The sequence below is a fragment of the Pseudoxanthobacter soli DSM 19599 genome, from assembly GCF_900148505.1.
In the GTDB taxonomy this organism is placed as follows: Bacteria; Pseudomonadota; Alphaproteobacteria; order Rhizobiales; family Segnochrobactraceae; genus Pseudoxanthobacter; species Pseudoxanthobacter soli.
Map to the genome: position 1 here is coordinate 57,672 of NZ_FRXO01000012.1, position 57,388 is coordinate 115,059.

The following is a 57,388-nucleotide window of genomic DNA, read 5'->3' on the forward strand; positions in this document are numbered from 1 at the left end:
GGGCGCTGGTGCTGACGCTGTGGAGCGGCGCGCTGGACCGCAGGACCCGGGCGCTGGCGCCGGCGGTCTGACGGCCGGATATGCTCAATCCCTTGAATCTGGCGCGAATTCTTGTCGATCTGACGATTCCGTCAGATCGGAAAGCGCTCTAGGGGCCAGATGGGCTCGCCGGCGGGACCATGCGGGACCGCGAGGCCCTCCGGCGGCCGGATGCCGCAGGTCGCACGATTAGCCAGTACGCCGTGGAATAAAGGCAGTCTTTCCGGCCGGGAAAGGCTGCCGATTCATGTAACCGCTGCCTTCGATTCCAATCTTTCATATTCTTTCAAATAATCTTACAAAAATTTCATTGTGCGTTGTTCGGGCGTGCGGGTATAGGCTTCCTCTCGGCCGGGGTCCCGGACCGCTCATTGTTTTGCGGGTCGAGCGGTGCGGGCCCCCGCCGGATGTGTCGCATCGAGTGCGCCGTGCGATCTGGCCGCTGTCGTGCTCCGGTGCGTGCAGGGCCGCTGGGGGGCTTTTCCGGGCCGAACGTGGAGATGCGGCGGGTATGCGCGGGCGGTGTTCGCGTTTCCCATCAAATCCTGCCCTTGCGCTGGCGCCGCGAGCCTGTGAAATGGGCATCGGCTTCGCGTTCTCGTTGCCGTTGGAAACGCCCGTCCTTTCGATCTTGAAGGTCTTTCAGATGATTCCGGCCAATCGATTCCGTCTCCGTCATCGCCTGCTGTCCGCCGCGCTTGCATTCGGTGTCGTCGCCGGAGCAGTCGGCACGGACGCCGCGCTCGCTCAGGCCGCGCAGAAGGGCGATGCCAAGAAGACCGAGGCGGCGAAGCCCGTCGCGGTCGATCCGAACACCCCGCAGGCCACCACCGCCACCTACGGCGACTGGATGGTGCGCTGCTCGGCCGTTCCCGGCCAGTCGGGCACCGCCAAGGTGTGCGAGGCTGCGCTCGGCCTGCAGGCCAAGGGACAGGAAGGCCTCATCGCCCAGGTGGTGATCGGCCGCGTCGCCAAGGACCAGCCGGCGCGCCTGATCGTGCAACTGCCGAACGGCGTTTTCCTGCCGGCCGGCGCGACGCTCTATCTGGACGACAAGGCGACGACGGGAATCGACACCGTGTTCGCCACCTGCACCCAGGGCTGCTTCGCCGATACCGAGCTGAAGACCGACCAGCTTGCCGCCCTCAAGGCCGCCAAGGGCCCGGGCCGGCTCGAGTTCGTCGACGGCAACAGCCAGCGCCTGGCGCTGCCGATCTCGTTCAACGGCCTGAACGTGGCGACCGACGCCGCGCTCAACCCGAAAGGCTGAGGCCCGCCGAAGGGCTGAGGCCGGGCCGCGGCGCCCTCGCGGGCGCCGTTCGCGCGCAATCATCCGCGATGATTTAGGAGCCTTCCCGGCGACCCCGGGAGGGCTCTTTTCGTTCGGGAGCCGGCGCGGGGCGGCGCGGACGCCTTCCAGGCGGGCGCGTCAGTTCGGCCGGGAGAGGCCGAGGCGGGCGATCTTGCGGTGCATGGTGGCCCGGCTGATGCCGAGGAGCCGTGCCGCGGCCGAGACGTTGCCGTCGGTGCGCGACAAGGCCCTCTGCACCGCGCCGCGCTCGGCGCCCGTCAGGCTTTCGCAGGGCACTTCCTCCTCGCCCAGCAGCAGGTCGTCGGCGGGGAAGGGATGGGCGAGGCGCTCGTCGGTCAGGCCGTAGGCGATCCGGGCGGCGCGGTTCGCGCCGATCACGAGATCCTCCCGGTCGACCGCGATCATGCCGCCGGCGCCGCGGCCGACATCCGGGCACAGCAGCACGCGGGCGTGGCGGTACATCTCGCGGAAATGGCGGGCCTCGATCTTCTGCGCGGCGTCGCAGGCGGCGGCGGCGACCACCTTCAGCACGGGCATCGTGAGATCGGCGCGGCAGGTCGAGACGTCGAGCGCGGCGATGATCGCGCCCTTCTCGTCCCAGATCGGCGCCACCGTGCAGCTGAGGCCGATATTGCGGGTGAGGAAGTGCTGGTCGCGATGGATTGTCAGCGCCCGGCCCTCGGCGAGGCAGGTGCCGACGCCGTTGGTGCCCTCGCTCGCCTCGCTCCACACCATGCCGGTCCAGAGGCCCGAGGCGCGGAAATCGGCATCGTCGCCCGGCACCCCGCGCCGGTCGAGCGGAACGCCGTCGCGGTCGGTTAGAAGCACGCAGCAGCCCGCCTCGCCGACCGACTGGAACAGCCGGTCGAGGGTGTTCTGCGCGAGCCTGACCAGCGGCTCGACCCGCTCGAGCGCCACGCGGAATTCGGCGTGGCTCAGCTGATGCGGCGGCTGGTCCTGTTCGGGGTCGAGGCCGTATTTCGTCAGCGACCGCGACCAGGACGCGGCAACGGCCGATTTCGCCGCGGACGCCGGATTGCGCAGCGTCGAATAGACCTGCTCGGCGTGGCGCGCGTCGTGTGTTCCCACCATGTTCACCCGCCTTTTTGTTGTTCGGTCGCGGTGCGCCGCCCAGGGGGCGAACGCAGGTTCGATGTCGCGGCCGTCATGCGGTCCGCCATCATCCGGCGGGTTTGTGGCGGAAGTCAATGCGGGCGGCGCTCAACTTTCGTTTGAGCGCACGATCCACGCGCGTGCAGGGGCGTGCCGGGCGCCGGGATGCAAGGCTGACGCCACGTTGTGGAGCGAGACTGGGCCAATGGCAGGCGAGACAGGCTCCCGATCGGCGGCCGCGGACGGCGGTCCACGGCGAAACGGCCCCCGGCGCATTGACGCCCGGCATCGGCGCGATATTGTGGTCGGTAATCCGAGGGGCGCGCCGGGCGGCGCTGAGACGGCGGTGAGCCGAACCCTTGAACCTGATCCGGGTCATGCCGGCGTAGGGACGGAGCGAGGCCATAGGCCTTCCCCCACGTTTTCCTGTCGTCGCCAAGACCGCGCTGGTCGCAGTCGCCATGGAACTCCCCATGGACTGCGCGGGGAGAACGGGCTTGGACGAGGCCTTGCCGATGGAAGACACCGCGCCGCGGCGCAGGCGCGTGCGGCGCCCGCTTGGCGCCACGATGGCGGTGGTGCGCGATGTCTGCGGCGGGCTCGCGGCCGTGGTCGCGATCTGGCAGGCCGCGATCTGGCTGTTCCAGCCGCCGGGCTACATGCTGCCGGCGCCGGCCGACGTGATCGCGGTGCTGGTCGAGCGGCACGACATGCTCCTGCGCAATGCCGCGGTCACGCTTGCCGAAGCGCTGCTCGGGCTCCTGTTCGGGACGCTGGCGGGGGCGGCGGCGGCGATCGGCATGGCGGCCTCGCCCATCGCGAACCGGCTCGCGTGGCCGCTGCTCCTGGTGCTGCAGGCGATCCCGGTGTTCGCCATCGCGCCGCTTCTGGTGGTGTGGTTCGGGTTCGGGCTGGCGTCGAAAGTGGTGATGACCTCGCTCGTCATCTTCTTCCCCGTGACCTCCGCCTTCGCCGACGGCATCCGCCGCACCGATCCGTTCCTGCTCGACGCCTGCGCGCTGACGGCGGCGACGCGGTGGCAGACGCTGATGGCGGTGCGGGTGCCGATGGCGCTGCCGGGATTCATCTCCGGCCTCAGGGTCGCCGCGCCGCTGGCGCCGCTCGCCGCGGTGGTGGGCGAGTGGGTCGGGGCGGCGAGCGGGCTCGGCTTCCTGATGATCCAGGCCAATGCCCGCATGCAGACGGGCGACGTGTTCGCCGCCCTGTTCATTCTCGCCGTTCTCACGCTGGCGCTGCGCGCCTGCGTGGATGCGGCGACCGCCCGTCTCGTGCCCTGGCAGCGTGAAGCGCCATGAGCGGGCGGCAGGACGATCCCGCGGACGGCCCGCGGATCGCCGGGCATCCCCTCCGCCCCGGCCGTGGCGCCACGCCGCGCCCGGGCGGGCGGCGAGTCCACCGGTTATAGCGTCGAGTTGAGAAGGAGAAGCACCCTTGATGCGCGCTTTCGCCCTTGCCGTCGGTCTGATGATGGCCGGCCTTACCGCCACCCCGGCCGCCGCGGCCGACAAGCTGACGGTTCTGCTGGAGTGGTTCGTCAACCCGGACCACGCGCCGCTGATCATCGCCGAGCAGCTCGGCATGTTCGAGAAGGCCGGGCTCGACGTCGCGCTCGTGCCGCCGACCGATCCCGCGGCGCCGCCGCGCCTGATCGCCGCCAAGCAGGCGGACGTGGCGATCCACTACGAGCCGAGCCTGTTCCTCGACGTCGATGCGGGCCTGCCGCTGATCCGGTTCGGATCGCTCGTCGAAACGCCGCTCAACACGCTGACGGTGCTCGAAGGCGGGCCGATCCAGAAGCTCTCGGACCTGCGCGGCAAGCGGATCGGGTTCTCCGTCGCCGGGTTCGAGGACGCGCTCCTGCAGACGATGCTGAGCTCGGCCGGGCTGACGAAGTCCGACGTCGAGCTCGTCAACGTCAATTTCTCGCTCTCGCCGGCGCTGATCTCCGGGCGTGTCGATGCCACCATCGGCGGCTATCGCAATTTCGAGCTGACGCAGATGCGGCAGGAAGGCCATCCCGGCCGGGCGTTCTACCCGGAGGAGCACGGGGTGCCGCCCTATGAGGAGCTGATCTTCGTCACCCACCGCGATCTCGCCAGCGACAACCGGCTGCCGCGGTTCCTCGCGGCGGTGGAACAGGCCTCGCTCTACATCACCAACCATCCGCAGGATGCGTGGCAGCTGTTCATCAAGGCCTATCCGGATCTCAACAACGACCTGAACAAGCAGGCGTTCTTCGACACGATCCCGCGCTTCGCCAAGCGGCCGGGCGCCATCGATCTCGGCGCCTACCAGCGGTTCGGGACGTTCCTGAAAGAGCAGGGCCTGATCAAGACGGTGCCGGCCGTCGGCCAGATCGCCGTCTCGGTGCGATAGGCGTCGAGGCGGTCCGCCGTTTTCCCGGCCGGCAGTCGCCGGCCGGCTCTCCTCAGACCGTTTCCTCCGGCGCGAGCTGCGTCAGCGGGAAACGCAGCCGCCATTCCAGCCCGCCCGGCAGAAGGTCGAGATCGGCGGTGCCGTCGACGGCGCGCGGCACCAGCCGCTCCAGCATCACCCGGCCGAAGCCCTTGCGGCCGAGATCGATGACGGTCGGGCCGTGCTCCTCCTGCCAGACGACCTCGAACAGCGGACGCTCGCCGTCCGTTATGCGCTGCCATGCGACGCGCACGCGGCCGGCGGGCACCGACAGCGCGCCATATTTCGAGGCGTTGGTGGCGAGTTCGTGCAGCGCGAGGCCGACATTCTGGGCCGCTTCCGGGCTCAGCAGCGCATTTTCACCCTCGATCACCACCCGTTCGCCGCTGCCCTCGATCACGTGGCCGAGCTGGGTGTCGACGAGTTCGCGCAGCGAGGCGCCGTGCCAGCCGCTGTCGACGAGGAGGTCCAGGCTGCCGGCGAGCGCACGCAGCCGGGCCGAGAAGCGGATGACGAACGTGCCGACATCGTCGACGGTGCGGGCGGTCTGGCGGGCGATACCCTGCACGACCGCGAGCAGGTTCTTGGAGCGATGCGTCAGCTCGCGCATCATCACCTTGAGCTGGCGCTGGTGCTCCTTGTGGGCCGTCACGTCGATGGCGACGCAGACGAGGCCCGAGATCGCGCCGTCCTCATAGAGCGGCTCGACCCGCAGGTCGTACCAGTGGATCTTCTCGCCGATCCGCAACGAGGCTTCCACCGTCTCCGGAACGCCCGTTTCGAGCACGGTGCGCTTGACCGGGTTGATGATGGTGGACGTGAGATCCGGCAGGCTTTCCGTGTCGGTGAAGCCGATGAAGTCGTCCACCTTCATGCCGTGCGGCGGATTGCACATCCACGAATAACGCAGGTCGCGATCGGTGGTGTAGACGGTGATCGGCGAGCCTTCGAGCGCGAGTTCGAAGCGTTTGGTCGCAGCCGACAGCTCACGCGTGCGTGCTTCGACGCGCGATTCGAGGTCGGCGTTGAGCGCGGTCAGGCGCTCGACGAGAAGGCGCCGCTCGCTGGCGTCGGCCTCAAGGCGGCTGTTGGCCGCGGCGAGTTCGGCGGGCGAGGGCAGTCGCAGAAGCCTGGGCAGCGCGATCCAGAGCGCCGCAGCGGCCGCAAGCGAGAGGAGCGCCGTCGCGGCCTTCACGATTCCGGCGGCGGCGTACCACGGGAACCAGAGCGTCAGGAAGTCGCCTAGGTGCGCAAGCGCGCTGGCGCCGATGAAAGCCGCGAACAGCCAGCCGATGCGGCGGCGCGTCGGGTCTAGATCGCGCGAGCGGTGCACGAAGATCAGGATCGCGACCGGGATGGCGATATAGGCCACGGCCATGACGAGGTCGGAGATCGCATGCAGGGCGACGAGATCGGGCCTCCAGAGCAGACAATAGCCGTAGGGCACAAGAGACGCCGCCCCGAGGACGTCGGTCAGGAAGGGAGGCATGCAAGCCGTCTCCGTTTACGCGCCCGTGCCGGCCGGGTTTGAACCACCGACCCGGCCAGCACCGGCAGCGTGTTGAATCGCGAGAATCGAACCGAGAACGGCGGGCATAAGACCCGCGCGCCTTATACGCGGCGGGTGGGCGTCTGGATCACTGCGAGCGAGCGTGGTCTGCGATTTTCCCCTCCGGTCTTCCCCGAACCTTGCCGTGTACGCGTTCGACCTGCACTCAACGTCTCAACTCTCGACTGCGATCCGCGAAGCGGCGGTTCCAAAGAACAGCGCCTGGCTGACCACCGCCTTCACCATCTCTTCGCGGAACGGCTTGGCGATCAGGAACGACGGTTCCGGCCGTTCGCCCGTCAGCAGCGATTCCGGATAGGCCGTGATGAACACGACCGGCACGTCGAACGACTGCAGGATCTCGTTCACCGCATCGAGGCCCGAGCTGCCGTCGGCAAGCCGGATATCGGCCAGCACCAGGCCCGGACGCTCGCTGCGCGCAATTGCGACGGCTTCGGTGTGGGTGCGGGCGTTGCCGACGATGTGATGCCCGAGCCCTTCCATCAGCGCCTCAAGATCGAGTGCGATGATCGGTTCGTCCTCGATGATGAGGATGCCGGTGGCCACCTGCTCGGCGATTTCACGGCTGGCGTCGTCGATCAGCGCGCTGCAATCGGCTTCGTCGATGTCGAGCACCGCCGACGCCTCCTCGACCGACAGGCCTTCAAGAGCCGTCAGCAGGAAGGCCTGGCGCGGGACCGGCGCGATGGCGCTGAGACGCCGGTCGGCGACCGCACCCGCGTCGTCCTCCTCGGCCAGACCGGCCGGAGGCGTCGCCATGATATTGATGGGCAGCGAATTGTAGATTCGCGAGAACGCCCGGAACACCGCCACCTTGGGCTCCAAGGTTCGGTCGAGCATTTCAGGTTCCGCGATGAGTGCCTCCAGAAGGGCCGCCACATAGGCATCCCCGCTCTGCCAGTTCCCGGTCAGGGCTCGTGCATAGCGCCGCAAATAGGGCAGTTGCGGTGCTACCCAAGCTGTAATGGGCATGTCGCCTCCAACACGTCACTCGTTCGTGGATAAAAATCTGCGAGTCGCCCGTTTAGAACGCGACGATCTCGCTGCGGTTCCGGCGGAATCGATCTTTTTTCACCGCGGACGGTGGAACCCGTTCGACCGTGAGGTGTTTTCGAGATGACCTCCCGCTGCCGCGTGACAGGCACGGGGCAGACGGAAGCGTATGAGAGCATGACAGATCAAATGAACCAAGAGGCGAAAAGGCGTGCGCTCGTACCCGACAAGGGCACCGAAGCGGGCGCGGGCGTCGAGCCAAAGGTAAGGGCTCACCTTGGGGTGCAGTTGCGCCGGCTCTATGACGGGATCCTGTCCGAGCCGGTTCCGGACCGGTTCAGCCGGCTTCTCGACGAACTGGACAAGAAGGAATCCGTGTCGGGCTCCGGAGATGGCTCATGAGCGCCCCCCAGCGCGCCGATGCGGCTCCGCCGGAGGCGTTCGATCCCACCATTCCGAAGAAGAAGCCGCCCTCCGACGGCCCTGGCCCGAAGCTGAAGGAGGCTCTGATCGCAGAGCTGCCGTCGCTGCGCGCCTTCGCCATCTCGCTGTGCGGCGATCCGGACCGCGCGGACGATCTGGTGCAGGAGACGATCATGAAGGCCTGGGCGGCCTTCGCGTCCTTCACCGAGGGCACCAGCCTGAGGGCGTGGCTGTTCACGATCCTGCGCAACACGTTCTTCTCCCACCGCCGCAAGCACCGTCGCGAGGTGCAGGACGTCGATGGGATCGCAGCCTCTCATCTGGTCGCCCAGCCGGGGCAGCTTCCCCATCTCGACCTCGCGGACTTCCGGACCGCGCTCGAACGCCTGCCGCCGGACCAGCGCGAGGCGCTGATCCTGATCGGCGCGTCGGGCTTTTCCTATGAGGAAGCGGCGGAAATCTGCGGCTGCGCGGTCGGGACCGTGAAGAGCCGCGTGAGCCGCGCCCGGGACCGGCTGAGCGAGATGCTCGGCATCGAATCCGCCGACGATTTCGGCGCCGGTCCGCTGCCGTCATCCGCGCCGGGCGAACCTCTCTAAAGCCTGCCCCCCGTTCAGATCGAAGCGACCTGAACGACATGGAGCGGCTTCGGGCGTGCCCCGGTTTTCCCCACCGACGGATATCATCGTGGACTTCGCCTGGTGCCGCAGGCGGTCCGCCGACGGCGGAGCTTTGGCAGGCGGTGTTTCCTGTCGGCCGGTGGCCGGCGGGACGCGCCGCCTCTGCACGAGCCGCCGTCGACGGGAGTGCAGGTGCGATCGGTCGAGGTGCGGGCCGTACCTGTCAGTGCGTGCCCGAGCCCGGCTCGGCCATCTTGCGGTGCTGCTCCGCGAGGAAACCGGAGGGAAGCACGTTCGCGGCCGCGCTCTGGAGCTTGTTCTTCCAGCCGGCGACGACGTCGCCCTCGCCGTTCATCATCGCTTCGAACCCGGCGGCGGCGACGTCGGCCGGGTCGTCCTTGTCGTCCTGGCCGACCTTGGTGTCGAGCAGGTCGCCGCGGGCGAAGAACTCGGTGTCGGTCGGGCCGGGCATCAGGCAGGTCACCGTCACGGCGGTATCCTTCAGTTCGTTGCGCAGCGCGAACGAGAACGAGTTCAGGAACGCCTTGGTGCCGTTGTAGACCGCCTGGAACGAGCCCGGCATGAACCCGGCGATGGAGCCGGTGATAAGAATGCGGCCGGTGTCCGCGGTGCGCATCTCCCGTCCGACCTTATGGATCAGAAAGAGCGTGCCGGTGATGTTGGTATCGATCACCCGGCTCCAGTCGGCCGGGTCCTGATCGAGGAAGGCATGGCCGAGGCCGACGCCGGCATTCGCCAGGAGAAGCTGCGGCGTGCGCCCGGTGGACTGGATGCGGGCGCAGAGATCGTCCACGCCACCGGTCGTGGCGAGATCCGCCTGAACGGGCAGCACGTCGACGCCGAAGCCGCGCAGAGAGATCGCGGTGTCATCGATCAGCGGTTCGTCGGCGGCGATGACGAGATCGTAGCCGCGTTCCGCCGCGATGCCGGCGAGTTCGCGCCCGATGCCCGTGGAGGCACCGGTGACGACGGCAAGAGGTCGGAGGGAGGAAGCCATGGTCTTTTCCTTCTGGGCGGTGCGGCCCTCGGCGGTCAGGGCTTCAGGACGACCTTGATGCAGCCGTCCTTCTTGTCGCGGAACGTCTTGTAGAGGTCGGGACCATCCTCGAGGGACGCCCGGTGGGTGATGACGAAGGACGGGTCGATCTCGCCCTTCTCGATGCGGTCGAGCAGCATCGGCAGGTAATGCTGCACCGGCGTCTGGGCCATGCGGAACTTCAGCCCGCGGTTGATCGCCGAGCCCATCGGGATCTTGTCTAGGAAGCCGCCATAGACGCCCACGATGGAGACGGTGCCGAAATTCCGGCAGCAATGGATCGCCTGCCGCAGCACATGGGGGCGGTCCGTGCCCATAAAGAGCGCGACCTTGGCGCGATCCATCATGGAATCGGCGCTCGCCATCGTCTCGGCTTCGGTGCCGACGGCATCGATGCAGGCATCGGCGCCGCGCCCGCGGGTGTATTCGAGGATGCGGTCGTAGATATCCTGCTCCATGAAATCGAGCGTCACCGCCCCGCCCTGGCGCGCCAGTTCGAGGCGCTCCGGCACGGTGTCGATGGCGATGACCCGTTCCGCGCCGAGCAGGAAGGCGGAGCGGATCGCCATCTGGCCGACCGGTCCGCAGCCCCAGACCGCGATGGTGTCGCCCGGCTGGATGTCGCAGAACTCCGCCGCCATGTAGCCGGTCGGGAAGATGTCCGACAGGAACAGCACCTGCTCGTCGTCGAGCCCCGCCGGCACCTTGATCGGCCCGACATCGGCATAGGGCACGCGGAGATATTCCGCCTGGCCGCCGGGAAAGCCGCCGAGCAGGTGCGAATAGCCGAACAGACCGCCGGGCGAGTTGCCCCAGAGCTTGCGGGCGGCATCCTGATTGGGGTTGCTGCGCTCGCAGCCGGAATAGAACCCGCGCTTGCAGAAGAAGCACTCGCCGCAGGAGATGGTGAACGGCACCACCACCCGGTCGCCGACCTTGAGCTTGCTGTTGCCGCGGCCGACCTCCACGACCTCGCCCATCGCCTCGTGGCCGACGACGTCGCCGCTTTCCATCGAGGGGATGACGCCGTCGTAGATGTGCAGGTCCGAGCCGCAGATCGCGCAGGCGGTGACGCGGATGATGGCGTCGCGCTCGTGCTGGATCTGCGGATCGGGCACGCTTTCGCAGCGGATGTCGCTCTTGCCGTGCCAGGTCAGCGCTTTCATGGGGCCGCTCCGTTTGGTCGAGACCGGCCTAACGACGGGGATCCGGGGATGTTCCTGGCGGGGCGCGGAACGGCGCCGCCGGCCGCCGCAGCGTCCACGGCGAACGCGGCGTTCACATCGCCGTGCGCGAGGCGGTCGCGCGGGAGGCGGCTCAGGCAGTGCGGGCGGCTGCGGCTGGCGGCTTGCCGGACATGATGACGCCGACGATCTCGTTCTGGTTGGTCTGCGACGTCTTCAGTTCCGCCGCGAGGCGGCCGCGATAGAGCACCGCGATGCGGTCGGTGACGCGCATCACGTCGTCCATGTTGTGGGTGATGTAGATCACCGCGACGCCCTGGCGGGCGAGCCGGCGGGCGAGTTCCATCACCTTGTTCTGCTCGGGCACGCTGAGGGCGGCGGTCGGCTCGTCGAGGATGACGAGATTGGCCTTCCAGCGGATGGCGCGGGCGATGGCGATGGCCTGCCGCTGGCCGCCGGACAGGGCATCGACATTGACCCGGAGCGAGGGGATGTGGATGTCGAGCTGCTTCAGCGTCTCGGCCGCGTCGCGCTCCATCTCGCGCTTGCGGAGGATGCGGATGAGCCCGGGCACCAGATCGAACGTGCTTTCACGGCCGATGAAGAAATTGTCGGCAACCGGCAGGTTCGGCACCAGCGCCAGATCCTGGAACACCGTCTCGATGCCGAGCTCGTGGGCGCGGTCGGGCGAGGTGATGCGCGCGGGCTCGCCGGCGCAGTGGATTTCGCCGCTGGTCGGCTGGTGCACGCCGGAGATGACCTTGACGAGGGTGGTCTTGCCCGCGCCGTTGTCGCCGAGCAGGCCGAGCACCTCGCCGCGCCGGACGTCCAGGGACACGCCGTCGAGCGCGGTGACGCCGCCGAAGCGCTTGCCGACATTGGTCAGCTTCAGGAAGCAGCTTCCCGCCTCGCCCGGCGACGGGGTGCCGGACGCGGGGGCGGCCGCCTGATAGGGCGCTGAAACGCTCATTCTCATTCCTCCCTGGGGACGCCTTCCGACTGGCCGCTGCGGGCGGCCGGGGCAAGCGCCTCTTGCCGTCGTTTCAGACGCCGAGCCGGTCGCAGAACGCCTTGCCTTCGGCGAGGATGGCGTCGTCGGAGCGCTCGAAGCCGTAGACCTGCGCCTCGTATTCCACCGACATCGCGCCGTCGTAGCCCGCCTCGCGCAGGAGAGCGGCGAGGCGGGGGAAGTCGATATTGCCCTCGCCGAGGGGCGGGAAGGCGAACGCCGGAAAGCGGCCGCTGCCGTCCTTCAGGTGCACGTTGGCGATGAGGTCGCCGAGTTCGGCCGGAACGCGGCCGGGGTCCTCGCCCTGCACTTCGAGGTGGCTCGGGTCGAAATTGATCCTGAACGGCACGCCCGGCAAATCACGGCGCAGGGCGTGATAATCGTCCACCCGGCAGAACAGGTGGCCGGCGATGGCCTCGATGCCGATCTCGACGCCGCGCGCGCGGGCGTGCTCGACGGTCGCGGCGACCGCGTCCGCGAACCAGCGCCAGCTTTCGCCCGATCGCGCGCCGGCGGCCTGCGGGCCGGACAGGATGTGCACGAAGCCGGTGCCGAGGTCGGCGGCGAGATCGGTGCAGCCGTTGACGAACGCGATGGCATCGGCGCGCACGGCCGGATCGGCGTCGACCATCTCGCCGATGTGCGCGCCGACGGCGGTGATGGCGAGGCCGTGCGCGGCGCAGGCGGCGCGGATCGCCGAGCGTGTCGCCGCGTCGGTCGCCGGCGTGACGTGGGGCTTCGCCCACGGCAGCAGCTCGGCGTTGAGTTCGATGCCCCGGTAGCCGGCGGCGGCGACGCGGGGGATCAGGTCGAGGATGCCGACATCCGGCAGGCCGACGCTGTGAAAGGCGGTGATCATCGGGCGGCCTCAGGCGTAGGTGGGGATCTTGAACGGCGCGTCGGCCGGAAGCGGAAGTTCGACCCAGCCGCCCTTGTCGAGCGACAGATAGGCCGCCTGGATCACCTCCTGGGCGCGCAGGCCGTCGAGGCCGGTGACGAGCGCCGGGCGGTGCTCGGCGATGCTGGTGCGGAAGGCTTCCAGCTGGGCGTCGTAGGGGCTGCGGCGCGGCGGCTTCACGGGAATCCAGCCGCCCTTGAAGGTCTCCCACCACGCATCGGGATAGTGTGCCTCGCGCAGCACGTCCGGCAGGTCGGCCACGCCTTTCTCTGTGTAGACCGCGAGCGGCACGGCGTTGAACGGATTGATCGTCTCGCTCGCGATGTGGATCGTGCCCTCGGTGCCGTAGATGTCGGTGCCGTCGCCGATGTTCGGCGAGTAGCGGTTGCCCGACAGGCAGCCGCGGGCGCCGTTCCCGAACCGGGTGAGCAGCCAGACATTGTCGTCGACCTTCTCGGTCATCTCGCTGTGGGCGAGTTCGGCGAAGACCGCCGAATAGTCGCCGACGAGGTGCCGGGCGAGATCGATGCGGTGGATGGTGAGGTCGATGATGGTGGCGCCGCCCGACTGGGCGAGATCGTAGCGGTAGCGGGTGGAGGCGGGGTAGGCGGTCGACTTCTCCGAATAGTTCGAGCGGATCTGGTGAACCTTGCCGATGAAGCCGCTATCGATCAGCTCCTTGGCGATCTGCACCTGCGACCAGAAGCGCTGGTTGAAGCCGACCTGGAGCACCACGCCGGCCTTCTCGCAGGCCTCCACCATGCGCCGGGAGCCGGCGACGTCGATGCTGAGTGGCTTTTCGCAGAACACGTGCTTGCCATGCGCGGCGGCGGCGACCACGCCGGCCTCATGGAAGCGGTTGGGGGTGGCGACGATCACCGCGTCCACGCCGGCCTTGCCGAGCATCGCTTCCAGATCGTCATAGGGCGCGCCGCCGAACTCGTCGGCGATGGCCTTCGCGTTCTCGAAGTTGACGTCGAACACGGCGGTGAGCTCGGTGTTCGGATTGCGCCGGATGGTCGGGGCGTGGCTGAGGCGCATGATGGCGCCCGCGCCGATCAGGCCGATCTTCAGGCGGGGAGCGGAGGCGGAGGGCATGGAGCACCTTTTCTGCAAACGCTGGGACAGTCCAAGCGGGAACGTGCGCGAAGCGGGAACGGGGCGTCGCGCTACTTGATGATCTTCATCTTGCCGCGGCGGATCGAGATCATGACCGCGCCGACCAGCACGATGCCGGTGAGGATGGTCTGCACGTTGGTCGAGACGCCGAGAATGACGAGGCCATTGGCGAGCGCGGTGATGACGAGGCTGCCGACGACGGTGCCGATGATCGAGCCGTGGCCGCCGGTGAGCGGCGTGCCGCCGATGACCACGGCCGAGATGGCGAGCAGCTCGAAGCCGACGCCGACGGTCGGGCTGCCGGAGCCGAGCTGCGAGGTGAGGATGCCGCCGCCGACGCCGGCGAGCAGGCCCGAGACGATGAACATGGCGAGCTTCACGCCATCCACCGGCACGCCGAGGATGCGGGTCTTCTCCTCGTCGCCGCCGATGGCCAGCGTATAGCGGCCGAAGGTGGTGAACGAGAGCAGGGCCGCCATCAGGACGGCGACGCAGAGCGCAATCAGGAACGGCGCGGGAGGCGTGCCGAAGAAATAGAAGTCGCTCGTCAGCGGGATCGGCACCGGGCGGCCGCCGGAGAACAGGATCGTCATGCCGCGGGCGACCGAGAGCATGCCGAGGGTGACGACGAACGAGGGAATGCGGCCGAACACGAACACCGAGCCGTTCACGGCGCCGAGCAGGGCGCCGACGATGGGCGCGGCAACGAAGGCCCACGCGCCGAACGCCGGCGTGAGGCTCGCGGCGACCGCCCCGGAGAACGCCATCACGGAGCCGACGCTGAGGTCGATGCTGCCGCCGATGATGATGAAGGTGATGCCGATCGCCACGATGCAGAGCACGGCGGCGTTCTGAAGGATGACGCCGAGATTGCCGGTCGTCAGGAACCGATCCGGCGACAGCACCCCGAACACCACGACGACGACCACGAGGGCGAGATAGGCGATGTATCGGGACAGCAGGTCGCCGACCTTGATGTTGCGCATGACGTGTTGGCTCGCCGCATGAACTCGGAAACGGGGATGCGAGAACGACGCGGGAAAGCCGGCGGACGGACCGCGCGGCTCTTCCCTTTCCGGCAGTCGCGGGCGCGCCTCGCGAAGCGCCCGCATGCTGTATCCGTTCCGCGGGCGCCGGAGGCCGCCCGGCGAGGCCGGGCTGACGCTGCGGAGCGCTACCGCCGGAGTGCGCCGCCCCGCCGCGGATCGAGATTCCGGCGGGACAGGCCCCGGCGCACGGACGGTTACTTCGTCTGGAGCGGGAACTGCTGCGACGTCGCCGACGGGTTGTTGGTGAGCGTGTACTGCTTCACGTCGTAGGGCGGCTCGCCCTCGATGAACTGCTTCTTGAAGGTGGCGAAGTTGCCGGAATCGACGCCCAGCAGATCGAGGCGCACCACCGGCTTGATCGGCGGGTGGTTGTTGAGCTGGTCGTAGGCGATCATCACGCCGAAGCCGAGCTGCAGCCAGTGGCCGCCGGTTGAGAAGGTGTAGTTGGTCTTCTGCTCGATGAGGTCGAGAGCCTGCGGCACGAGATCCATGCCGGCGAGCTTGATTTCCTTCTCGCGGCCGGCCTGGCGCACGGCGCGGAAGGCGCCGAGGCAGAGCGCGTCGTTGTAGCACCACACCGCGTCGATGGAGCCGGCCGGGTGGGCGGCCAGCAGGTTCTGCATCGCCTGATAGCCGGCATCCTCGGATTCGCCGGCGCCGATATATTGCACGATCTCGACGCCCGAGGCGTCCTTGACGGCCTCGCGCAGGCCCTGTTCGCGGCCCTCGGCGACCGACGAGCCGGGAAGCCCGCCGATGGCGACGATCTTCTTCGCGCCGTCCTTGATGAGGTGGGCAGCGATATCGCGGCCGGCGGTCACGTCGTTCGGGCCGATGAAGGCGACATAGGGCGCATCGGCGTTGCCGGGATCGAAGCCCGGATAGCGGTCGACGATGACGAGGGGAACGCCCGCGCGGGCAGCGAGGCGGATGATGCCCGGCGCGCTCGCGGTGGATTGCGGGGTGACGACGAGCGCCTGCGCGCCGGACGACAGCAGCGACTGCACGTCGGTGAGCTGCTTGTCTTCCTTGTTCTCGGCACCGACCACCGTGAGTTCGATGTTGAGCACCTTCGCGACGTGCTCGGCGAAATTCACGGCGTTCACCCAGAACGGGTTGTCGAGGGTGGGAATCGAGGCGCCGATCTTGATCGGGGCGGCCATCGCCGTGCCGGACAGCATGACGGCGGCGAGCGCCGCGGCGCCGCCCTTCAGCACGGCACGACGGTTGGTGCGAAGCTTCATGATTTTCCTCCCGGTTTTATCCGCGGCGGCTTTGTGCCGTCCGCGTCATCGTTGCGCTTATTGAGCGGCGATGTTGTTGTTTCGGGACTGGACCGTACCGACTCGTTCCGTGATGGTCAACAGTGATGTGCAATGAGAGACAGCGTTGGCCACTTCGGCGTCAATCTGGCGGCGCACATGCAGGAAAACCGCGCGAATTTCGCGCCAAAGTTGGAGAAATTGGCGCCAAAATCGCCGTCCGCGTGTTGCAAAGGATGAGGCGTGGCGCGGTTCGTCGAAGGGAGGGTGACTCAATCGGCGGAAATCAACAACGATGTTGACCAATGCGCAATGGATGCTTAGTCTGGTGTCACTCGCAATCGTGGAGCCAACCACAGTGGAAATCCGGTCGGTCACAAAGGCGCTCCGCCTTCTCGATGCCCTGGGGGAGCAGCCCGGCACGCTCGGCGTGTCGGAACTCGCCCGTCAGCTCGAAATCGACAAGAGCTCGGTGTCGCGGATGCTGCGGACGCTGGAAGTGGCCGGCTATGTGGAGCAGGACCCGGTGTCCCAGCGCTATTCGCTGGGCTTGCGCATGGGCATTCTCGGACACAAGGCGCTGCGGCGGATGGATCTGCGCACGGCGGCGCGGTCGTTCCTCGATGCCCTGGCCGAGGCCACCGGCGAGTGCAGCCACATCGCGATCCTGGCCGATCAGCGGGCCTTCTATATCGATCAGGCCGCGCCCGCGCGGGGCGTCATCGTCGATGCTCCCATCGGCACCCTGGCCCCGGTCTATTGCACCGCGCTCGGCAAGTCGCTCCTCGCCTTCCAGCCGCAAAGCGTGCAGGACGACATCATCGCCGGCATCCAGTTCGAGCCCTATACCCGCCGCACCATCACCGACGCGGAGGCGCTGCGCCGCCACCTCGCGACCGTGCAGGCCGCCGGGGTCGCATTCGACGACGAGGAATTCAGCATCGGCGTGCGCTGCCTTGCGGCGCCGATCTTCCGCTACGACGGCAATGTCTGCGGTGCCATCGGCGTGTCCGGCCCGAGCCCGCGCGTGACCGACGCGCGGCTGCAGGAATGGGAAGTGCTGGTGAAATCCATGGCCCGCGACCTTTCGGGGCGGCTCGGGTGGGAGCCTTCTGCCGAACCGGCGCCGGCGGCGAAGGACACGCGAAAAGTGAAAGAGGCGAGGGGCAGCGACATCTAGGCGCGCTTTCCGATCTGGCGGAATCATCAGATCGACCGGAAATCGCTCCAGATTCAAAAGCTTGAGCATGGTCCGTCCGGATCGATCCGGACGGACCATGCCGGGCCGGACGGATGCCATGGCTGCGCGTCGGCGGCCAGACCGGCCGCCGGCGGTCGCTCGCGGAACGGCGAGCCGCCCATCGGACCGGAAGGCGAGGGCGGTCCGGACCGATCCGATGCTTCACCGGAAGCCGCGGCAATGCGGGTGCCATGACGGCGCGCGCGGCGCGGCGATGCCGGACCTGAGAACAAAAAATCCCGCGCGACGGGGTGGCGAGAGGAACGTCATGAAGGAAACGGAAATGCGCGAACGCGCCGCCGCCGTGGCGGGCGCGGGCGGGGTCGTGCGCGCTCTCGAGGCCGGAACCCTGCCGGGCACGGTCGATGTCACCGTCTCGGAAGCGGTCGTGCTCGGCCTGCTCAAGCAGGGCGTGCGCAAGATCTTCGGCGTGCTCGGCCACGGCAACACCGATATCGGCGAGGTACTGCGCGTCTACAGCGAGGCCGGTGCGCTGCGGTTCATCCAGTGCCGCAACGAAGTCGCGATGGCCCATGCCGCCACGGCGCTGTCGTGGATATTCGGGGAGACGCCGGCAGTTCTGACCTCGATCGGACCCGGTGCGTTGCAGGCGCTGGCGGGCTCGCTCGCCGCTGCCTCCAACGGCGTCGGCGTCTATCATCTCTACGGCGACGAGACCACGCACGGTGAAGGCCCGAACATGCAGCAGGTGCCGGGCACCCGCCAGCAGCAGTTCGGACGGCTGACCGAGATCATGGGGCCGAGCTACACCCTGCACACGCCGGAGGCGTTGCGCGATGCGCTGCGCCGCGGCACGGCGGCCGTGCACCATCCCTATGCGGCGGCGCCGTTCTACCTGAACCTGCCGATCAACGTGCAGCCGAAGACCATCGCCGGCCTCAGCCTCGACAGTCTGCCGGACCGGCTGGACATGCCGGTGCTGTCGCCGAGCGATCCCGCGACGTTCGCGCGGGCGGCCGAACTGATCGACCGCCATCCGCGCATCGTCGTCAAGGCGGGCGGCGGCGCCCGGCGCCACGCCGCGGCGGTGCGCCGGCTGGCCGAGCGGATCGGCGCGGCGGTGGTGCTGTCGCCGGGCTCCCTCGGCGTGCTGCCCGACGCCCATCCGCAGAACATGCATGTCGGTGGCAGCAAGGGCTCCATCAGCGGCAACTTCGCCATGGAACAGGCCGAACTCCTGATCGTGGTCGGCTCCCGCGCCGTCTGCCAGGCCGATTGCTCCGGCACCGGCTATCCCAATGCGCGGGCCGTCATCAACATCAACGCCGATATCGCCACGGCCACGCACTACAACCACACGCTGGCGCTGGTCGGCGACATCGGCGCCACCATCGACGGGCTGCTCGGCCGCCTCGGCAACGCGCCGTCGGACATGCCGGAGGACCGCCGCGCGTTCCTCGAATCCTGCGCGGCGGCGAAGGCCGAGTGGGCGCGCCTGAAGGCCGAGCGCTGCGGCGACATCGCGCTGCCGGACCCGGTGTGGGGCCGGTCGGTGCTGACCCAGCCGAGCGCCATCGCGGTCGCGGCCGGCTTCGCGCGCGAGGTCGGCGCGGTGAAGCTGTTCGATGCCGGCGACGTGCAGGCGAACGGCTTCCAGGTGGTGGAAGACGATGCGCCGATGCAGACGGTGACGGAATCCGGTGCCTCTTTCATGGGATTTGCCGCGAGCGCGCTGCTCGCTGCGGCGGTGGCGGACAAGCCCCGCCCGCTGATCGCGTTCTCCGGCGACGGTTCGTTCATGATGAGCCCGCAGATCCTGATCGATGCCGTCGAGCACCGCGCGAAGGGCACGCTGATCATCTTCGACAACCGCCGCATGGCGGCGATCTCCTCGCTCCAGGTCGCGCAATATGGTCCGGATTTCGGCACCAGCGATCATGTCGAGGTCGATTATGTGGCGCTGGCGGGGGCGGTGAAGGGCATCAACGCGCTGTTCGGCGGCACCGACGCCGCGACCCTGCGCGCGGCGCTGGAGAAGGCCCACGCCTATGACGGCTTCTCGGTGATCCACGTGCCGGTCTACTGGGGTCCCGACGAGATCGCCGGTATGGGGGCCTACGGCCGCTGGAATGTCGGCCCGTGGGTGGAGACCGTCGAGGCGCTCTATAGCCGCCAGCCGATCTGACCGGGAGGGACGAGGCATGTACGCGCAATTCGGTCTTCTGATCGACGGAGCATGGCGCCCGGCGAAAGCGGGCGGAACGATCGCGGTGGTCGATCCGGCGGACGAGACGATCGTCGGGACCATTCCGGCTGCCGGTCCGGAGGACCTCGACGAGGCGCTGGCGGCGCTGGAACGCGCGGCGCCGCGCTGGCGGGCGGTTTCCGGCTGGGAACGGTCGCGGCTGATGCGCGGCATCGTCGAAGCGCTGCGCACGGTCGCGCCGGAGGCGGCGCTCGCCATGTCGGTCGAGACCGGCAAGCCGCTGGCGGAGGCGGCGGGCGAGTTCCAGGCCGCCATCGACCAGTTCGACTGGTATGCCGACGAGGCGCGGCGCATCTTCGGCCACACCCTCGACGGCCGCGACCCGGCCTCGCGGCTGCAGGTGCGCTACGATCCCGTGGGGCCGGTCGCGGCGTTCACGGCGTGGAATTTCCCGGCGCTGCTGCCGGCGCGCAAGATCGCCGCCGCGCTGGCGGCGGGGTGCCCCGTCGTGATCAAGCCGTCGGAGGAGGCGCCGTCGAGCACGTTCTTCATCGCGCGGGCGGCGATGGAGGCCGGGCTGCCGGCCGGCGTGCTCAACGTCGTCACCGGCCATGCCGCGCCGATCTCGGCGCATCTGATCGCCTCGCCGGTGATCCGCAAGGTGTCGCTGACGGGCTCGGTACCGGTCGGGAAACTGATCCTGCGGCAGTGCGCCGACAGCGTGAAGAAGGTGTCGATGGAACTCGGCGGCCATGCGCCGGTGCTGGTGTTTCCCGACGCCGATCCCATCGCCGCCGGCACGATCTGCGCCCGCACCAAGTTCCGCAATGCCGGGCAGGTGTGCATCTCGCCGAGCCGGTTCTACGTCCATGAGGCGGTCTATGAGCCGTTCGTGCGGGCGATGGCGGAAACGGCGCGGGCGATCCGCATCGGCCGCGGGCGCGACGAGGGCGTGGAGTTCGGGCCGATGGCGAACGCGCGCGGGCGCGACCGCATCGTCGAACTCGTCGCCGACGCCGTGGAGCGAGGGGCCGAGGTGCTGGCCGGCGGCTCGATCCCCGACGGGCGCAATGCCGGCTTCTTCTTCTCGCCGACCGTGCTCGGCCGCGTGCCCGACGACGCCCGCATCATGCGCGAGGAGCCGTTCGGCCCGGTCGCGCCCGTCGCCACGTTCACCGACTTCGACGAGGTCGTGCGGCGCGCCAACGACGTGCCGTTCGGCCTCGCCGGCTATGTGTTCTCCCGTTCGCTTGAGACCGCGAACCGCGCCGCCGAGGCGCTGGAGGCCGGCATGGTCGGCGTCAACGACATGCTGCTGGCCGCCGCCGAGATTCCCTTCGGCGGAATCAAGGAAAGCGGCATGGGACGCGAGGGCGGCAGGCTCGGTATCCTCGACTATCTCGAACCGAAATATGTGAAGCTCAAGCTGGCCTGATCGGACGCGACCATGACGACGAAAGACCAGAAATCCGGCGGCGAGCATGGCTTCGCGCGCGGCCTGACCAATTACGGCGACCGCCGGTTCTCGCTCTATCTGCGCCGCTCGTTCGCAAGCTCGATGGGCTACAGCCGCGAGATGCTGGAGCGGCCGATCGTCGGCATCGCGCATTCCGCGAGCGGCTTCAACAACTGCCACCGCCACTTCCCCGAGCTGATCGAGGCGGTGAAGCGCGGCGTGCTGGCGGCGGGCGCGCTGCCGGTGGAGTTCCCGACGATCTCGCTCGGCGAGGTGTTCCTGTCGCCGACGAGCCTGAAGTTCCGCAACCTGATGTCGATGGACGTGGAGGAGATGATCCGCGCCCAGCCGATGGACGCGGTGGTGCTGCTCGGCGGCTGCGACAAGACCGTGCCCGCCCAGCTCATGGGTGCCGCCTCGGCGGACCTGCCGGCGATCCAGCTCGTGGCCGGGCCGATGTCGACGAGCCGCCATCGCGGCGAGCGCCTCGGCGCCTGCACCGACTGCCGGCGGTTCTGGCAACGCTATCGCGCCGGCTCGGTCAGCGAGCCGGAGATCGACGCCGTGGAGAAGCGCCTCGCCTCGACCGCCGGCACCTGCGCCGTGATGGGCACCGCCTCGACCATGGCTTCCATCGTCGAGGCGCTCGGCATGATGCCGGCCGGCGGCGCCGCGATCCCCGCCGTCGACGCCGACCGGCTGCGCATGGCGGAGGAGACCGGGCGGGTGGCGGTGTCGCTGATCGGCGATGACAGCCGCCGGCCGAGCGCGATCATGACGGCGGAGGCGTTCGAGAACGCGGTGCGCGTCCTGCTCGCCCTCGGCGGCTCGACCAATGCGGTGGTGCATCTCGCCGCGATCATGGGCCGGTTCGGGCTGAAATTCGATTTCACGCGCATGAACGCCCTCAGCGACACCACGCCCGTGCTCGTGGACCTCAAGCCCACCGGCGACGCCTACATGGAGGATCTGCACGCCGCCGGCGGCATTCCCGCCGTGATGCGCGAGCTGAAGCACCTGCTGCACCTCGATTGCCGCACGATCACCGGCGAGACCGTCGGCGAGCGCATCGCGGCGGCCGATCCCTGGATCGACCGCGCGGTCGTGCGCGGCCTCGATGCGCCGATCCGCGCGGACGGCGGCCTCGTCGCCCTGTTCGGCAACCTCGCGCCGCGCGGCGCGATCATGAAGCGCTCCGCCGCCGACCCGGCGCTGTTCGAGCGCGAGGGCCGGGCGGTGGTGTTCACTTCGCTCGCCGACCTCGCGGCGCGGATCGACGATCCCGACCTCGACGTCACGGCGGACGACTTCCTCGTGCTGCAGAATGCCGGCCCGACGAGCGACGCCGCGATGCCGGAGGCCGGCTACCTGCCGATCCCCGCCAAGCTCGCGAGGGCCGGGGTGAAGGACATGGTGCGGATGTCGGACGCGCGCATGTCGGGCACGGCCTACGGCACCATCGTGCTGCACATTGCGCCAGATGCGGCATCCGGCGGGCCGCTCGGGCTGGTGCGCAACGGCGACCGCATCCGCCTCAGTGTGCGCGACAAGGCGCTGGAACTTCTGGTCGACGAAGCCGAACTGGAGCGCCGCCGCGCGGAGGCGAACGTGGCCGCGGCAGTGCCGGCGAAGCCGGCGCGGGGCTACGCCCGGCTCTATGACGAGCACATCCTCCAGGCCGACGAAGGGTGCGATTTCGACTTCCTGCGCGCCTGAGGTGCGGGCGGGCTGCGGCATTCTTGGCCGCCGGTTGACCGGGCGACGGCCCGCTCTCGTCCGCCAGTTGACCGGGGCGACGGTGTTGGCTTGATAGGGAGACGGATCGGGAAGACCGGCGAGCGGTCGCCGGACTTCCTCCGGGTCCGACACGGAGTCCGCCGCCGCATGTGGGACCGCCATCCGGTCAGCCTGTCGCTGATTCATATGCTGCCGGACGTCGCGGCCCGGCGCGGCCTTGCGCTGCCGCCGCTGCTCGCCCGGGCGGGGATCGCGCGGGACATAGCACCGGACCGGACGGTGGCGCGGGCGCAGGTCGCGACCGTGCTCCTGGAAATGGCGCGTCATGCGGGCGAGGCGGAAATCGGGCTCGACCTGGCGGCGGCCGCCGATCCGTCGCGGCTCGGCCTGATGGGGCATGCGCTGTTTTCCGGACGGACGCTGCGCGAGTGCCTGCACGCCCAGGCCGCCCACATGCCGACCTTCCAGCGGGGCGTCAGTCTTGCCCTCGACGAGCGCGACGGCCGGGCGCACTGGCGCCACGTGCTCGCCGACAGCGATCCCGAACACGCCCGGGTGCTCAACGAAGGCATCGCGGGGTTCGTCGTCCGGGCGTTGCGCGCCATCGCCGGCGATGCGGGCGGCGCGATCCATGTCGGGCTGCCCCATCGCGCCCTGGCGCCGATGCGCACCTACGAGGACAAGCTCGGCAGCGACGTCTCGTTCGCCAGCGGCGCAGGCGTGGCGGTGAGTTTCGATGCCGCATGGCTCGACCGCCCCAATCCGTTCTTCGCCCGCAACCGGCTTTCCCCGGAGATCGCGGCGCTGCCGCTGCCGGGCCGGGGCTTCCTCATCGACGATGCGGGCCTGATCGAGGCGCTCCGGCTGATCATCGCCGCCGCCGCGCTGAGCGGCACCCTGTCGCTGCCGGATGCCGCCCGCAGCCTCGGCCTGCCGCCGCGCAGCCTGCAACGCCGGCTCGCCTCTCTCGGCACCTCGTTCGAGATGCTGGTCGACGAGTGGCGGCGCGAGGCGGCCCGGCGCCATCTCGCGGACCCGGCGCTGTCCGTCGGCTCGATCACCCGCCTGCTCGGCTACCGCGACCCGGCGCATTTCGTGCGGGCGTTCCGGCGATGGGAAGGCGAGGCCCCGGTCGCCTACCGCAAGGTTCTTCTGGCGCGAAATGGCAATTGAGCGCCGGTGGGCGGGTTGGCTATGGCTGACTCAGGCGCGACACGGATGTCCGTGAGCCATCGGCGGTGATTCCGGCGTGGCTTGCGCACCCTGGAGCGTGAGTAAAGCGGTTATGAAGGTCCTCGACCCCGTGGCCCCGACGACGGACGGCCCGATGGCGGAAGCCGCGCCATCCGGCATGGTCTGGATCGCCGGCGGCACCTTCCTCATGGGATCCGACGATCACTATCCCGAGGAAGCTCCCGCGCATCCGGTGGCCGTCGACGGCTTCTTCATCGATCCGACACCGGTGACCAATGCCGCGTTCGCCCGCTTCGTGGACGCGACCGGCTATGTGACGGTGGCGGAACGGGTGCCCCGTGCCGAGAACTATCCCGGTGCCGATCCGCTGCTGCTCGTGCCGGGTTCCCTCGTTTTCGTCGCACCCGACGATGACGGCAATCCGGACGACTGGACGCGGTGGTGGCGCTTCGAGCCCGGTGCCTGCTGGCGCCGGCCGCAGGGACCGGACAGCAGCGTCGACGGGCTGATGGACCATCCCGTGGTCCATATCTGCCACGAGGACGCAACGGCCTATGCCGCCTGGGCCGGCAAGGAACTGCCGAGCGAGGCGGAATGGGAGTTCGCCGCCCGCGGCGGGCTCGAAGGCGCCGCGTTCGCCTGGGGCGACGACCTCGTGCCGGACGGCATCCATCGCGCCAACACCTGGCAGGGCCGCTTCCCCCGCGAGAACCTCGCCGAGGACGGCTATGCCGGAACGTCGCCCGTCACCGCCTTCCCGCCGAACGGCTACGGATTGTTCGATCTGATCGGCAACGTGTGGGAGTGGACCGACGACTGGTACCGCCCGCGCCACGCCGCGCCCGCCGCGAAGGCGTGCTGCCTGCCGCGCAACCCGCGCGGGGGCAGCGCCACGGACAGCGTCGATCCCTTTTCACCGGGCCCGCCCTCGCCCCGCAAGGTGCTGAAGGGCGGCTCCCACCTCTGCGCTCCCAGCTATTGCCGGCGCTACCGCCCCGCGGCGCGCCAGCCCCAGACCGTCGACACCGCCTCCGTCCACATCGGCTTCCGGTGCGTGCGGCGTGTCGCGACCAAACGAGGATCCGAATGACCGACGAAAACGCCTCTTCCTCCCCCACGGCCGGCGGCCCGAGCCGGCGCGACGTGCTGGCGGGCGGCACCGGCTTCCTGGCGGCCATCGCCGGCCTGTCCATGCTGGCGCCCGGCGCGCGTGCAGCCGATGCGCCGCGGCCGCATGTGCTCTACATCGTCGCCGACGATCTCGGCTTCGCCGATGTCGGCTTCCATGGCTCGGACATCAAGACGCCGAACCTCGACCGGCTCGCCGCCGAGGGCGCTAAGCTCGGCCAGTTCTACACCCAGCCGATGTGCACGCCGACCCGCGCCGCGCTGCTGACGGGGCGCTATCCGCTGCGCTATGGCCTGCAGACCGGCGTCATTCCGTCGGGCGCGAGCTACGGGCTCGCCACCGACGAGTTCCTGCTGCCGCAGGCCTTGAAGGAGGCCGGCTACCGCACCGCGCTGGTCGGAAAATGGCATCTCGGCCATGCCGACCGGAAGTACTGGCCGCTCCAGCGCGGGTTCGACAGCTTCTACGGACCGCTCGTCGGCGAGATCGACCACTTCAAGCACGAAGCGCACGGCGTCACCGACTGGTATCGCGGCAACGAGCTCGTGAAGGAAGAAGGCTACGACACCGATCTCCTCGGCGCGGAGGCGGTGCGGCTCGTCGGCAAGCACGATCCAGCCACGCCGCTGTTCCTCTATCTCGCCTTCACCGCGCCGCACACGCCCTATCAGGCGCCCGAGAGCTATCTCGCCCGGTACGCCGGCATCGCCGATCCGGCCCGGCGCGCCTACGCCGCGATGATCACCGCCATGGACGACCAGATCGGCAAGGTGGTGGCGGCGCTGGAGGCCCGCGGGATGCGGGACGACACGCTGATCGTGTTCCATTCCGACAACGGTGGAACGCGCGACAAGATGTTCGCCGGCGAGGGCGCGGTCAGCGGCGACCTGCCGCCGGACAACGCCCCCTACCGCGCCGGCAAGGGAACGCTCTATGAAGGCGGCGTGCGCGTCGTGGCGCTGGCCAACTGGCCGGGGCGCATCCGCACCGGCGAGGCCGAGGGCGTGATGCACGTGGTCGACATGCTGCCGACGCTGGCGAAGCTCGCCGGCGCGAGCCTCGACCGTTCCAAGCCGCTCGACGGCCGCGACATGTGGCAGGCGCTCGCGGCGGGCGCGGCCGGCCGCAGCGAGGTGGTCTACAATGTCGAGCCGACCCAGGGCGCGGTCCGCGACGGCAAGTGGAAGCTCGTCTGGCATGTCGTGCTGCCGCCGCGGGTCGAACTGTTCGACCTCGACGCCGATCCGTCGGAGAAGACCGACATTTCCGCGCAGCATCCCGCAAAGGTGGCCGAGCTGCAGGGCAAGGTGGTCGATCTCGCACGCACGATGGCGCCGCCGCTGTTCTATACCGCCGCGCTGAAGGCGACCCTCTCCGCGCCGCTGGCGACGCCGGACGCGGCACTCTACGAGATGGGGCTGGAGGAGGATTGATGCCCGGTCCCTCTCGCGGTGGCGTGGCGCTCCGGCGCCTCGCCGGCTTCGTGCCGCTTGCCCTGCTGCTTGCCACGCCGGTGCTCGCAGCCGATCCCTCCACCGCATCGACGCAGGGGGCGACGTCCGCACCGGCACCGCCCGGCGCGCCGGGCGAGGTTCCGGCCGCGCCCCCGCCCGCCGGTGACCGGCCGACCTTCACCGGCTCGCTCTATTTCTGGGCGAGCGCGCTCAACGGCACCACGTCCACGCTGCCGCCGCTGCCGGCGGTCGGCGTCGATCTCTCCTTCAGCGACGTGATGAAGAATTTCGACGGCGGCCTGATGGGCGCCGGAGAGATGCGCATCGGGCGCTGGGGGTTCCTCGGCGACTTCATGCTCTCGCAGGTCTCGCCGGACGGCACCATGCCGGGCCCGGATGGCGCAGGGGTCGAGGTGCGCTCGCGCAGCCTGACGCTTCAGGCCAGCGCGCTCTATCGGCTCTATAAATCCGCCTATCTCTCGGTCGACGCGGGCGCGGGCCTGCGCTTCTGGCATCTCGACAACAGGCTGACGATCGATCCAGGCCGGCTGCCTTCGGGCCTGAGCTACAGCCGCAGCGAGAACTGGGTCGATCCGGTCATCGCCGGGCGCCTCAATATCGACCTCGGCGGGCCCTGGGGCCTGACGCTCTACGGCGATGTCGGCGGGTTCGATATCGGCTCGGACGTCACCTGGCAGGCGATCGGCACGGTGAACTACCAGTGGAACGACAAGCTGGCGCTGCGGCTCGGCTACCGCGCGCTTTCGGTTGACTACCACGCCGGCAGCTTCGCCTACGATGTGCGGATGCAGGGGCCGGTGATCGGCGCCAGCTACCGGTTCTAGAGCGCTTTCCGGTCGGATGAGGCCGTCCGACCGGGACGCCCGCTACGCGGCGTGGGCAGGCTCGGCCGTCGCGGCGACGCAGTCGAGCGCGGCATAGACGGCCTGTCGCACGCGCTGCTCGCGCGGGTCGTCGAACGGCAGCGGGCCCAGCCGGTTGGGCGTGTAGGCGTAGCCGATCTGCCGGTCGGGATCGCAGAATCCGAACGAGCCGCCGAGGCCCGGCATCCCGAACGCTCTCGGCGAGGGACTGTAGGCGAACCCGCCCCCCGGCCGGACGAAGCCGAGGTGCCAGTTGGTTTCCACGCCCATCACCGCATCCCGCCGGCCGAGCGGAGGAGGGGTCTGCGGCGCGAGCAGATCCTGGAGGATGTGCGGTGCCAGCGGGCTCTCGTCCGGGGACGCGAGCATCGCGTAGAGCCTGGCGATGGCGCGCGCCTCGCCAATTCCGTTCGCCGAGGGAAATTCGAGCGCGAGCCAGTCGGGTTCGTTGAGGTTGAGGTCGGGGATCTCGCGAACGGTCCGGTGCAGCCGCGAGAACGGATTGAGCGCCTGGCGCACCAGACCGAACGGCGCATGGCCGAGCGCGGCCGCGAAGCGCGGCATCCACGAGCCTTCGACCCGCGCCATGTCGTCGATCTCGTCCGCGGAAATCCCGAACCGGAACCGCAGCTCGGCCGGAAGTGCGACCTCGTCCTGGAACCACTGGCCGAAGGAACGGCCGAGCGGATCGGTCCGTGAAATCACCTCGGCGAGCAGCGGGCCGAAGGTGGCGAGGTGGTAGCCCCAGCGCGTGCCGGGTGGCCAGTCCGGCGTCATCTGTTCGAGGAAGGCGACCCGGGCGTCGTGGTCGCCGAGATCGCCGCGGGTGACGACACGGCCGAAGAAGACGAGGCCCGCCGAATGGTTGAGCAGGTCGCGGACGCGGATCGCCTCCTTGCCATTGGCGGCGAACGCCGGCCAGAACGCGGCGACCGGCTGGTCGAGATCGAACTGCCCGCGGGAGGCCGCGATCAGCGCGGCCGCCGCCGTGATGCCCTTTCCCGTGGAGAGCACGGGCACAACGGTGTGTTCGTCCCAGGGCTTGCGGGCGGCCGCATCCTGCATCCCGCACCAGAGATCTACGACCTTGCGGCCGCCATGATAGACGCAGACGGCGGCGCCGGTTTCCTCGCCCGCCTCGAAATTCCGGCCGAATGCCTCTGCCACCAAGCCGAAGCCGGGCTCCGCCATGCCTTCCACGCGCATCTCGTCCATCCCTCGCCGCCGCCTCGTCCGCTCGCGACGGACATCCGTCGAACCCCGACGGATGCCGCGATGTTCCCCGGCGTCGCCAGGAGTGGCGCGTTCGGGACGGCGAAAGGCGGCGGGAGCGGGCGGGGTCCGCGCTCAGGCAGGCCGGTAGCGAACGGCCATCGTCGCGCTGGAGAGGTGCGGCAGCATCGCCGCGCGGGCGGCCTCCCACGCCTCCCACTCCGCGGCGTCCATCAGCGACGGGATGGTCGCGAACTCGCCGCGATCGAGGCCGACGAGGGCGGCGTCCACCAGATCCGCCGCCGTCATCACCCACTCCTTCGGCAGGTTGCTGGCGGGCAGGCCGGCGATGTCCCAGAACTCGGTGCCCGTCGCGCCCGGCAGCACCACCTGCACGGTGACGCCGGAGCCCGCGAGTTCCTTGCGCAGCGACTGGCTGAAGGCCAGCAAGAACGCTTTCGTGCCGCCATAGACCCCGTTCAGGAGTTCGGGGCCGATCGCCACGATGGACGAGATGTTAACGATCATGCCCTTCCCGCGTTCCCGGAACCGCGGAACGGCCGCGTAGGTGAGCCGCATCGGCGCGACGACGTTGATCGCCACCATCGCCTGCATCTCGCGGACATCGGCGTCAGCGAGGGGCGCGGCGCTGCCGAAGCCGGCATTGTTGACGAGGTGCGTGATGGTATCGTCCCCGGCGAGGATCGCCTCGACCTTCGCGAGCCCCTCCTCGCTGCCGAGATCGGCCGCAACGGTGCGGACCCCGACGCCGTGGCGCGCCGTCAGTCCGGCGGCGACCTCCGCGAGCCGCGCCTCGTTGCGGGCGACGAGGATCAGGTCGTGTCCCCGTGCGGCGAAGCGGTCGGCATAGACCGCGCCGATGCCGGACGACGCGCCGGTGACGAGGACCGTGCCCTTGTGTGCGCTCATGATGCTGTCCTTCCCGTGCGTCGCCGCTCTTGTTCGGTGGAGAGCAGGCTAGCGCTTGTGGCGCGCGGCCGGGATGACATATAAACGGCAATTACGGTCATAACGGCGGAGGTCGCTGATGTCGCGCATCGGCTTCATCATGGAAGACGGCTTCCAGGCGATGGGAATGGCCGCGCTGTCGGCCTTCGAACTCGCCAATGTCGCGCTCGGCAGAGAGGTCTACCGGCTGACCGTGATGTCGGAGAAGGGCGGCACGATCCGCTCGTCGCTCGGGATCGGCATCGAGACGGAGCCGCTCGGCCCGTTTCCCGACACGCTGATCGTGGTCGGCGAACTGGTGCCGCGCCCGATCACGCCCGGGCTTCGCGCCTATATCGCCGAGGCGGGCCGCGAATGCCGCCGCGTCGCCGGCATCTGCACCGGCGCCTTCCTGCTGGCGGAGGCGGGACTGCTCGACGGCCGCACCGCCACCACCCACTGGGCCCACGCGCGCAATCTGCAGGAGCGGTTTCCCGGCGTCACCGTCGACGATGATCGCATCTTCATCCGCGACGGCAATATCTGGACGTCGGCCGGCATGAGTTCGGCTATCGACCTGACGCTGGCGCTGATCGAGGACGATCACGGCGCCGAGCTGTCGCGCGCCATCGCCCGCAAGCTGGTGGTCTATCACCGGCGGCCGGGTGGCCAGTCGCAGTTCTCCGCGCTGCTCGAACTGGAGCCGCGATCCGACCGCGTGCGGCGGGCGCTGATCCATGCCAAGGAGAACCTGCGCAATCCCCTGACGGTGGAAGAGCTTGCGGACGCGGCGAGCCTCAGCCCGCGCCAGTTCAGCCGGCTGTTCCGCGAGGAGACCGGCCAGTCGCCGGCCAAGGCCGTCGAGCGGCTGCGGCTCGAAGCCGCGAAGGCGATGATCGAGGACGGACGCCATTCCCTCGACATCGTCGCCCGCGACACCGGCTTTTCGGACCGCGACCGCATGCGCCGGGCCTTCCTGCGCTCGTTCGGGCAACCGCCCCAGAGCCTGCGCCGCAGCCTGCGGCTGATCGAGGGCGGCGAGGCGACTGAGGCCGACGAAACCGACGCCGCGTGACGTCACGGATTGGGTGAGCGTTCCCCCGGCCTGCCCGGTCCGAAAAGCAGTGCGGTGTGTCCGGAATTGACGCTTTATCGTCATTTGAGACATTGCCAGCCGGAGGCATGATCCGCTTCGACCGAGCGCGGCGCCCGATTCAAGGCGCCGGCGCGCAGCGGAGCCAGGACCATGCAGACCACCGAAAACACCATCTTCATCACCGGCGGCACCTCCGGCATCGGCCGGGCGCTCGCCGAGGCGTTCCATGCGCTCGGCAACAAGGTCGTCGTCGCCGGCCGGCGCAAGGCGCTGCTCGACGAGGTCTCGGCCGCGAACCCGGGCATCGACGGCATCGAACTCGACATCGCCGATCCGGACGACATCGCCCGCGTCGCCGCGCGGCTGGTCCGCGACTATCCGGCGCTGAACGTGCTCATCAACAATGCCGGCATCATGCCGTTCGACGATGCGGGCGGACACATCGACGACGCCCAGGCGCGCCGGATCATCGACACCAACCTGCTCGGCCCGATCCGCCTGACCTCGGCGCTGATCGAGCATCTCAAGACGCAGCCGCGGGCGACGATCATCCACAACACTTCGGTACTGGCCTACCTGCCGCTCGCTTCCACCGCCGTCTATTCCGCCACCAAGGCGGCGCTGCATTCCTATGCGCTGTCCCAGCGCTTCCAGCTTCGCGACACCAGCGTGCGGGTGCAGGAAATCGCGCCGCCGTGGGTCGACACCGACCTCATCAGGAAGAGCGGCGATCCGCGCGCCATGCCGCTCGACATCTTCATCGCGAAGACGATGGCCGGGCTCGCGACCGATGCGGAGGAGGTGATCGTCGACGAGATCCGCGACCTCCGCAACAATCCCGGCAGCGGCGAGCACGCGCTGGTGAACGCCTTCAACGAGGCGCTCGTCGCCAACCCCATTCCGGTGTGACGAACGCCGGCCGGCGGCCCGAACGGGCGGCCGGCCAAGGCGCAGGATACGCGTCCATGTCTGAGAAACCTGCCCCGGCGGCGGCCCTGTCCGTCGGCCGGGAAGCCACGCCCGCGGCATCGATGCTGCCGGCGTGGTTCCTCGCCCTCGGCACCTTCGCGATCGGCACCGAGGGTTTCATGATCGCCCCGCTGCTGCCGACCATCGCCGCCGATCTCGGCATGAGCCTGTCGGCGACCGCGATGCTGGTGGTGGCGTTCACACTGGTGCTCGGGCTCAGTTCCCCCGTCCTCACCGTGCTGACGGCCGGCCTGCGGCGCCGCGACGTGCTGGTTCTGGCGATGGCCGCCTTCGCCGCCGGCAACCTGATCGCGGCGTTCGCTTCCGGATTCGGGATGCTTCTGCTGGCGCGCATCCTGATGGCGCTCATGGCCGGCCTCTATACGCCGAACGCCAGCGCGCTCGCCGGCGTCATCGTGCCGGTGGAACGGCGCGGCAAGGCACTCGCGGTCGTCAGCGGCGGCATGACCATCGCCATCGCGCTCGGCCTGCCGCTCGGCTCGCTGATCGGCCATGCCTTCGGCTGGCGCGCCACGTTCCTGATGGTCGCGGCGATGGGGGCCGTCGCCGTCCTCGGCGTTCTCGCGGGCGTGGACCGAAAGGCCGGTTCGGCGGTTGCGGTGCCGGGCATCGGCGAGCGGCTGGCCGTGGCGCGCACGGGCGCCGTGCTGCGCCTGCTGGCGGTCACGCTGTTCTGGTCCATCGGTGCCTATACCGCCTATCCCTATATCGCGCCCTATCTCGCCGCGGTGCTCGGCTTCGCGGACCGGGGCATCGGCGCGACGGTGTCGCTCTGGGGCCTGTTCGCGGCGCTCGGCGTGTTCTCCGGCGGCGCCCTGTCGGACCGTTTCGGCCCCGCCCGTGTCGCCGCTTTCTCGCTGGTCGCGCTCGGCCTCGCGTTCGCGGCCCTCGCCATCGCGACGGGGTTGCCGCAGACCGCCGCACGGGCCGTCGTGATCGGCGCGGTGGCCGGCTGGGGGTTCAGCGTCTGGGCGTTCTTTCCGGCGCAGATGTCCCGGCTCATCGTCGCCGGCGGTGCCGGGCAGGCGTCCGTCGCGCTCTCGCTCAATACGTCGACGATGTATTTCGGCTTCTCGATCGGCAGCGCCATGGGCGCCGGGGTCGTCGGCTACGGCGCGATCTGGATGATCGGCGCCCTCGCCGCGCTGGCGGAGGGAATCGCCGTCCTGCTCGACCGCCGTCATTCCGCCGCGCCGCCCCGCTGAACGCCCGCCGCCGGGCTTCCGACGGTTCGCGAACAAATGGGCATGGCGCGGGTTATGGCCGGATGGCCCCCGCGTCCGCACCCGCACGGGCAGGTGCTTCCGGCGGGGTCGCGGCGACGGGACCCCCTCCATGCTTTCTCTGTTTCAGCTCCTGGCCGGTCTTCTCACGGTGACCGCCACCTTCGCGTGGCTCAACCATCGGGTGCTCCGGCTTCCGGACAGCATCGGCCTGCTGGTGATGGGGCTCGGGGCGTCGCTGACGCTGATCGCCATCGAGATCGTGTTTCCCGATACGCACCTTTACGCCACGCTGGCCACAGGCCTGCAGCAGATCGATTTCTACGAGGCCGTCATGCACGGCATGCTCGCCTTCCTGCTGTTCGCCGGGGCGCTGCACGTGGACTTCGGCCGCTTGCGGCGCCGCGCACCCGTGGTGGGCGCCTTCGCCACCCTCGGGGTCGCCCTGTCCAGCCTCATCATCGCCGCCGGCCTGTGGCTCGGCACCGAGGCCCTCGGCATGCCGATCGGCTTCGCCTGGTCGCTCGTCTTCGGTGCGCTGATCGCCCCCACGGATCCGGTCGCCGTCCTGTCGACGCTGCGCTCGGTCAATGTTCCGGAGAAGCTCGAAACCGACATGACCGGCGAGGCGCTTTTCAACGACGGCGTCGCGGTCGTGCTTTTCACCATCACGCTCCAGATGGCCGCGGGGAGCGAAGGGGCTTCCCGATTCGCGCACATCGCGCAGATGCTGGTGCTGGAGGCGGGCGGCGGTGCGCTCCTGGGCCTCGCGACCGGCTATGTCGCCTATCGGGCGATGCGCGCCATCGACGACTATTCGATCGAGGTGATGATCTCGCTCGCGCTGGTGACCGCCACCTATGCGCTGGCCGACGCCTTCCACATGAGCGGGCCGATCGCGGTGGTGGTGGCCGGTGTGCTCATCGGCAATCGCGGCGTCGCCTGTGCCATGAGCGACCGCACGAGACGCTACATCTTCGGCTTCTGGACTCTGGTGGACGACATCCTCAATGCCGTGCTGTTCCTGCTGATCGGGCTGGAAGTGCTGGTGCTGAACTTCAACCCGGCCATGGCCTGGGTGGGCCTTATCGCCGTCCCTCTGGTGCTGGTGGGCCGTTTCATCTCCGTGGCGGTTTCCGTCTCGCTCCTCGCCCGCTGGCAGAGCTTCGCCAAGGGCACCCTTGCCGTTCTCACGTGGGGCGGCGTGCGCGGCGGAATTTCGGTGGCGCTCGCGCTTTCGCTCACGGGCACACCGGCGCGTTCTCCGCTGCTCGCCGCCACCTATGCGGTCGTCCTGTTCACCATTCTGGTGCAGGGCCTCACCCTCGGATGGGTCGTCCGCAAGACGGCGGTGGTGCAGGAAGGAGGGCCGCGCGGTGGCCCGTCGGACGGGTGAGCGCCGCCGCGTCTCCGTGAGGGTGCGCAGGCGTGAGACGGGCCGCGCGTGCGCGGCCCGAGCTTTGTTGTGTACGCCGGAGCGCCGCCGGTCGCTCGCCGGAGAGCTGTGTCACTCTTCCGGAAGTTGTCTCGCCATCTCCAGGTGCTGCCGCAGTTCGCCGACGGTGTTCGCGGCCCAACCCTTCAGGGCGGCATTGTCGCCCGCCTGGGCATAGCGCTCGAACAGCAGGACGGCGTTCTCGTGAGCGAAGATCTGATCCTTCCGGTATTGCGTGTCGAAGGCCGTGCCCTGCAGCCCCTGCAGCCTCGTCAACATCTGCTTTTGCGCGGCATTCATCGCCGTCGGCAGCTTCACGTTGATGCGGTCGCTGGCGACCATGCCCTTGAGATCCGTCGTGGTTTTGCGATGGGCCTCAATCATCTGGGTCGCGAACGCCCGGGTCGCCGCGCCGGTCGACGGCTGCAGGGCGAGTTCGCTCGATTGAATTTCGAACAGGTCGCCCTGGGCCGCCTGGGTGGCGAATTCCGGGGTCGACGGGTTGGCGCTCACCATGGAATTCATGCCCGCCTGTCCGCCTTCGGTCTGCGCCGCGGCGGGCGTCGCGAGGGTGACGGGGATTGCAAGAGCGAGCGCAAGCGTCGCGAGATGAAAGGTCTTCATCGTCGCCTCCATTCTGGTTCCGGGATTTCGGCACGGGCGGCGAACCCGCTCCGTGATGCCGCCTAATCGCCCGATCCAGCGATAGTTCCTGATCGGTCCGCGCATTCGGAGCGGGTGCGGCCGGGTACAGACCGGCCCACCGCGCCTGCGGTGCCCGTCCGGCGAAGCCGCAGGCGGTGCCGTCTTCCGGACCCATCGGCCGCAAACCGGCGCATGGGTGCGCGGTCGTCCGGGGCCGATCGCAGGCGGGGGCAGCCTGCGGTGGGGAGAGACGCCCGGGCTGACCCGGGCGTTCACCCGGGGGCGGTTCACCAGGCCGGTTGCGAGCTGCCGAGCGCGGCCGCCGGCCTTTCCCACATCAGCGGAAGGCCGCCGACGGTGACGGGACTGCGCAGACGGCGGGCCGGCCCCCATGCCGTGGCCTCCGTTTCCGGCGCGAGATCGCAGGAGGTTTCCGGCGCGATGGCCGCGGTGGCCGGGTCGGCGGGATGGGCGGTGAGCACGGCGGCAACCCGCGCCAGCGAGGTCCGCGCCTGCGTTCCCTCCCCGGTGCGGAGCCGGTGGCCGATGGCCCTGATCGCCGCGGCGGCCATGAGGTATCCGGTGGCGTGGTCGAGCGCCTGAACGGGCAGGGGGGTCGGCCTGTCGCGGCCGAAGCCGCGCATTCCGGCCTCCGCAATGCCCGTGCTCATCTGCACGAGGCTGTCGAAGCCCCGGCGGCCGGCCCAGGGGCCGGTCCAGCCATAGGCGTCGAGGGCCACGTCGATCAGGCCTGGCCGCAGTGCACGGCGGCGGGCTTCATCGAGGCCGAGACCGGCGAGGGCATCCGGGCGATAGCCGTGGACGAGCACGTCCGCATCGGCCAGCAGTTCCTCGAACCGCGCTCTTTGCGCGCCGTCGCGCAGGTCGAGCCGCGCGCAGCTTTTGCCGAGCGTCACCTCCGGCACGACGCCCGGCTCTTCCCACCACGGCGGGTCGATTCTGAGGACCTCCGCCCCGAATCCGGCGAGGAAGCGGGTGGCGATCGGGCCGGCAAGCACGCGGGTGAGATCGAGCACGCGGATGCCCCGCAGCGGCCGTTCGCGGGGCACCGGCCACGCCGGTACCCCGCCGGCCGTCGTCACCTCCCGGGAGAGCAGCGGTTCGGCCGCGACCGCCCGGCCCTGCGGATGGGCGCGCCATTCCTCTTGCGACATCATTGCGGCGGCGCACCCACCGCGCGAAACGACTGCGCTTTCGAGTTCTTCGGCCTGCCACCCGGCGACGGCGTGCGCCACGGCGTCCTTCTGCGCCTCGACGCCGAGGACCGCCAGCGCCGCCTCGCGATGGGCGGGCGCGTTGGTGTGAAGGCGGACCCAGCGGTCCGCCGCGCGGTAGTCGCCGGCGATGGGATCCCACGGCGGCGGCACATTCCAGCCCTCGGGCCTCAGCGAGGTGCCGAACCACAGCGAGGCGAGGCGCCGGTCGACCGTGACCGACGGCGCTTCGTCATGGCGCAGCGCCACGAGTTCGGACACGGCGAGGCCGGCGGCGGCGATGGACGCCGCGGCGAAGTCCGTGACGGCGAAGACGGACGGGAGCGCGCCCGCGCCGGTGAACGCCGCCTTGCGCACGTCGTCGGGCGCGCCGCCGATATCCGACCAGAACCGGGTGAGAAGAGTGTGGGCCAATGTCATGTCGCTTCCTCCAGCCGAGAGGGTCCCGACGTCGCGGCTGTGGTCTGCCTCGCATCCGGCGGCGGAGCCGCAGCGTCGATGGCCAGCGCCGACATCGCGATCAATCCATCGCGGTGGCGCCGGACGCGCTGGCGCCTCGGCTGGGACAGCCGGACGCCTGTCGGGATCACGTGTCGGAGAAGGGTAGCGGTGGCGTCATCCGCGCGGAAATGAAATGGCGTGATGGATGCCATTCAGGACGGTCATGGATCGGCGGCGCGGGAGCGGGAAACGAGGAGGACGAAGCGGAGGGGGAATGGGGCGGCGGCGACGCGCCGCCCCTGCCGTTCAAAGCGCTTCGCCGTCGATGTAGCGCCGCAGGGTTTCCCGCGTGCCGCGCGACCAGATGCTGCGCAGCGCATTGCCGAACGCTTCGATATAGGCCGGATGGGTGCCGATCTCGCCGAAGATGTCGCTCATGGCGAGGAACGCGGCCGGATCCTGCCGGGCGGCGAGGGCCGTCAAGTTCATGCGCTCCCACGCCGGATCGTTCGCGGCGATCGCGGCGCCGCTTTCCGTCGTGCCGGCGCAGTAGCGGCACCAGAACGCCGAGATCAGCGCGAGGCCGGTGACGGGCTTGCCCTGCCGAAGACTATCGAGCACCGTCGGCAGCACATATTGCGGCTGCCGGTTGGAGCCGTCGAAGCAGACGCGGCGGTTGGTGTCGCCGATCTTGGCGTTGCCGAAGCGCTCCACGATCCGCCGCTTGTAGGCGGAAAGGTCCACGTCCGGCACCGGCGGGACCAGGGGGATGATCTCGCTTTCCTGCAGCTTGTCGAAATAGCGGGCGATCTGCGGGTCGAGCATGCCGTCGTGGATGAACTCCATGTCGAGCAGCGCGGCCGGATAGCAGATCGCGGCATGGCCGCCGTTGAGGATGCGGATCTTCATCAGCTCGTAGGGCGCGACGTCCTCGACGAAGGTGACGCCGACCTTTTCCAGCGGCGGCCGGCCGTCGGTGAAGCGGTCCTCGACCACCCACTGGCGGAAGCCCTCGCAGAAGATCGGCATCCGGTCCTCGATGCCGAACTCGCGGCGCAGCCGCTCGCGCTCGCGGTCGCTCGTCACCGGGGTGATGCGGTCGACCATGGTGTTGGGGCAGGACAGCGCCTCCGACACCCAGGCGCCGAATTCGGGATCGATCAGCCCTGCGAAGCCGGTCAGGGCATTGTGGGTGATGTGGCCGTTGCCGGTGATGTTGTCGCACGACAGCACCGTGAACGGCGGATGGCCGGCGGAGCGGCGGGCCTGAAGCGCCTTCAGCATCATGCCGAAGATGGTGCGCGGATGCTCGAAATCCGCGAGGTCGGCGAGGATCGCCGGATCCTGCGCGTTGAACTTTCCGGTCGCGGGGTCGATGTGGTAGCCGCCTTCGGTCACCGTGAGCGAGGCGATGCGGATTTTCGGGTCGGAAAGCCGGGCGACCACGAGATCCGGCCGGGCGGGATCGATGAAGTCGATCATCGAGCCGGTGATGCGCACCTCGGTCTCGTCCGCCTCCTGGGCGACGATGGTGGTGTGGTAGTCCTGCGCGCCGAGGGCCGAGCGCATCGCCTTGTCGGCCTCGCGTACGCCGGCGCCGACGATGGCCCAGTCGTGGCCGAGGCCGAGATTGAACAGGTCGTCCAGATAGACCGCCATGTGGGCGCGGTGGAAATTGCCGACGCCGAAGTGGACGATGCCCGCCTCCATCTTGGAGCGGGCATAGGAGGGGATGCGGGCCTTGTCCGCGAGCGCGGGCAGGTTGGCATCGCTCACGCTCGTCGTCATCGGCCGCACTCCTGCGGCAGTCTGTTGGCCTTCAGAGTCATTGCGTCTCCCCCGTCCTTTTCTTGCCGCGGCCGGAGTCCGGCCGGGATGCATTGGGACGATGAAGATAGGCGCTGCGGCGGTGGGGCGGAACACCTTAATCGGCTCCGGCGGACAGGGTGCGCTGCCGGCGGGGCTTGCCCGCCGATGGATCAGCGCTCGCCCGAGGCCGGCTCCACTTGCGTCGCGCGGAGATTGGCGAGGTCGCGCTTGCTGGTCTCCAGAATCGCCTCGATGGCGCGGCGCGCCCGGGCCGGGTCGCGCAGCCGCACGGCATCCACCACCTCGCCGTGGAGGTCGAGCGCGCCGGCATGGCTCACCGTGGCGCGGTTGGTCAGTTCGAACAGGGCGACCATGGCGGCGCGGATGACACCGGCGAGGCAGGCGAGCACATGGTTGTGGCTCGCGACCAGAAGCGCGGTGTGGAATTCCATGTCGGCCTCCGCGCCGACATCGATGTCGTGAGGCAGCGAAACGCCCATCTGCCGGTAGGCCCGCTCCAGCGCGGCGAGTTCGGCGGCGCTCGCCCGCGTCGCGGCGAGTTCGGCCGCCGCCGGCTCGATGATGCTGCGCGCCTCCATCAGCGAATCGACGAAGCGCGGGTCGTGGAAGTCGCTGCCGACCCAGCCCAGCAGATCCGGGTCGAGCATGTTCCAGGCATTGGCCTGCAGCACCTCGGTGCCGAGGCGCGGCCGCGAGCGCAGCAGCCCCTTCGATTCCAGCACCTTGGTCGCCTCGCGGATGACCGTGCGGCTGACGCCGTATTCGGCGCAGAGATCGGGCTCGCGCGGCAGGAAATCGCCCGGCGGGATCTGGCCGGAGAGAATGCGGCGCGCGAGGCCGGCGACGATTTCCTGGCGCATGCGCGGCTTGCGCCGCCGCGCCACCGGCTTCGCATTCGGGCCGGTTCTGGTCTCGTCGCCGTCGTTCATGGTCGAAGACACGGACGCGCGTCCTCCCTCCTGATGGGCCGGAAGTGAGGCGGGACGTTACATCATATGAATGGAATTGACGAATATGATTTTTGAGCCTTATTTAGGCCGCGCGAGCTTGGAACGGTTCGAGTGACCGCGACCCGGACAGCCGGGTCCGCGATCTCGGAGCGGTGATTCCGCACGGCTTGGCGTGATTGGAACAGGTCGGTTGGCGACCAACGGAGGAAGCCTCCTGAGCGGGGCGGAAAACAACATGGACGACACCAGCAGCAAGCGTCGCTTCAGATCCCAGGCGTGGTTCAACAATCCCGCGAACGCCGACATGACGGCGCTCTATCTGGAGCGCTACCTGAATTTCGGCCTGACCCAGGCCGAGCTTCAGTCCGGCAAGCCGATCATCGGCATCGCCCAGACCGGTTCCGACCTGTCGCCGTGCAACCGGCACCACCTGGTGCTGGCGCAGCGCCTGCGCGAAGGCATCCGCGAGGCCGGCGGCATCGTGCTGGAATTCCCGGTCCATCCGATCCAGGAAACCGGCAAGCGCCCGACGGCGGGCCTCGACCGCAACCTCGCCTATCTCGGCCTCGTCGAGGTACTCTACGGCTATCCGCTCGACGCCGTCGTGCTGACGATCGGCTGCGACAAGACCACGCCGGCCTGCCTGATGGCCGCCGCGACGGTCAACATTCCGGCGATCGCCCTCTCGGTCGGCCCGATGCTGAACGGCTGGCACCACGGCGAGCGCACCGGCTCCGGCACCATCGTGTGGAAGGCCCGCCAGATGATGGCGGCCGGCGAGATCGACTACGAAGGCTTCATCAAGCTCGTCGCCTCGTCCGCGCCCTCCACCGGCTACTGCAACACCATGGGCACCGCGACGACGATGAACTCGCTCGCGGAAGCGCTTGGCATGCAGCTTCCCGGCTCGGCCGCGATCCCGGCGCCCTACGCCGCGCGCCAGCAGATGGCCTACGAGACCGGCAAGCGCATCGTCGAGATGGCTTATGAGGACCTGAAGCCCTCCGACATCCTGACGAAGAACGCGTTCATCAACGCGATCCGCGTCAACTCGGCCATCGGCGGCTCCACCAACGCGCCGATCCACCTGAACGCGCTCGCCCGCCACATCGGCGTCGAACTCTCCATCGACGAGTGGCAGAGCTACGGCGAGGACGTGCCGCTTCTCGTGAACCTGCAGCCCGCCGGCGAATATCTCGGCGAGGACTATTATCACGCCGGCGGCGTGCCGGCGGTGGTCAACCAGCTGATGGAGCAGGGCCTGATCCACGAGGACGCGCTGACCGTGAACGGCCGCACCATCGGCGACAACTGCCGCGGCACGGTGATCGAGGACGAGCGCGTCATCCGCCGCTTCTCCGAGCCGTTGAAGGAGCGGGCCGGCTTCCGCGTGCTGCGCGGCAACCTGTTCGACTCGGCCATCATGAAGACCAGCGTGATCTCGGACGAGTTCCGCGACCGCTATCTCAGCGACCCGAACGATCCCGATGCCTTCGAGGGCCGCGCGATCGTGTTCGACGGTCCCGAGGACTACCACCACCGCATCGACGATCCGTCGCTCGGCATCGACGACCGCACGCTCCTGTTCATGCGCGGCGCCGGCCCGATCGGCTATCCCGGCGCGGCCGAGGTGGTGAACATGCGTCCGCCGGCCTACCTGATCCGCGAGGGCGTCCATGCGCTGCCCTGCATCGGCGACGGCCGTCAGTCCGGCACGTCGGGCTCGCCCTCGATCCTGAACGCCTCGCCCGAAGCGGCGGCCGGCGGCGGGCTCGCGGTGCTGCGCACCGGCGACCGCGTGCGCATCGACCTGAAGAACGGCTCCGCGAACATCCTCATCTCCGACGAGGAACTGGCGGCCCGTCATGCCGAGCTCAAGGCGGCCGGCGGCTACAAGTATCCGAAGAGCCAGACCCCCTGGCAGGAAATCCAGCGCAGCATGGTCGGCCAGATGGGCGAAGGCGCGGTGCTGGAGCCGGCGGTGAAGTACCAGGACATCTCCCACACCATGGGCCTGCCCCGCGACAATCACTGACGCGGCGAAGCATTCCATCGCAAAACAACAAGGCCCCGCGGCGCGCGCCGCGGGGCCTTTCGTTTGTCTGGCGCCTGCTGGGTGTGGCCGGCCGTCAGGTCTTCCGGCCGCGCCTCACTCCTCGAGCTGAGGGCCGGAATTGCCGATGCCGTAGACCATCGCGGTCTTGGTGGTGCCGAGCGCGACCCAGTCCGGCGCGTTCATCTGCACCGCGCGGTAGAAGTGATCCGCCCGCTCCTTCGCCTTGACGTGGACGGCATCGTAGCTCTTGAACTTCGCCTGGAAGGCGAATTCGCCGATCAGCGAGGTTTCGGACGCCCGGTTGCGCCAGATCGCGACGGTGGCGTTGGCGGCAAGGCCGTGGCCGAAATCGAAGCTGCCGGCGTTGACCTGGATTTCCTCGACGGCGACGTTATTGACGAGGTGGATCGACGATTGCGGATGGATGTCGATGTTGGCCATCGGCGGGAACACCTGGGCGATGTTCTCCAACCCCTGGTTCAGCACGATGTTGGGCGAGGTCAGCACGCAGTTGTGCGAATAGAGGCTGCGCATGCCGCCGAGCTGGTCCTTCAGCGGCAGCAGTTCCTCCTTGAACTTGATCTTGGTCAGGCCGTGGATGATGCGCGGCGACATGTCGGCCGCGGCCGCCTTTTCGAGGTCCGTGTGCCGGAACTTGACCGTCAGCTCGTGATCGTTGCGCGGCCAGCCATCCTCGTAGAACGTGCGCTTGCGCAATATGAAGGCGTTCCGGTACAGATCGAAGTTCGGCGTGTCGTAGAACAGCACCTCGCGAACGAGCCGGTGGAAGCCGTCCTTGTTGGTGGTGACCTTCACCTTGTTCTTTTCCGCGATCGACGCGGCGATTTCCCAGAATGCCTGAAACTGGCTCGCGGCAAAGAACTTGTCCGCACGAAGCAGGATCTTGTATTCGCGATAACGCACATCGACCATGGCTGGGCCGGTCCTCCTGGTAGACGGTTCGGTTCGCGCGCGGGCTGGCCAACAGGGTGTGGCCGTGGCGGAAGGGGTGTCGGTCACGCGCGGGCCAGCTTTGAAGGCGCCTTTCATGACACGAAATCCGGGCCGCGTGTACTGCGCGCGCGCCCGCGCCGACGACAATTTCCGACAACAGCGCTTTCCGATCTGATGGACTCATCAGATCGACAAGAAATCGCTCCAGATCCGTAGGCTTGAGCATATCCTGATCGTTAAGATCAGTTTGGTCTGAACGGGATATGTTCTAACGGCCGGGATGGGCCGGCGCCGGCGCCTGCGGCTGCCTTTCCCGGTTGTGGCACTTGACGGCGCACCCGTCCGAAAGTTCTATGGGGCCGCGCGGCATGCCGCCGCCCTCCGCCGCATGGTCCGGCGCCGCTCCATTCAACGACTGCAACATTCACATCGACTGCAAGGACGTGTTGGCCGTGCTCAGGGCTGTCGTCATGGTTTGCGGGCAAGCCGCGGCAGCCATGCCCGGCGGAGCCCGCGCCGGGTCCGCGAGCCCGCAGCCGGTTTCATCGCCGCCCTTTCCGACGGCGCGACCTCGGCGGTCGCGCCTTGCCTGCTTCGAACTTATCAGATCCGAACTTGCCTGCTTCGAACTTGCCTGCTTCGAAACGGACCCGCTCAAGACGCCCTTGCGGCGGCGGGCGGGTCTCAACGCGTAAAGGATGTGTCCGATGACCACCCCGACCTATCCCGATACCCGGCTCTATATCGACGGCGCGTGGACGGATGGCGCCGCCGGCGCGACCCTCGACGTGCTGAATCCCGTCGACGGACGTGTCATCGGGCGCGTGGCGAAGGCGGAGGAAAGCGATCTTGAACGCGCGCTCGAGGCGGCGCGGCGCGGCTTCGAGGTGTGGCGGCGGACCCCGGCGCTGACGCGCTCGGGCATCCTGCGCAAGGCCGGCGAGCTGATGCGCGCCCGGGCGCCGGAGACCGCCGCGATCCTGACCCAGGAGCAGGGCAAGCCGCTCGCCGAGGCGACCGCCGAGGTGCTGGGTTCGGCCGAGATCCTGGAGTGGTTCGCCGAGGAAGCTCGCCGCACCTATGGCCGCCTGATCCCGCCGCGCACCGACGGCGTGATCCAGAGCGTCATCAAGGAGCCGGTCGGCGTGGTGGCCGCGTTCACGCCGTGGAACTTCCCCATCAGCCAGATGGTGCGCAAGGTGGGCGCGGCGCTCGCCGCCGGCTGCTCGATGATCGTGAAGGCGGCCGAGGAAACCCCGGCCTCGCCCGCCTGCCTGATGCAGGCGCTGGCGGATGCCGGCGTGCCGGCGGGCGTGCTCAACCTCGTCTACGGCGTGCCGGCTGAGATTTCCGAGCGGCTCATTCCCGATCCGATCGTGCGCAAGGTGTCGTTCACAGGCTCGGTGCCGGTGGGCAAGCATCTCGCGGCGCTCGCCGGGCGCCACATGAAGCGGGTGACGATGGAACTGGGCGGCCATTCCCCCGCCATCGTGTTTGCCGATGCCGACATCTCGTCGGTGGCGCCGCTGCTGGCGCGCTCCAAGCTGCGCAATGCCGGCCAGGTCTGCGTCTCGCCGACCCGGTTCCTGGTGCAGAAGCCGGTGTTCGACGAGTTCGCCGACCGCTTCGCCAAGGCCGTGGCCGCGGTGAAGATCGGCGACGGCCTGGAGGCGGGCACGGAGATGGGACCGCTGGTCAATGCCCGGCGGGTGCAGGCGGTCGAGGAACTGATCAACGACGCGACCCGGCAGGGCGCGGAGGTGCTGACCGGCGGCGAGCGCATCGGCAACACCGGCAACTTCTACCGCCCGACGGTGCTCTCCGGCGTCACCACCGACATGCGCATCATGAACGAGGAGCCGTTCGGCCCGGTCGCGCTGCTCGCGCCGTTCGAGGACTTCGACGAGGCGCTGGCGGAGGCGAACCGGCTGCCCTTCGGGCTCGCGAGCTACGCGTTCTCGCGCTCCGGCAAGGCGATCAACCGCCTCGCCGAGGGCATCGAAGCGGGCATGCTGACCGCCAATCACCTCGGGCTGGCGCTCGCCGAGACGCCGTTCGGCGGCGTCAAGGATTCCGGCTACGGCGCGGAGGGCGGCATCGAGGCGATGGACGCCTATCTCAACACCAAGTTCTTCACCCACGCCTACGACGTCTGATCCGCGGCGGGCATCCGTCGTGCCCGCGCGGCGGACGGATGCCGGGCGGTAAAAAGCGGAAGGCCGGCGCCGATGATCGGTGCCGGCCTTCATCGTATTCGCGTCCGTCTCTGCGCACGGTGCCGGAGAGCCTTTCGATCGGATGCAATGCCCGATCGACGGGTGGCTCAGGCCTGCGGCTTCTTCTTCCAGGCCTTCTTTTTCGGCGCCCCGGGGCCTTTCGGGCCATCGAACGACCGCGGGGCGGAGCCGCGGCCGCCCTCCGTCCCGAAATCGCCCTCATGCCGGTCGCGCGGCTTGCCTTCCCCCTTGCGGTGGGCGGACTTCTGGTAGGCCGGCTTCTCGTATGACGATTTCGCGCGCGGCGGCTTGCCGGCACCGCGCTGTGGCGGACCTTCGGGCATCGGCTCGATGGCGATCTCGCCGGCCGGCGTCGCCTTCACGGCAGCGGCGAAGCCGTCCGCGACGGTTGCCGCCACTTCGAACGCGGTCTCGGAATCGAAGATTCGGATCGCACCGATATCCTGCTTGGTGACCTGGCCCCGCCGGCAGATCAGCGGCAGCAGCCAGCGCGGATCGGCGTTCTTGCGCCGGCCGACATTCAGGCGGAACCAGACGCTGTTGCCATCTTCACCTTCGCGCCGCACGAACGGCGCGCCCGACGTCAGGCTGCGCGGCCGCCCTTCGCCGGGATCGGTCACGTCCTCCGGAGCGGGAAGGCGGGCGCGGTAAAGCCGCGCCAGCGCCGCCGCGACATGCTCGGCCGAATGGCCGGCGAGCAGCGCGCGGCCGAATTCGAGGTCTTCTTCGCCCGGCTCCTCGGTGACGAGCGGGTCGCGGACCATGCGCTCCTGGTCGAGCTTGCGGATCTCGTCCGCCGTCGGCGGCGGTCCCCACGTCGCTTCGACGCCCGCGCCGGACAGCAGCATCTCGGCGCGGCGGCGGCGTGCCGGCGGCACCATCAGCACGCTCACGCCCTTGCGGCCCGCGCGGCCGGTGCGCCCGCTGCGATGTTGCAGGCCCTCGACGTCGTGGGGCAGGTCGGCGTGGATCACGAGGCCGAGGCTCGGCAGGTCGATGCCGCGCGCGGCGACGTCGGTGGCGACGCACACCCGCGCGCGCCCGTCGCGCAGCGCCTGGAGTGCCTGGTTGCGCTCGCTCTGGCCGAGCTCACCGGACAGCGCGACCGCGGAAAACTGGCGCTCCTGCAGGATCGCGTGGAGATGGCGGACCGTCTCGCGGGTGTTGCAGAACACGATGGCCGTCGGCGCATCGAAGAAGCGCAAGAGGTTGACGACGACGTGCTCCGTCTCCTTCGGCAGGATGCGGACGACGCGATAATCGATATCGGCGTGCCCGCCTTCCGCCCCGGCGACCTCGATGCGCAGCGCATCGTTCTGATAGCGCTTGGCGAGCAGGGCGATGCCGCGCGGCAGGGTCGCGGAGAACAGCAGGCTGCGCCGCTCGGGCGGGGTCGCCTGGAGGATGAATTCCAGGTCCTCGCGGAAGCCGAGATCGAGCATCTCGTCGGCCTCGTCGAGCACCACCGCCGCGAGACCGCTGACATCGAGCTGGCCGCGTTCAATGTGATCGCGCAGTCGGCCCGGCGTGCCGACGACGATGTGGGCGCCGTGGGCGAGCTGGCGTTGCTCGCGGCGCGGATCCATGCCGCCGACGCAGGCGACGATGCGCGCGCCCGTCGCGGCATAGAGCCAGGAGAACTCGGCCTGGACCTGCAGGGCGAGTTCGCGGGTGGGCGCGACGACGAGTGCCAGCGGCGCGCCGGGCTCGCCGAAGCGATCGGCCTCGCCGAGCAGCGTCTCCGCGATGGCGAGGCCGTAGGCGACGGTCTTGCCGGAACCGGTCTGGGCCGACACCAGCAGATCGCGGCCGGCGGCCTCCGGCGCGAGCACGGCGGCCTGAACCGGCGTCGGCGTGTCGTAGGACCGTTCGGCCAGGGCGCTGGCAAGAGCGGAGTGGGTGGTGGTGAAAGCCACGGGAGCGGGTAGCCTTTGATTGGAGAGCGTGCGGAACGGGGAACGGGCCGCTGCTTCTCCGGAGCGGGGGCGCCCGTGGCGCGCGCTCCGGCGGAAGCCCGCCGCACGGTCTCATCGTTCTGGATGATGCGCTTTTAATCCAGCTTGGCCGCGAGCGCCATGGGTTCCGCCGCGCTGCACCGTTGCAGCCGGCGCACAGCGGACCAGCCGTGCCGCGCCGGCAACGGTGATGCGCGGCGGCCCTTCGGATGCTGCCGGAGGGCCGGGCGATGCATCTTGTGATTGTGACGGCATCACCGCGTTTGCGGCGGATGAGGTGTCGGCTAGGGCGCCGCTTTCGCGCGCGCCGGCCTGCGGGCCGGACGGGGCACGTCCACGCGGACCGAACGGACACGCCTCGTGCGCGCGATGCCGCAATCGCCTGTATCTCCCTCTCGCGCATCATGAACCGTTGGAGATATCGAAGCCGCCGCGCCCTTCATGGCCCCCGCGGGCAGGGATTTCTTCGCGCGGATGGGGCCGGGTGGCGATCCGCGCACGCGGCGCGGCCCGATTCAGTGCCGACGGCCGTTCCGAACCGGTGGCATTTCGGCCTGTATAGGCGGCAGTTGTCGTAGCGGCGCAGACCGTATTATTACGTCTTCCGGCCGTTGGAAGCGGCTTCGCTGGTTGTCGACGAAACAGGAAGCACCGACGGTAATCGCCGGTGCCAGCGCCGCCGGGTGCCAACTTGTCCGAATGCCACCGAGCTGAGGGGAGGAGAGGGCCAGGTCGAGGCAGGACGGGGCCCACGGATCGGCGCTACACTCTTTGAGTGTGTTCTCGGGCGACGGCCTGCGCGCGGGGCTTGCGCCACGCGGCGGTCGACGGCGGCAATCCGCTTCGGATGCCTTGACGGACACGCCCGCCGTGGACGACACCAGACGTCTCCGCCGGCCGCTCCGGAAAGCGGTGCCGGCCGGTCCTGCCGGGCGGCGGGGTTTCTCCGAAGACAAGTTGGTGTTCCCGTGTCCAAGCCCCAGCCGAAGATCCAGGCCGCATCGCTCGCGCGGGGCGGGGAGGCCGTTCCATGGACGGCCTATCTCCATCTCCTGGTGATCTATCTGGTGTGGGGCGGCGCCTACCTTCTGGTGAAGCTGGTCGTTTCCGGCGCGGCGGTCATCACCCCGCTGCAGCTTCTGACGGCGCGGACATGGTGCGCGACCCTGCTGCTCGGGATCATCAGTCTCGCGCGAACCGGCCTGCCGGGCCGGGTGTCGCTGCGCGATGTCGGTCTCTGCGCCGCCTCCGGCGTGCTGATGTGGGCGACGGGCAACGGCTTCGCGACCCAGGCCGCCAAGCACGCCTCGTCGAGCTTCATCGTGATGGCGCTCGGCACCATTCCGCTGTGGAGCACGATGCTCGACTGCATCATCGAGCGCTCTGTGCCGGACAGGCGGACGGCGCTGGCGCTCGCCGTCGGCTTCGTGGGCCTCGGCCTCGTCGTGGGGCCGGCGCTGTTCAGCCATGGCGCGATCGTCGAACAGGGCTACGAGGGGCTGACGATCCTGCTGCTCATCACCGCCGGCGTGACCTGGTCGCTCGGCACCATCCTGCAGCGTCCGCTCGCGGGCCGGCTCGATCCCGGCTGGGCGGCGACGATGCAGGTCGGCACGGCGGCGGCGGTGGTGTCGCTGTTCGCGATCCATGAGAACGCGCCGATATTGCCGCAGCCACCGAGCGAGATTCAGGTGGTGGCGTTCGTGCTGCTCGTCGTGTTCGCGTCCGTCCTCTCGCTCCTGTCCTATATCAAGGTGGTGCGGGTCTTCAGCCCGGTGGTCGCCTCGACGTTCGCCTACATAAATCCGGTGGTCGGCATGGTGCTCGGCGTGCTCGTGCTCGGCGAGACCATCACGCCGCTGTCGATCGTCGGCCTCGTCGTGGTGCTGGCGAGCGTCGCCGTCGTGGTCGCGATGCCGCGCCGGGGCAGGTAGGCCGGTCGCGTCGCGAAGCGGGCGCCGGCTTCAGGCATAAGCGCCGAAACGGCCGTTGTGATAGACCAGCGGCTGGCCGTGGCCGAGCACGAGCGCGCGCACGGTGCCGATCACGAGCGCATGGCTATGGCGCTCCACGACATGGTCCAGTTCGCAATCGATCGCGGCGAGCGCGCCGGACAGCGCCAGCGCGCCGGTGACGAGCACCGACCATTCGGCATCGCGATAGCGCTCCGCCCCCTTCAGCCCGCCATAACCCGCGAATCGTTCCGCCACCGCCTGCTGGTCGGCGGCAAGGACGTTGACGCAGAAATGCCGGTTCCGCGCGATCACCGGCCACGTCGACGACGACTTGTTGATGCTCACCACCATCGTTTCCGGATCGACCGACAGCGAGTGGGCGGAGGTGACGGTCGCGCCGGTGCGGTCGTCGCCGGTGCCGGCGGTGACCACCGAGACGCCGCCGACGAGGTGACGCATCGCCTGCTTGAGCGTGGGGTTGGCGTCGGCTTCGACCCGGACCTTGGAGGCGAAGGACGTGTGGGAGGCAAATGACATGGGCTTTTCCACGACGGTTTGACATGAACGGACGCACCGTCCGGGAGGATTTCGGTGCTGCGCCAAGGGGCCGGCGGTGCCGACCATCGTCTGGCGTGGCAGAGATACGAATTCCATTGTTTCTTTCGTCTATATATTTTGTATATTAATCGGATGCACCACAACGCCGCCGCACCCATCCGCCGCGAAGCGACGGGGGGATGCGGAGAACGAGCCCGTCCCCGACCGGGACATCGACCTTCATAGTGGGGAAGTTCCGTCGATGCTGCTTGATCATACGAGATGGTTCGGTCCCGATCAGGGCATGGAATCGCGCGGCAGGGCTGGCTTGCCGGAATATGTCGTCCCGTCGCGGCCTCATTCCGGCACGATATTCTCCTGTCGGCCCGCGCGGCGTTCGGAGGGCGCGCGATGAAGCCCGTGACGCGGGAGCGCGAGATGGTGCGGGAGCGCGAGATCATGTCCGCGACGTTCGAGAACCGGATGGCATCGGCCGGCGACGGCGGCCGGCCGAGGATCGTGGTGATCGGCGGCGGCTTCTCGGGCGCGGCGTTCGCGGTTCACCTCGCCCGGGCGACGCCGCGCGCGGAGATCGAAGTGATCGAACCGCGGGCGATGGTCGGCGGCGGTCTTGCCTATTCCACAGCCGATCTCGTCCACCGCATCAACGTGCCGTCGTCGCGCATGTCGCTCTATCCGGGCGACGAGACCCACTTCCAGCGCTGGCTGGAAAGTTCCGGCGCCGCCGGTACGCTCGACGAGGCGACGACGTGCGACGGCCGGTGCTTTCCGCCGCGCATCCTGTTCGGCCGCTATGTCGCCGACGAATTCGCCCGGGTCGCCAAGACAACCGGCGGCCTTCGGCATGTGCGCGCCCGCGCAATGTCTGTTCGTGCGGACGCTGCCGGATACGCCGTAACCCTCGACGACGGTTCGGTCCGTCTTGCGGATTGCGTGGTGCTGGCGTTGTCGCATCCCCCGCCGGAGGCGCCTTCCGTGTTCGCGGGCCTCGGCGGGACCGAAGGCTTCGTCACCGATTCCTGGGCCGCGGGCGCGCTCGACGGGATCGCATCGGACGCCCGGGTGCTGATCGTCGGCACCGGGCTCACGATGGCCGACGTCGTCGCCACCCTCGACGCCAGTGGGCACCGGGGGCCGATCACGGCGCTCTCCCGTCGTGGGCTCACGTCCCGCGGCCATTGCGCGGGAACAGGCGGGAAGCTGGGGGATTTCTCCTCGGCGCCGGCCACGTCCGCCGTCGCGCTGCTGCGCGCCATCCGCGCCGCCGTGCGCGACGGCAACGCAGCCGGCCGGCCCTGGCAGGATGTGCTCGATGCGGTGCGTAACCAGGGAACGGCGATCTGGTCCGCCCTGCCGGTCGGGGAGCGGCGGCGGCTGGTGCGGCACCTGCGGCCCTACTGGGACGTCCACCGCTTCCGCATCGCGCCCCAGACGGAGGCGATTCTCGCGCGGCGGCGACGGGAAGGAACGCTCTCCATCATCGCCGCTTCGCTGCGCGCGGCGGAGCGAACCCCGGACGGCTTCGAGATCGCCGTCCGGCCGCGCGGCACGGATGGCGTGGTCCGCGCCTGCTACGACGCGGTGGTGATCACCACCGGCCCGGGGCATGGCGGAATCTTCAGGACGAATCCCGCGCTCGCCTCGCTGGCGCAGGCCGGGCTCGCCGGTCCCGACCCCGTCGGGCTCGGCATCCACGTCGACGGCGAGAGCCGGGTCGTGGCGGTGGACGGCCGGCCGCTCGACGATCTCCTCGTGGTGGGGCCGCTCGCGCGCGGCACCTTCGGCGAGCTGATGGGCGTGCCGGAAGTCGCCCGCCACACCCATGCCGTCGCCCAAAGCCTTGCGGCCCGGCTCGACAGCAACGCCGGCACGGAGGACGCCCCGGAGCAGGCCCGCCATTGACGGACCCGCGCCGGGAGCGGGCACTCGGGTCCGGTGTCCGGGGGCTTAGCCCGGCAGCACCCGGGTGCCGTCGAGGAGATGCGGCAGGGAGGCGAGTCCGTCCGCCTGAAGCTCGGGCGGCAGCAGCGCCTCCGGCAGGTCCTGATAGCTCACCGGCCGCAGGAAGCGGCGGATCGCGAGGGTGCCGACCGAGGTGGTCCGGCTGTCGGACGTGGCCGGGAAAGGCCCGCCGTGGACCATGGCGTGGCTGACCTCGACACCGGTCGGCCAGCCGTTCGCGAGAATGCGCCCGACCTTGCCTTCCAGCACCGGCACCAGCTCGCGCGCCAGCGGATAGTCCGCCGGATCGAGGTGCAGCGTCGCCGTCAGCTGGCCTTCCAGCTTTTCGGCGGCCGCGATGAAGCCTTCGGCACCGACGCAGCGCACGATCAGGGACGACGCGCCGAACACCTCGTGGGCGAGCCGGGGATCGGCCGCGAAGCTCTCGGCATCGGTCGCGAACAGGGCGCCCGGTCCCCGGTTGGCGCCTTCGCCCGGCGCGCCCCGGGAAACGGTCTCGACGGCCGCGTTCTCCGCGAACGCCTTCACGCCCGCTTCGAAGGCCGAATGAATGCCGGGGGTCAGCATCGGCGCGGGCTTCACCCCCGCAAGCCGTGCCGCCGCCGCATCCATGAAGCGCTCGAGATCCGGTCCGTCGATCGCCAGCACGATGCCGGGATTGGTGCAGAACTGTCCGGCGCCGAGCGTGAGCGAATCGACGAAGCCGTGGGCCAGCGCCTCCGCCCGCGCGGCGAGCGCGCCGGGCAGCAGGAACACCGGATTGACGCTGCTCATCTCGGCATAGACCGGGATCGGCTCCGGACGGCTGGCCGCCGCCGCGACAAGGGCGAGGCCGCCGCCACGCGAGCCGGTGAAGCCGACCGCCTTGATGGCGGGATCCGTGACGAGCGCCGTGCCGGTCTCGATGCCGCCGAGCAGGAGCGAGAACACGCCGGGATGCAGTCCGCACGCCTCGCGGGCGGCATCGATGGCCCGGCCGACGAGCTCGCCGGTGCCGGGGTGAGCGGGATGGCCCTTCACCACCACCGGGCAGCCGGCGGCGAGCGCCGAGGCGGTGTCGCCGCCGGCGACGGAGAACGCGAGCGGGAAGTTGCTCGCGCCGAACACCGCGACGGGGCCGACGGGGATCTGCCGCAGGCGCAGATCCGGCCGCGGCAGCGGCTGGCGGTCCGGCATGGCCGGATCGACCCGCAGGTCGAGCCATTCGCCGGCGCGGACGACGGCGGCGAAGAGCCGGAGCTGGCCGACGGTGCGCGCGCGCTCGCCCTGCAGCCGCCCGGCGGGAAGGCCGGTTTCCGCCGAGGCGCGCTCGATGAGCGCGTCGCCGAGGGCGACGATGTTGTCGGCGATGGTTTCCAGGAACCGCGCGCGTGCCTCGAGGCCGGCGCCGCGATAGGACGGGAATGCCTCCGCCGCCAGCGCGCAGGCGCGACGCACGTCCTGCGGCGTTGCCGTGGCGAAGGCCGGTTCGAGCACCGCGCCGCTATCGGGGTTGATCGCCCGCATCGCGCGCGGGGCGTCGGTAACGGCTTCGCCGCCGATCAGGAGATCGCCTGTGATCTGGTCGAGGGACATGTCATGGACCTGAACGTGTTGAACCGGCGCCCGATGCAGCGGGCCGACGGAGGAAGTCAGGGGGCGGACGGCCGCCGGAAGACGGCGGCCGGGCATTTCAGGCACAGGCCGAAAGCCGAACGCCGCCTGCCTTCCGGGACGCCCTGGCGGCGACCGCGCGGGAGGGCGCCGGGGAGCCGTCAGTTGAAGAGGGCGGGCTGCTCGCGCATCAGCTTGCGGACGGTGCCGAACACAGCCTGCAGATGGTGCTTCATGCGCTCGGCGGCAAGGTCGGGATCGCGCAGGCGGATCGCTTCGGCGATGTCGGCATGTTCGCCCGTGAGGGTCGCGAGCTGGCCGGCCTCCGGCAGGCTGAGATAACGCACCCTGTCGAGCTGGCCCTTGACGTTCTGGATGGTTTTCCAGGCCCGCGGCAGCGCGACGGCCTCCGAAAGGCTGCGGTGGAACGCCTCGTCGAGGCGCAGGAACGCATCGCGCTCGCCGGCATGGGCGGCTGACGCCTGGGCCTCGATGTTCCCGGCGAGCGTCGGCGCGAGGTGGCCGTCGGCCTGCTCGGCGGCGCGGCGCACGACCGCCGTTTCCAGCGCCTCGCGCACGAACTGCGCCTCCATCACCTCCGCGATGCGGATCGGCGCGACAAGGGTGCCGCGCTGGGGAAACACGTCGACCAGACCTTCGTCGGACAGCTTGATGAGCGCCTCGCGCACCGGCGTGCGGCTGACGCCGAGGCGGAGCGCCAGTTCCTTCTCGCTCAGCGCTTCGCCGGGCTTCAGCGCGAGGGTCAGGATCGCACGGCGGATCGCATCGTGAACCTGCAGCGCCATCGGGCGCCCCGGCGTGATCTCGTGCGGCGAAAGCGCCACGGTCGGACTGGACAGGCCTGCCATCGCGATCCTCTCGGCAACCGACTGCCATGGTAGTTGGCGCGCGGGCACTTGTCGATTTTGAAATCGGACGTTGCGGCCGATCCGGCGCGGATCGGACTGTGAGGTGCGGTCGATGACTCCGAGGCATCTACGGCCTCCAATCTCGATTGACATACTACCATGGTAGTGTCTTTGGATGGTGCGAGCGCGCGTGGCGCGGCCGAACGGGTCTGTGCCGGGGGATCCGGCGCCGGGTTCCGCTCGTCCAGGGTCCGCTCGTCCAGGGGTTCGCTCGTCCAGGGTCCGGGCGGGCAAGGTGGCCGAAGCGGCGCGGCGGAAAGGTCGAAAGGGGGGAGACGTGGCGATCCAGTCGTCGGAGCAGGACATTCCGCAGGGGCAGGACATGCCGCAGGGGCAGGACGTTCCGCAGGGGGAAGACCGCGCGAGGCAGCGCGGGTTCGCCGGGCCGTCGTCGGGCGAACCGGCTTCCGGTGTCCCGGTGCGGGCGCCGATGGAGGAGACGTGGCGCTGGTGGGGGCCGGCCGATGGCATCCGCCTTTCCGACGTCCGCCAGACCGGCGCGCGCGGCATCGTCACCGCGCTCCACGATATCCCGGCCGGACAGGTTTGGTCCCGCGACGCGATCCTGGAGCGGCGCGCCATCATCGAGGCCGATGCCTCCCTCGGCCTGCGCTGGGCGGTGGTCGAGAGCCTGCCGGTGCACGAGGCGATCAAGCTCGGCGACGGCGATCTGGAGCCCTATTTCGAGGCCTACCGCCAGTCCCTGCGCAATCTCGGGGCCTCGGGGGTCGATATCGTCTGCTACAATTTCATGCCGGTGCTCGACTGGGCGCGCACGGACCTGCGCTTTCCGCTGCCCGGCGGCGGCACGGCGCTGAAGTTCGATGCCGGCAAGTTCGCCGCATTCGACTGCCTGATGCTCGGCCGGCCCGGTGCCGAGGCCGACCACACGGCGGAGGCGATCGAAGCCGGGCGGAAATGGTTCGCCGGCGCGAGCGAAGCCGACAAGGATGGGCTGCTCGCCACCATCATGGCCGGCCTGCCGGGTGCGTTCGACCGCTACGACATTCCCGGCCTGCGCGGCATGCTCGACCGCTTCCGGAACGTCGATGCCGCGCGCCTTCTCGACAACCTCTCGGCGTTCCTGCGCGCCGTGGTGCCGGCCGCCGAGGAGGCGGGCGTGCGCCTCGCGATCCATCCGGACGATCCGCCCCGGCCGCTGCTCGGCCTGCCGCGCGTCGTCTCCAATGCCGGCAACATCGCGCGCATTCTGGAGGCGGTGGACTCGCCTGCGAACGGGCTGACGCTGTGCACGGGTTCGCTCGGGTCGGGCTTCGGCAACGATCTGCCGGAGATCGCCGCGCGCTTTGCGCCCCGCATCCACTTCGCGCACCTGCGCAACGTGGTGAAATGGGCCGACGGCTCGTTCATGGAATCGGAGCATCTCGGCGGCGACGTCGACATGGTCGGCGTCGTCCGGGTGCTTCTCGACGAACAGGCCCGGCGCCGCGAGGCCGGGGATGCGCGCTGGCGGATCCCGTTCCGCCCCGACCACGGCCACGAACTGATCTACGATCATGGCCGGCCGACGCACCCCGGCTATCCGGTGATCGGCCGGTTGAAGGGGCTGGCCGAGATCCGCGGCGTGATGGCCGCGCTCGCGGCCGCCTGAGAGGCAGCCGCGACGGCGTTGGAAGGTCCCGTGGCTCAGATGCCGTAGGGAATCCAGATCGTCTTCACCTGGGTCGCGCGTTCCAGAACCGCGCGGTCGCGGGCGAAGGCGGCGAGCGGCGCTTCCGCCCGGGGCGCATGGCACCACGTCGCCTTCAGGTTCCCGGCGGACGCCTTTTCCATCTCGGCGACGGCCGGGCCGCAATACCACAGCGCATCGACATCATCATGCTCGGCGAGGGTGAGCGCGAGCGGGTCGCGGTCGCCGGTGACGATGTTGACGACGCCCGCCGGCACGTCGCTCGTTTCCAGCACCTGATAGAAGTCGGTCGCCGCGAGCGGGGCGGTTTCCGACGGCACGGCGACGACGCGGTTGCCGGCAGCGATCGCCGGGATCACCATCGACACGAAGCCGAGCAGCGGGAACGCCTCCGGGCAGACGACGCCCATGGTGCCGAACGGTTCGCGCACTGCCAGCGTGGCGTGGCGCGCGCGGGCGGCATGGACGCGGCCGTCGAGCTTGTCGGCGAACGCGGCGAAACGGAAGATGCGGCGGATCGAGGCTTCCACCTCGTCGGCGGCCGCCTCCGGCGATCCCCCGGTCATGGCGGCGATGCGGCGGGCGAACTCATCCGCACGGGCCGAGAGATTCTCGGCGATGTAATAGAGCACCTGCGCGCGGTTGTGCGCGCTCGCGCCCGACCAGGCGCCCGCCTTCGCCGCGGCCTCGACGGCGTTGCGGATGTCCTTGCGGTTGCCGAGGCCGGCTTCCCCGAGCGTGCGGCCGGCCGGATCGAGCACCGGATAGATCGCGCCGCCATCGGGACGCACCTGCCGGCCGCCGACGAACAGCTTCGCCGTGCGGTCGATCGGCGGCAGGGCCGGCACCGGCGCCGCCTTCGCCGCCGTTGGGGACGGCGCGGCGGGGGCCTCGCTTGTCACCTGCGCCCGGTACTCTTGCGCCCGATATTCGGAAAGGCCCTCGATCCCGCCTTCGCGGCCGAATCCGCTTTCCTTGTAGCCGCCGAACGGCGCGGCGGCATCGAGCAGGTTGGCGGCGTTGATCCAGACGACGCCCGCCTTCACCTTCGCCGCGACGTCGAGTGCGAGGTCGATGTTCTGAGTCCAGATCGAGGCGGCGAGGCCGTAGCGGGTGTGGTTGGCGAGCTGGACGGCCTCGTCAGGCGTGCGGAAGCTCGTCAGCGTGGCGACCGGGCCGAAGATCTCGACCTCGGCGACCGTCATGGCGGGTTCCACATCGGTGATCAGCGTCGGCGGATAGAAGCAGCCTTGAGCGGGAAGCGTGTCGGCCGCCGCCTGCCACACCGTGCCGCCCTCGGTGCGTGCCGTGGCGACGAGGCCGGCGATGCGCTCGCGCTGCACCGGGGCGACCACGGCGCCGATATCGGTCGACTTGTCGAGCGGATCGCCGACGCGCAGCCGCGCCATGCGCGCCTTGAGGCGAGCGGCGAGACGATCTGCGACACCTTCCTGCACGAGAATGCGCGCGCCGGCGCAGCACACCTCGCCCTGGTTGAACCAGACCGAATCGACCACGCCTTCCACCGCGCCGTCGAGATCGCTGTCCTCGAACACGATGAAGGGCGACTTGCCGCCGAGTTCGAGCGACAGCGCCTTGCCGCTGCCGGCGGTGGCCTCGCGGATCGCGCGGCCGACGTCCGTCGAACCGGTGAAGGCGATCTTGTCGATTCCGGGATGGCCGGCGAGGAGGGCGCCGGTGCCACCGTCGCCGCAGACGATGTTGACGACGCCCGGCGGCAGGCCGACGTCGCGGCAGATCTCGGCGAAGGCGAGGGCGGAAAGCGGCGTCAGCTCCGCGGGCTTCAGCACCACGGTGCAGCCGGCGGCGAGCGCCGGCGCCACCTTCCAGGCCAGCATCAGCAGCGGGAAGTTCCACGGCACGATCTGGCCGCACACGCCGACCGGCCGGGTGCCGGGAAGCTCGGTCTCCACAAGCTCGGCCCAGCCGGCGTGATGATAGAAGTGACGGGCGACGAGCGGCACGTCGATGTCGCGGCTCTCGCGGATCGGCTTGCCGTTGTCCATCGTCTCAAGAACGGCGAGGAAGCGCTCGCGCTTCTGGATCTGGCGCGCGATGGCGTAGAGATAGCGCGCGCGGGCGTGGCCGGGCAGCGCCGACCAGCCGTCGAGCGCGGCGCGCGCGGCCGCGACCGCGGCGTCGACATCGGCCTGCGAGCCCTCGGCCA

At 69.5% G+C, this 57,388-nt stretch carries 45 protein-coding genes and 1 riboswitch (2 of these 46 only partly in view); of the genes, 23 read left to right on the forward strand and 22 right to left on the reverse strand.

Features of this window, described 5'->3' with window-relative positions; translation table 11 throughout:
- Positions 1 to 71 carry the 3' end of an MFS transporter gene (locus BUF17_RS19660; protein WP_073631927.1) on the forward strand. It extends 1,111 nt beyond the left edge of the window, so only the last 71 of its 1,182 coding nucleotides appear in the window; its start codon lies beyond the left edge, outside the window; it ends in the stop codon at positions 69 to 71.
- Between the two features lie 614 nt (positions 72 to 685).
- On the forward strand, positions 686 to 1,309 hold the full coding sequence (locus BUF17_RS19665) for an invasion associated locus B family protein (RefSeq protein ID WP_175563755.1): 624 nt from the start codon (positions 686 to 688) through the stop codon (positions 1,307 to 1,309).
- A 159-nt stretch (positions 1,310 to 1,468) separates the two neighbouring features.
- On the opposite strand, the gene BUF17_RS19670 is transcribed toward BUF17_RS19665, so the two are convergent.
- Complete coding sequence (locus BUF17_RS19670) at positions 1,469 to 2,443, reverse strand: GAF domain-containing protein (RefSeq protein ID WP_175563756.1); 975 nt, start codon at positions 2,441 to 2,443, stop codon at positions 1,469 to 1,471.
- Positions 2,444 to 2,770: 327 nt separating this feature from the next.
- Positions 2,771 to 2,873: riboswitch (TPP riboswitch) on the forward strand.
- Between the two features lie 160 nt (positions 2,874 to 3,033).
- On the opposite strand from BUF17_RS19670, the gene BUF17_RS19675 reads away from it, so the two are divergent.
- Together BUF17_RS19675 and BUF17_RS19680 are read left to right on the forward strand one after the other, a co-directional pair.
- Entirely contained in the window at positions 3,034 to 3,780 is a 747-nt protein-coding gene (locus BUF17_RS19675; protein ID WP_073632022.1) for an ABC transporter permease, read from the forward strand.
- A 169-nt stretch (positions 3,781 to 3,949) separates the two neighbouring features.
- Positions 3,950 to 4,861, forward strand: a complete 912-nt coding sequence (locus BUF17_RS19680; RefSeq protein WP_073632024.1) for an ABC transporter substrate-binding protein — start codon at positions 3,950 to 3,952, stop codon at positions 4,859 to 4,861.
- A gap of 52 nt (positions 4,862 to 4,913) precedes the next feature.
- Here BUF17_RS19680 and BUF17_RS19685 read toward each other — a convergent pair whose 3' ends face one another.
- Together BUF17_RS19685 and BUF17_RS19690 are read right to left on the reverse strand one after the other, a co-directional pair.
- Positions 4,914 to 6,389: a sensor histidine kinase gene (locus tag BUF17_RS19685; protein ID WP_073631929.1), complete on the reverse strand. Its 1,476-nt coding sequence runs from the start codon at positions 6,387 to 6,389 to the stop codon at positions 4,914 to 4,916.
- Positions 6,390 to 6,623: 234 nt separating this feature from the next.
- Entirely contained in the window at positions 6,624 to 7,442 is an 819-nt protein-coding gene (locus tag BUF17_RS19690; RefSeq protein ID WP_073631931.1) for a response regulator, read from the reverse strand.
- Between the two features lie 198 nt (positions 7,443 to 7,640).
- Here BUF17_RS19690 and BUF17_RS19695 point away from each other — a divergent pair, with 198 nt between their 5' ends.
- Positions 7,641 to 7,865, forward strand: a complete 225-nt coding sequence (locus BUF17_RS19695; RefSeq protein ID WP_139282615.1) for a NepR family anti-sigma factor — start codon at positions 7,641 to 7,643, stop codon at positions 7,863 to 7,865.
- Between the two features lie 50 nt (positions 7,866 to 7,915).
- A complete protein-coding gene (locus BUF17_RS19700) occupies positions 7,916 to 8,485 on the forward strand; it encodes a sigma-70 family RNA polymerase sigma factor (RefSeq protein WP_073632026.1) in 570 nt (189 codons plus the stop codon).
- A gap of 244 nt (positions 8,486 to 8,729) precedes the next feature.
- On the opposite strand, the gene BUF17_RS19705 is transcribed toward BUF17_RS19700, so the two are convergent.
- From BUF17_RS19705 to BUF17_RS19735, 7 genes are all read right to left on the reverse strand, one after another.
- Positions 8,730 to 9,524, reverse strand: coding sequence for an SDR family NAD(P)-dependent oxidoreductase (locus tag BUF17_RS19705; protein ID WP_073631935.1), 795 nt, complete (start codon positions 9,522 to 9,524; stop codon positions 8,730 to 8,732).
- A 35-nt stretch (positions 9,525 to 9,559) separates the two neighbouring features.
- The gene (locus BUF17_RS19710) at positions 9,560 to 10,729 is read right to left on the reverse strand and encodes a zinc-dependent alcohol dehydrogenase (RefSeq protein ID WP_073631937.1); all 1,170 of its coding nucleotides are present in this window, start codon (positions 10,727 to 10,729) and stop codon (positions 9,560 to 9,562) included.
- 151 nt (positions 10,730 to 10,880) lie between these two features.
- Positions 10,881 to 11,717, reverse strand: coding sequence for an ATP-binding cassette domain-containing protein (locus BUF17_RS19715; RefSeq protein WP_084564985.1), 837 nt, complete (start codon positions 11,715 to 11,717; stop codon positions 10,881 to 10,883).
- Between the two features lie 73 nt (positions 11,718 to 11,790).
- Entirely contained in the window at positions 11,791 to 12,615 is an 825-nt protein-coding gene (locus BUF17_RS19720; protein ID WP_073631939.1) for a sugar phosphate isomerase/epimerase family protein, read from the reverse strand.
- A gap of 9 nt (positions 12,616 to 12,624) precedes the next feature.
- The gene (locus BUF17_RS19725; RefSeq protein ID WP_073631940.1) at positions 12,625 to 13,752 is read right to left on the reverse strand and encodes a Gfo/Idh/MocA family protein; all 1,128 of its coding nucleotides are present in this window, start codon (positions 13,750 to 13,752) and stop codon (positions 12,625 to 12,627) included.
- A 71-nt stretch (positions 13,753 to 13,823) separates the two neighbouring features.
- The gene (locus BUF17_RS19730; protein WP_073631942.1) at positions 13,824 to 14,759 is read right to left on the reverse strand and encodes an ABC transporter permease; all 936 of its coding nucleotides are present in this window, start codon (positions 14,757 to 14,759) and stop codon (positions 13,824 to 13,826) included.
- Between the two features lie 257 nt (positions 14,760 to 15,016).
- Positions 15,017 to 16,066: an ABC transporter substrate-binding protein gene (locus BUF17_RS19735; RefSeq protein WP_073631944.1), complete on the reverse strand. Its 1,050-nt coding sequence runs from the start codon at positions 16,064 to 16,066 to the stop codon at positions 15,017 to 15,019.
- A gap of 346 nt (positions 16,067 to 16,412) precedes the next feature.
- On the opposite strand from BUF17_RS19735, the gene BUF17_RS19740 reads away from it, so the two are divergent.
- The 8 genes from BUF17_RS19740 (at position 16,413) to BUF17_RS19780 (ending at position 27,306) form a co-directional block, all read left to right on the forward strand.
- Positions 16,413 to 17,264: an IclR family transcriptional regulator gene (locus BUF17_RS19740; RefSeq protein ID WP_175563757.1), complete on the forward strand. Its 852-nt coding sequence runs from the start codon at positions 16,413 to 16,415 to the stop codon at positions 17,262 to 17,264.
- A gap of 328 nt (positions 17,265 to 17,592) precedes the next feature.
- Complete coding sequence (locus tag BUF17_RS19745) at positions 17,593 to 19,470, forward strand: thiamine pyrophosphate-dependent enzyme (protein ID WP_244530963.1); 1,878 nt, start codon at positions 17,593 to 17,595, stop codon at positions 19,468 to 19,470.
- A 16-nt stretch (positions 19,471 to 19,486) separates the two neighbouring features.
- Positions 19,487 to 20,926, forward strand: a complete 1,440-nt coding sequence (locus BUF17_RS19750) for an NAD-dependent succinate-semialdehyde dehydrogenase (protein ID WP_073631948.1) — start codon at positions 19,487 to 19,489, stop codon at positions 20,924 to 20,926.
- Positions 20,927 to 20,938: 12 nt separating this feature from the next.
- Positions 20,939 to 22,663 carry a dihydroxy-acid dehydratase gene (locus BUF17_RS19755; RefSeq protein ID WP_073631950.1) on the forward strand — a complete coding sequence of 575 codons (1,725 nt, stop codon included), beginning with the start codon at positions 20,939 to 20,941 and terminating at the stop codon, positions 22,661 to 22,663.
- Positions 22,664 to 22,831: 168 nt separating this feature from the next.
- Complete coding sequence (locus tag BUF17_RS23125; RefSeq protein ID WP_210215479.1) at positions 22,832 to 23,857, forward strand: AraC family transcriptional regulator; 1,026 nt, start codon at positions 22,832 to 22,834, stop codon at positions 23,855 to 23,857.
- 112 nt (positions 23,858 to 23,969) lie between these two features.
- Complete coding sequence (locus BUF17_RS19770) at positions 23,970 to 24,968, forward strand: formylglycine-generating enzyme family protein (protein ID WP_428977663.1); 999 nt, start codon at positions 23,970 to 23,972, stop codon at positions 24,966 to 24,968.
- Complete coding sequence (locus BUF17_RS19775) at positions 24,965 to 26,440, forward strand: arylsulfatase B (RefSeq protein WP_073631952.1); 1,476 nt, start codon at positions 24,965 to 24,967, stop codon at positions 26,438 to 26,440. The genes BUF17_RS19770 and BUF17_RS19775 overlap by 4 nt, the downstream gene beginning before the upstream one ends.
- A complete protein-coding gene (locus tag BUF17_RS19780) occupies positions 26,440 to 27,306 on the forward strand; it encodes a porin family protein (RefSeq protein WP_139282616.1) in 867 nt (288 codons plus the stop codon). The genes BUF17_RS19775 and BUF17_RS19780 overlap by 1 nt, the downstream gene beginning before the upstream one ends.
- A 42-nt stretch (positions 27,307 to 27,348) precedes the next feature.
- On the opposite strand, the gene BUF17_RS19785 is transcribed toward BUF17_RS19780, so the two are convergent.
- Positions 27,349 to 28,560 (reverse strand): serine hydrolase domain-containing protein, encoded by a 1,212-nt coding sequence (locus BUF17_RS19785; protein WP_073631954.1) that lies wholly within the window; start codon positions 28,558 to 28,560, stop codon positions 27,349 to 27,351.
- Positions 28,561 to 28,692: 132 nt separating this feature from the next.
- Entirely contained in the window at positions 28,693 to 29,487 is a 795-nt protein-coding gene (locus tag BUF17_RS19790; RefSeq protein WP_073631955.1) for an SDR family NAD(P)-dependent oxidoreductase, read from the reverse strand.
- Positions 29,488 to 29,605: 118 nt separating this feature from the next.
- On the opposite strand from BUF17_RS19790, the gene BUF17_RS19795 reads away from it, so the two are divergent.
- The 4 genes from BUF17_RS19795 to BUF17_RS19810 all read left to right on the forward strand — a co-directional run bounded on the left by BUF17_RS19795 (position 29,606) and on the right by BUF17_RS19810 (position 34,210).
- Complete coding sequence (locus BUF17_RS19795) at positions 29,606 to 30,580, forward strand: GlxA family transcriptional regulator (RefSeq protein ID WP_073631957.1); 975 nt, start codon at positions 29,606 to 29,608, stop codon at positions 30,578 to 30,580.
- A 171-nt stretch (positions 30,581 to 30,751) separates the two neighbouring features.
- Positions 30,752 to 31,510 (forward strand): SDR family oxidoreductase, encoded by a 759-nt coding sequence (locus BUF17_RS19800; RefSeq protein ID WP_073631960.1) that lies wholly within the window; start codon positions 30,752 to 30,754, stop codon positions 31,508 to 31,510.
- A gap of 56 nt (positions 31,511 to 31,566) precedes the next feature.
- A complete protein-coding gene (locus BUF17_RS19805; RefSeq protein ID WP_073631962.1) occupies positions 31,567 to 32,796 on the forward strand; it encodes an MFS transporter in 1,230 nt (409 codons plus the stop codon).
- Between the two features lie 130 nt (positions 32,797 to 32,926).
- On the forward strand, positions 32,927 to 34,210 hold the full coding sequence (locus tag BUF17_RS19810; protein WP_073631964.1) for a cation:proton antiporter: 1,284 nt from the start codon (positions 32,927 to 32,929) through the stop codon (positions 34,208 to 34,210).
- A 111-nt stretch (positions 34,211 to 34,321) separates the two neighbouring features.
- On the opposite strand, the gene BUF17_RS23045 is transcribed toward BUF17_RS19810, so the two are convergent.
- The 4 genes from BUF17_RS23045 to BUF17_RS19830 form a co-directional block, all read right to left on the reverse strand.
- Positions 34,322 to 34,873 (reverse strand): DUF4142 domain-containing protein, encoded by a 552-nt coding sequence (locus tag BUF17_RS23045; protein WP_073632036.1) that lies wholly within the window; start codon positions 34,871 to 34,873, stop codon positions 34,322 to 34,324.
- A gap of 308 nt (positions 34,874 to 35,181) precedes the next feature.
- On the reverse strand, positions 35,182 to 36,549 hold the full coding sequence (locus tag BUF17_RS19820; protein WP_084564995.1) for a CoA transferase: 1,368 nt from the start codon (positions 36,547 to 36,549) through the stop codon (positions 35,182 to 35,184).
- Between the two features lie 327 nt (positions 36,550 to 36,876).
- Positions 36,877 to 38,358, reverse strand: a complete 1,482-nt coding sequence (locus tag BUF17_RS19825; protein ID WP_073631966.1) for a mannitol dehydrogenase family protein — start codon at positions 38,356 to 38,358, stop codon at positions 36,877 to 36,879.
- A gap of 191 nt (positions 38,359 to 38,549) precedes the next feature.
- The gene (locus BUF17_RS19830) at positions 38,550 to 39,341 is read right to left on the reverse strand and encodes a FadR/GntR family transcriptional regulator (protein WP_244530964.1); all 792 of its coding nucleotides are present in this window, start codon (positions 39,339 to 39,341) and stop codon (positions 38,550 to 38,552) included.
- A 244-nt stretch (positions 39,342 to 39,585) separates the two neighbouring features.
- Between BUF17_RS19830 and BUF17_RS19835 the strand changes: the two genes are divergently transcribed.
- Positions 39,586 to 41,385 (forward strand): IlvD/Edd family dehydratase, encoded by a 1,800-nt coding sequence (locus BUF17_RS19835; RefSeq protein WP_073631970.1) that lies wholly within the window; start codon positions 39,586 to 39,588, stop codon positions 41,383 to 41,385.
- A 114-nt stretch (positions 41,386 to 41,499) separates the two neighbouring features.
- Here the strand turns inward: BUF17_RS19835 and BUF17_RS19840 are convergent, their stop codons facing one another.
- Positions 41,500 to 42,339 (reverse strand): hypothetical protein, encoded by an 840-nt coding sequence (locus BUF17_RS19840; RefSeq protein WP_073631972.1) that lies wholly within the window; start codon positions 42,337 to 42,339, stop codon positions 41,500 to 41,502.
- A 728-nt stretch (positions 42,340 to 43,067) separates the two neighbouring features.
- On the opposite strand from BUF17_RS19840, the gene BUF17_RS19850 reads away from it, so the two are divergent.
- Entirely contained in the window at positions 43,068 to 44,516 is a 1,449-nt protein-coding gene (locus BUF17_RS19850; protein WP_073631976.1) for an NAD-dependent succinate-semialdehyde dehydrogenase, read from the forward strand.
- Between the two features lie 167 nt (positions 44,517 to 44,683).
- Here BUF17_RS19850 and BUF17_RS19855 read toward each other — a convergent pair whose 3' ends face one another.
- Positions 44,684 to 46,513, reverse strand: a complete 1,830-nt coding sequence (locus BUF17_RS19855) for a DEAD/DEAH box helicase (protein WP_073631979.1) — start codon at positions 46,511 to 46,513, stop codon at positions 44,684 to 44,686.
- Between the two features lie 1,007 nt (positions 46,514 to 47,520).
- Here BUF17_RS19855 and BUF17_RS19860 point away from each other — a divergent pair.
- Positions 47,521 to 48,486 (forward strand): DMT family transporter, encoded by a 966-nt coding sequence (locus BUF17_RS19860; RefSeq protein WP_073631981.1) that lies wholly within the window; start codon positions 47,521 to 47,523, stop codon positions 48,484 to 48,486.
- A 30-nt stretch (positions 48,487 to 48,516) separates the two neighbouring features.
- On the opposite strand, the gene BUF17_RS19865 is transcribed toward BUF17_RS19860, so the two are convergent.
- Complete coding sequence (locus BUF17_RS19865) at positions 48,517 to 48,966, reverse strand: flavin reductase family protein (RefSeq protein WP_244530966.1); 450 nt, start codon at positions 48,964 to 48,966, stop codon at positions 48,517 to 48,519.
- Between the two features lie 489 nt (positions 48,967 to 49,455).
- On the opposite strand from BUF17_RS19865, the gene BUF17_RS19870 reads away from it, so the two are divergent.
- Positions 49,456 to 50,967 (forward strand): FAD/NAD(P)-binding protein, encoded by a 1,512-nt coding sequence (locus BUF17_RS19870; RefSeq protein WP_244530965.1) that lies wholly within the window; start codon positions 49,456 to 49,458, stop codon positions 50,965 to 50,967.
- 45 nt (positions 50,968 to 51,012) lie between these two features.
- Here BUF17_RS19870 and BUF17_RS19875 read toward each other — a convergent pair whose 3' ends face one another.
- Positions 51,013 to 52,602, reverse strand: a complete 1,590-nt coding sequence (locus BUF17_RS19875; protein WP_073632042.1) for an aldehyde dehydrogenase (NADP(+)) — start codon at positions 52,600 to 52,602, stop codon at positions 51,013 to 51,015.
- A gap of 179 nt (positions 52,603 to 52,781) precedes the next feature.
- A complete protein-coding gene (locus BUF17_RS19880; protein WP_073631988.1) occupies positions 52,782 to 53,489 on the reverse strand; it encodes a GntR family transcriptional regulator in 708 nt (235 codons plus the stop codon).
- A gap of 490 nt (positions 53,490 to 53,979) precedes the next feature.
- On the opposite strand from BUF17_RS19880, the gene uxuA reads away from it, so the two are divergent.
- Complete coding sequence (uxuA, locus tag BUF17_RS19885; protein WP_073632044.1) at positions 53,980 to 55,161, forward strand: mannonate dehydratase; 1,182 nt, start codon at positions 53,980 to 53,982, stop codon at positions 55,159 to 55,161.
- 35 nt (positions 55,162 to 55,196) lie between these two features.
- Here uxuA and BUF17_RS19890 read toward each other — a convergent pair whose 3' ends face one another.
- A protein-coding gene (locus BUF17_RS19890; RefSeq protein ID WP_073631990.1) for an aldehyde dehydrogenase family protein crosses the window boundary here: on the reverse strand, positions 55,197 to 57,388 show its 3' portion. The gene runs 211 nt beyond the window's last position; the window shows 2,192 of its 2,403 coding nt (coding positions 212-2,403); its start codon lies beyond the right edge, outside the window — the gene reads right to left on this strand; its stop codon occupies positions 55,197 to 55,199.

Bases quoted from the DNA above. Each gene is read 5' to 3' on its own strand.
- BUF17_RS19805 (WP_073631962.1), top strand. From the start codon at position 31,567: ATGTCTGAGAAACCTGCCCCGGCGGCGGCCCTGTCCGTCGGCCGGGAA.
- BUF17_RS19780 (WP_139282616.1), top strand. From the start codon at position 26,440: ATGCCCGGTCCCTCTCGCGGTGGCGTGGCGCTCCGGCGCCTCGCCGGC.
- BUF17_RS19770 (WP_428977663.1), top strand. From the start codon at position 23,970: ATGAAGGTCCTCGACCCCGTGGCCCCGACGACGGACGGCCCGATGGCG.
- BUF17_RS19670 (WP_175563756.1), bottom strand. From the start codon at position 2,443: ATGGTGGGAACACACGACGCGCGCCACGCCGAGCAGGTCTATTCGACG.
- BUF17_RS19810 (WP_073631964.1), top strand. From the start codon at position 32,927: ATGCTTTCTCTGTTTCAGCTCCTGGCCGGTCTTCTCACGGTGACCGCC.
- BUF17_RS19800 (WP_073631960.1), top strand. From the start codon at position 30,752: ATGCAGACCACCGAAAACACCATCTTCATCACCGGCGGCACCTCCGGC.
- BUF17_RS19835 (WP_073631970.1), top strand. From the start codon at position 39,586: ATGGACGACACCAGCAGCAAGCGTCGCTTCAGATCCCAGGCGTGGTTC.
- BUF17_RS19710 (WP_073631937.1), bottom strand. From the start codon at position 10,729: ATGAAAGCGCTGACCTGGCACGGCAAGAGCGACATCCGCTGCGAAAGC.
- BUF17_RS19840 (WP_073631972.1), bottom strand. From the start codon at position 42,339: ATGGTCGATGTGCGTTATCGCGAATACAAGATCCTGCTTCGTGCGGAC.
- BUF17_RS19785 (WP_073631954.1), bottom strand. From the start codon at position 28,560: ATGGACGAGATGCGCGTGGAAGGCATGGCGGAGCCCGGCTTCGGCTTG.
- BUF17_RS19665 (WP_175563755.1), top strand. From the start codon at position 686: ATGATTCCGGCCAATCGATTCCGTCTCCGTCATCGCCTGCTGTCCGCC.
- BUF17_RS19675 (WP_073632022.1), top strand. From the start codon at position 3,034: ATGGCGGTGGTGCGCGATGTCTGCGGCGGGCTCGCGGCCGTGGTCGCG.
- BUF17_RS19685 (WP_073631929.1), bottom strand. From the start codon at position 6,389: ATGCCTCCCTTCCTGACCGACGTCCTCGGGGCGGCGTCTCTTGTGCCC.
- BUF17_RS19870 (WP_244530965.1), top strand. From the start codon at position 49,456: ATGAAGCCCGTGACGCGGGAGCGCGAGATGGTGCGGGAGCGCGAGATC.
- BUF17_RS19775 (WP_073631952.1), top strand. From the start codon at position 24,965: ATGACCGACGAAAACGCCTCTTCCTCCCCCACGGCCGGCGGCCCGAGC.
- BUF17_RS19795 (WP_073631957.1), top strand. From the start codon at position 29,606: ATGTCGCGCATCGGCTTCATCATGGAAGACGGCTTCCAGGCGATGGGA.
- BUF17_RS19720 (WP_073631939.1), bottom strand. From the start codon at position 12,615: ATGATCACCGCCTTTCACAGCGTCGGCCTGCCGGATGTCGGCATCCTC.
- BUF17_RS19850 (WP_073631976.1), top strand. From the start codon at position 43,068: ATGACCACCCCGACCTATCCCGATACCCGGCTCTATATCGACGGCGCG.
- BUF17_RS19880 (WP_073631988.1), bottom strand. From the start codon at position 53,489: ATGGCAGGCCTGTCCAGTCCGACCGTGGCGCTTTCGCCGCACGAGATC.
- BUF17_RS23045 (WP_073632036.1), bottom strand. From the start codon at position 34,873: ATGAAGACCTTTCATCTCGCGACGCTTGCGCTCGCTCTTGCAATCCCC.
- BUF17_RS19680 (WP_073632024.1), top strand. From the start codon at position 3,950: ATGATGGCCGGCCTTACCGCCACCCCGGCCGCCGCGGCCGACAAGCTG.
- BUF17_RS19875 (WP_073632042.1), bottom strand. From the start codon at position 52,602: ATGTCCCTCGACCAGATCACAGGCGATCTCCTGATCGGCGGCGAAGCC.
- BUF17_RS19750 (WP_073631948.1), top strand. From the start codon at position 19,487: ATGTACGCGCAATTCGGTCTTCTGATCGACGGAGCATGGCGCCCGGCG.
- BUF17_RS19705 (WP_073631935.1), bottom strand. From the start codon at position 9,524: ATGGCTTCCTCCCTCCGACCTCTTGCCGTCGTCACCGGTGCCTCCACG.
- BUF17_RS19715 (WP_084564985.1), bottom strand. From the start codon at position 11,717: ATGAGCGTTTCAGCGCCCTATCAGGCGGCCGCCCCCGCGTCCGGCACC.
- BUF17_RS19790 (WP_073631955.1), bottom strand. From the start codon at position 29,487: ATGAGCGCACACAAGGGCACGGTCCTCGTCACCGGCGCGTCGTCCGGC.
- BUF17_RS19820 (WP_084564995.1), bottom strand. From the start codon at position 36,549: ATGACATTGGCCCACACTCTTCTCACCCGGTTCTGGTCGGATATCGGC.
- BUF17_RS19730 (WP_073631942.1), bottom strand. From the start codon at position 14,759: ATGCGCAACATCAAGGTCGGCGACCTGCTGTCCCGATACATCGCCTAT.
- BUF17_RS19690 (WP_073631931.1), bottom strand. From the start codon at position 7,442: ATGCCCATTACAGCTTGGGTAGCACCGCAACTGCCCTATTTGCGGCGC.
- BUF17_RS19695 (WP_139282615.1), top strand. From the start codon at position 7,641: ATGACAGATCAAATGAACCAAGAGGCGAAAAGGCGTGCGCTCGTACCC.
- BUF17_RS19745 (WP_244530963.1), top strand. From the start codon at position 17,593: ATGAAGGAAACGGAAATGCGCGAACGCGCCGCCGCCGTGGCGGGCGCG.
- BUF17_RS19755 (WP_073631950.1), top strand. From the start codon at position 20,939: ATGACGACGAAAGACCAGAAATCCGGCGGCGAGCATGGCTTCGCGCGC.
- BUF17_RS19725 (WP_073631940.1), bottom strand. From the start codon at position 13,752: ATGCCCTCCGCCTCCGCTCCCCGCCTGAAGATCGGCCTGATCGGCGCG.
- BUF17_RS23125 (WP_210215479.1), top strand. From the start codon at position 22,832: ATGTGGGACCGCCATCCGGTCAGCCTGTCGCTGATTCATATGCTGCCG.
- BUF17_RS19865 (WP_244530966.1), bottom strand. From the start codon at position 48,966: ATGCGTCACCTCGTCGGCGGCGTCTCGGTGGTCACCGCCGGCACCGGC.
- uxuA (WP_073632044.1), top strand. From the start codon at position 53,980: ATGGAGGAGACGTGGCGCTGGTGGGGGCCGGCCGATGGCATCCGCCTT.
- BUF17_RS19735 (WP_073631944.1), bottom strand. From the start codon at position 16,066: ATGAAGCTTCGCACCAACCGTCGTGCCGTGCTGAAGGGCGGCGCCGCG.
- BUF17_RS19825 (WP_073631966.1), bottom strand. From the start codon at position 38,358: ATGACGACGAGCGTGAGCGATGCCAACCTGCCCGCGCTCGCGGACAAG.